Here is a 56,112-nt window from a genome sequence, read left to right as displayed (position 1 = left end):
GAAGGCCTGCCAATGGGTGGCGCCGTCGACCTTGGCGCATTCCTCGATCTCCACCGGGATGGTCTCGAAGTAGCCCTTGATGGTCCAGATATGCGTGGCCACGCCGCCCAGATAGGCCATCACCAGGCCCGCATGCGTCTCCAGGCCGAAGGCCGGCACATAGGAGCCGATGGTCTCGAAGATCGCGTAGATGGCCACCAGGGCCAGCACCGGCGGGAACATCTGCAAGAGCAGCATGCTGTTGAGGATCGGCGTCTGGAAGCGGAACTTCAGGCGCGCGAAGGCATAGGCCGCGGTGGTCGAGATCGCCACGATCAGGGTGGCCGAGAGCGTGGCCACCTTGATCGAGTTCCACAACCAGGTCAGCACCGGGAAGGGCGGCTGCACCAGGCTGCCGTCGCTGGCCTGGTAGGGCAGGCCCAGGGCCAGCTTCCAATGCTCCAGGCTGATCTCGGTGGGGATGATGTGGCCGGTGGCGAAGTTGCCCGGCCGCAGCGAGATGCTGACGATGGCCAGTAGCGGGAACAGCGTCAGCGCCAGGAAGATCCACAACACGGCATGTGCCGCAAAGACGCGCCAGCGCGCCTGCTTGCCTCGAACAATGGCCATGGCGCGCTCCTTATTGCTGGGTCTTGCGCATCAGGCGCAGGTTGATGAGGGACATCGCGGCGACGAGGAAGAAGATCAGCGTCGAGATCGCGGCGGCGAGGCCGAAGTCCGAGCCCGAATCCTTGAAGGCGATGCGGTAGGTGTAGCTCACCAGGATGTCGGTCTGGCCGGCCGGGATCTTGGTGCTGAGGAAGTCGGGGCGGCCGTCGGTGAGCAGCGCGATCAGCACGAAGTTGTTGAAGTTGAAGGCGAAGGCGCTCACCAAGAGCGGCGCCAGCGGTTTGATGACCAGGGGCGCGGTGATCTTGAAGAAGTTGGTGAGCGGGCCGGCACCGACGATCGCCGAGGCCTCGTACAGGTCCGAGGGGATGGCCTTCAGCAGGCCGGTGCACAGAATCATGATGTAGGGGTAGCCCAGCCAGACGTTCACGATCAGCAGCATGATCTTGGCCAGCAGCGGGTCGGCAAACCAGGCCGGCTTGACGCCGATGAGCGCGTCCAGGATGGCGTTGATCTCGCCGAAGTTCTGGTTGAACAGGCCCTTGAACACCAGGATGGAGATGAAGCCGGGCACCGCATAGGGCAGGAACAGCAGGGTGCGGTAGGTGGTGCGGTACCTGAGGTCTTCCCAGTTCAGCATCACCGCCAGGAACATGCCGATGGCGGTGGCGCAGGCCACCGTGGCCAGCGAGAACATCACGGTCCAGCCGAAGATCTTCAGGAAGGGGCCGCGGAACTCGGCGTCCAGCACCATGCGGGTGTAGTTCTGCCAGCCCACCAGCACCTTGAAGCCGGGTTGCATGGCCTCGCCCTTGCTGTTCTCGTAGTAGCCGGTGCCCAGGTTCGGCTTGTAGACCTGGCCATCGCTGCTGCGCGTCAGGCTGCCATCGGCATTCGCCTGCCAATGGCGCTTGATGGGGCCGAACTCGCGCAGGCCCAGGTAGTGCAGTTCGCTCAAACCGGCCGCGGCGGGCAGCACCAGCTGCAGCTGCTTGAGGGCGTCGCGGTGCCTGATCAGCTCGCGCAGCGGCAGCGCTTCCTGCAGCGGTGCGCGCAGCGGCAGATGCTCATCGGCGGCGGGCAGCATCTCCACCTTCAGCGGCGCCTTGGCCGCGCGCAGCGCCAGCGGCGGCGAGACCCATTTGGCCGCGGTGCCTTCGTCGCCGCCGCGCAGCACCAGACGGAACTCCGGCCCGTCGGCATGCAGGGTGAAGGCCTGCACCTGCGACTCGATCGCCTCGTGCTGGTCCAGCAGGTACTCGCGCACGCGCTCCTGGCTCAGCAGATGGGCCGAGGAATAGTTGGTGAAGCCGATCTGCGCCGTGTACAGCAGCGGGAAGGCGATGAACACCAGCATGCCCGCCAGGCCCGGGAACAGGTAGCGGTAGGCGAAGCCGGCGTTCGAGACATAGACGTAGAAGCCCGCCGAGAACAGCATCAAGGCGCCCACCGCCCAGAGCGTCTGCCCGGCGCTGTGGATCATGAAGACGAGGTAGAGCGCGGCCAGCATGGCGGCGCCGGTGATGGGCCAGCGCAGCAGGCGGGCGGCCTTTTCAAGCGCCGAGGGTGGCACGCGGCCGTAGCCGGAGGAGGGCAGGGTGGCGGTCGCGCTCATTTGTTCAGCAGCATGCGGCCGGCCGCGCCGTCGAGCGCGTCCTTGGGCGATTGCAGTCCGTTGGTGATGGCCTCCAGGGCCGCGTCCATGGCGGTCCAGAAGCGGCCGACTTCGGGCACATTGGGGATGGGCTCGCCCAGGCGGGCGTTCTCCATGCTGGCGCGAATCAGCGGGTTCACCGCCAGCTCGGCATAGAAGGCCTTGTTGGCGGGCACGCCGATCGGTACATCGGCATCCAGGATCTTCAGCGCCTCGGGGCGCATCAGGTGGTTCTCGATGAACTCGCGCGCGATGTCCTTGAGCCTGGAGGGCGCGGCAATCATGCAGCCCAGCACGCCCACGAAGGGCTTGGAGGGCTTGCCGGCCACCACGCCCGGGATGGGCGCGACGCCGAAATCGATCTTGGCCTTCTTGGCGTTGTCCCAAGCCCAGGGGCCGGAAATCATCATCGCCACCTCGCCGCGCGCGAAGCCGGTCTCCATCTCCGAGTAGCGCGCGCCCTTGGGCATATGGCCCTCGCGGATGAGGCGGTTGATCATGCTGGCGCCGGCCAGTGCGCCGGCGTTGTTGACGCCCACCTTGGCGGTGTCGTACTCGCCCTGGGCGTCGCGCGGAAAGATCTCGCCACCGGCGCCGGCCAGCAGCGGCCAGCTGAAGAAGCTCTTGTTGTAGTCCCAGAGGATGGCGTGCTTGCCCTGGCCTTGCAGCTGCTTGTCCAGCGCGATCAGCTCGTCGAAGCTGGCGGGTGGTTTGGGCACCAGGGCCTTGTTGTAGATCAGGCCGGTGGTCTCGATCGCGATCGGGTAGCCCCAGAGCTTGCCCTGGTAGCCCAGCGCCTTCCAGGCCCAGTCCTCCGATTCGGCGTAGAGCTTCTTGCCGGGGCGGATGGCGGTGAGCAGGCCGGACTTGGCCCACTCGCCCACACGGTCATGCGGCCAGCAGAACACGTCCGGGCCCTTGCCGGCACCCACGGCCTGCTGGAACTTGTCGGTGGCATCCACCGGATGCTCCACCACCACCTTCACGCCCGAGGCCTGTTCAAAGGCGTTGCCCACTTTCTGCAGGCCGTTGTAGGCCTTGTCGCCATTGATCCAGACCAGCAGCTTGGGCGGTGTTTGTGCCAGCGCCGCACCCGACAACAGCGCCAAAAGAGCGATGCATGCCCTCATGCCCCCAGCTCCGGCGCGGCCAGGCGGTGGAAGGCGCGGCCCTCGGCGTCGAACAGGTAGATCGCCTCGGGCGGCAGGCGCAGTTGCAGCGCGTCACCGGCGCGCAGCCGGTCGCAGCCGTTGCGGCCCTCGAACTGGCAGGTGAGGGGCTCCTCGATGCCGGGGTAGGGGCAGTAGGCGAAGGTCGTGCCGCCCAGCGACTCGACAAAGGCCACGGTGCTGTCGAGCCGGTTGCCCTCGCCGCCGATGCGCATGTGCTCGGGGCGGATGCCCAGCGTCAGCATGGCGCCGGGCGTGGCGCGCCTGGCATCGACGCGGGCGCGCATGGTCTCGCCGCCGGCCAGCTTCAGCTCGGCCTCGGTGTCCGTGGCGCTGAGCAGCTCGGCATTGAGAAAGTTCATCTTCGGGCTGCCGATGAAGCCGGCCACGAACAGATTGTCCGGGTGCTCGTAGAGCTCCAGCGGCGTGCCCACCTGCTCGATCTTGCCGGCCGACAGCACGACGATGCGGTCGGCCAGCGTCATCGCCTCGACCTGGTCGTGGGTCACATAGACCATGGTGGTCTTGAGCTCGTCGTGCAGCTTGGCGAACTCGTAGCGCATGCGCACACGCAGCGCGGCATCGAGGTTGGAGAGCGGCTCGTCGAACAGGAACACCTCGGGCTTGCGCACGATGGCACGGCCGATCGCGACGCGCTGCCGCTGGCCGCCGCTCAAGTCCTTGGGCTTGCGGTCCAGCAGATGCTCGATGTGCAGGATCTTGGCGGCGTTGCGCACCAGGGTCTCGGTCTCCGCCTTGGGCACCTTGGCCAGCTTGAGGCCGAAGGCCATGTTGTCGAACAGATTCATATGCGGGTAGAGCGCATAGGACTGGAACACCATGGCAATGCCGCGCTCCGCGGGCGGCACGTCGTTGACCAAGCGGCCGCCGATGCGCAGCTCGCCGCCGGTGATCTCCTCCAGGCCGGCGATGGAGCGCAGCAGGGTGGACTTGCCACAGCCCGAGGGGCCGACAAAGACCATGAATTCGCCATCGCGAATCTCCAGGTCGATGCCATGCAGGATCTTGGTCTCGCCGTAGGCCTTGGCCACGGCTTGCAGTTTCACGTCCGCCACATTCGGTCCTCCGCGCCAACGTCCCAGGGGCTGCAGGCGCTTGTCTCACGCGGTACCACCCGGCTGGGGTGGCGCTGTATTTGTAGAGAATATACAGGTCAAAATGTAGTCATACAACAGCGCTACACCCTAGATCCATCGATCAATTCATTGGAAATCAATGGGTTAGAATGTTGTTCGGGATTTCCCGATGTAGTGAAACTACACAAAATCCGGGTCGTGGGCGATACTTTGCCCATCGCTGCCGCTGATGCGGCTCTTGTGCTCCGGCCAGCCATCGCGCTCCCTGCCCCTTCGTCGGGCCATCTTCGTGGAGACGCTGTCGTGGCCCCATTGCTGAACACCCTATGACCGCCTCCGCCCTCCACGCCATCAAGGCACGATTCAAGAGCGTCACCACCATGAACGACAAGCCTCAATCCGAGATGCAAGCCCAGCTGCAGGCCCAATTCAAGGCCGCGCTGCAGCGCGAGCTGAGCCAGTCGACCCAGGCGCCCAGCCGCGAGACCCTGATGCGCGCCGCCGCCAGCGCCTGCCGCGAGCTGCTGAGCCAGCGCTGGGCCGCGACCCAGGCCGCCGACGCCCAGCGCGGCGAGCAGGCGCCGGTGCGCCGCGTGCACTATCTCTCGATGGAATTCCTGATGGGGCGGGCGCTGGGCAATGCCATCGCCGCCCTGGGTCTGGACGAGACCCTGCGCGAGGCCTTTGCGGCACAGGGTCAGGCCTTGCCCGATGTGCTGGAGCGCGAGCACGACGCCGCGCTGGGCAATGGCGGCCTGGGCCGCCTGGCCGCCTGTTTCCTTGATTCCTTCGCCGAGCTGGGTCTGCCGTCCTTCGGCTATGGCCTGCGCTACGAGTACGGCATGTTCGCCCAGGCGATCCAGGACGGCCGCCAGGTCGAGGCGCCCGATGATTGGCTGGCCCTGGGCAACGCGTGGGAAGTGCCGCGCCCCGAGCTGCGCTATCCGGTGGGCTTTGGCGGCCGCGTGGTGGCCGAGGCCGATGGCAGCCGCCATTGGCAGCCGGCCGAGCAGCTGCTGGCGCAGGCGGTGGACTTCATCGTGCCGGCGCACCACAGCGAGCGCGTCTCGACGCTGCGCCAATGGCAGGCCAGCGCCGCCAAGCCGATCGATTTCAATGCCTTCTGCCGCGGCGACTACGCCGCCGCCGCCCAGCACCGCGTGGCCGCCCAGGCCATCAACTGGGTGCTCTATCCCGACGACTCCACCGACGCCGGCCGCGAGTTGCGCCTCAAGCAGGAGGCGCTGCTGGTGAGCGCCTCGCTGCAGGACCTGATCGCGCGCCATCTGCGCGAGTTCGGCTCGCTGCACAACCTTGGCAAGCGCAACGCCATCCACCTCAACGACACCCATCCGGCCCTGGCCCCCGCCGAGCTGATGCGCCTGCTGCTGGACCAGCATGGCCTGCAGTGGGACGAGGCCTGGGCCATCACGCGCGACGCGGTGTCCTACACCAACCACACGCTGATGCCCGAGGCGCTGGAGAAGTGGCCGCTGCAGATGATCGAGGCGCTGCTGCCGCGCCATCTGGAAATCATCTTCGAGATCAACCAGCGCTTCATGGACGAGCTGCGCCAGCGCTTCCCGGGCGACGAGGCGCTGATGAGCCGCGTGTCGCTGATCGAGGAAGACGGCGGCTACGGCAGCGGCGGCGAGCGCCGCGTGCGCATGGCCCATCTGGCCATCGTGGCCTCGCACCGCGTCAACGGCGTGGCGGCGCTGCACTCGGAGCTGATGGTGCAGACCATCTTTGCCGACTACGCCCGCATCTGGCCCGAGCGTTTTCATAACGTCACCAATGGCGTGACGCCGCGCCGTTGGCTGCAGCAATGCAACCCCGGCCTCGCGGCGGTGCTGGACCAGCGCATCGGCCAGGGCTGGCGCCAGGATCTCTCCGAACTCGCCAAGCTCAAGGGCCTGGCCAAGGATGCTGCGGTGGTGCAGCAGTTCCTCGGCGTCAAGCGCGCCAACAAGGAGCGCCTGGCGGCGCTGATCCGCCGCGAGTTGGGCGTGGCGGTGAACCCCGCCAGCCTCTTCGATGTGCAGATCAAGCGCATCCACGAGTACAAGCGCCAGCTGTTCAACATCCTGCATGTGATCGCGCGCTACCAGGCCATCGTCGCCAACCCGCAAGCCAACTGGACCCCGCGCACCGTGGTGATTGCCGGCAAGGCGGCCTCGGCCTACTTCATGGCCAAGCTCATCATCCAGCTGGCGCACGATGTGGGCCGCGTGGTCAACAGCGACCCGCGTGTGGGCGACAAGCTTAAGCTGGTGTTCCTGCCCAATTACGGCGTCTCGCTGGCCGAGACCATCATCCCGGCCGCCGATCTCTCCGAGCAGATCTCCACCGCCGGCACCGAGGCCTCGGGCACCGGCAATATGAAGTTCTCGATGAACGGCGCGCTCACCATCGGTACCTGGGACGGTGCCAATATCGAGATGGCCGAGGCCATGGGCGTGGAAAACATGTTCGTCTTCGGCCTGCGCACCGACGCGGTGGCGCGCATCAAGGCGCTGGGCTACGACCCGCGCCTGCATGTGGAAGAGAACAAGCAGCTGCAGGCCGTCATCGACGCGATCGCCACCGGCCAGTTCTCGGCCGGCGACACGGCACGCTACCGCCCGCTGGTGGACAAGCTGCTGGGCAGCGACCCGTATATGCTGATGGCCGATTTCGCCGACTATGTGGCCACCCAGGCAAGCGTCGATGCGCTCTACCAGGACCAGGCGGCTTGGGGCGAGCGTGCCGTGCTGAACGTGGCCGGCATGGGCTGGTTCTCGGCCGACCGCACCATCGCTGAATATGTGGAGCGCGTCTGGTCCGTCAAGAGTCTGGGCTGAGCGGAGCTTGAACCGATGCTGGATGCGAGCCAAGTCAGCGCGCTGCTGGAAGCGCGCCACAGCGATCCCTTTGCGGCCCTGGGCCTGCACGAGGACGCGACCGGCCGCCTCTGGTTGAGGGCGCTGCTGCCCGGTGCCGGCGCGGTGAGCGTGCTGGAAGCCGGCAGCGGCAGGCAGTTGGCGGTGCTGACTGAGCGTGCGCCGGGCTTTTTCGAGGCCGCGATCCCGCGCCGCAGGAAGCGCTTCGACTACCGCCTGGCGGTGCAATGGGCCGACGGCGGCTCCGCCGAACTGGCCGACGCCTATGCCTACGGCCCCCAGCTCGGCGAGCAAGACCTGACCCTGCTGCGCGAGGGCACGCATCCGCGCCCCTACCTGGCCCTGGGCGCCCAGCCGCTGCAGCATGGCGAGGTGGCTGGCGTGCGCTTTGCCGTGTGGGCGCCGAATGCGCGCCGCGTCAGCGTGGTGGGCAGCTTCAACCACTGGGATGGCCGCCGCCATGCGATGCGCTTGCGCCACGACGCCGGCGTATGGGAGATCTTCGTGCCGCATGCGGCGCCGGGGGACCTCTACAAATACGAGCTGGTCGGCGCCGACGGCACGCTGCTGCCGCTCAAGGCCGACCCCTATGCGCGCGCCGCCCAGCTGCGCCCGGATACCGCCAGCGTGGTGGCGGCCCTGCCGGCCGCGCGGCCCCTGCCGGCCGAGCGCGCCGGCGCGAATCGGCGTGACGCCGCCATCGCCATCTACGAGGTGCACCTGGCCTCGTGGCGGCGCCGCGATGGCGGCGATGGGGGCGATCGCGAATTTCCGAGCTGGGACGAGCTGGCCGCCGAGCTGCCCGCCTATGTCGCCGACCTGGGCTTCACGCACCTGGAGCTGATGCCCATCAGCGAGCATCCCTTCGACGGCTCCTGGGGCTACCAGACCCTGGGCCTGTACGCCCCCTCGGCCCGCTTCGGCCCGCCGGAGGGCTTTGCGCGCTTCGTGGCCGCCTGCCATGAACGCGGCCTGGGCCTGCTGCTGGACTGGGTGCCGGCGCATTTCCCGGCCGATGCCCATGGCCTGGCGCAGTTCGACGGCAGCCATCTGTTCGAGTATGCGGATCCGCGCGAGGGCTTCCATCGCGACTGGAACACCCTGATCTACAACTTCGGCCGCCGCGAGGTGCGGCAGTTCCTGGTCGGCAATGCGCTCTACTGGGCCGAGCGCTGGGGCGTCGACGGCCTGCGCGTGGACGCGGTGGCCTCGATGCTTTACCGTGACTACTCGCGCCCCTCGGGCGAGTGGCTGCCCAATGTGCACGGCGGGCGCGAGAACCTCGAGGCGATCGCGCTGCTGCGCGGCATGAACGAGCTGCTGGGCCGCGAGGCGCCCGGCGCCATCAGCGTGGCCGAGGAGAGCACCAGCTTCCCGGGCGTGTCGGCGCCCACCTACAGCGGCGGCCTGGGCTTCCACTACAAGTGGAATATGGGCTGGATGAACGACACCCTGCGCTATATGCACGAGGAGCCGGTGCACCGCCGCTGGCACCACGACAAGCTGAGCTTCGGCCTGGTCTACGCCTTCAGCGAGAACTTCGTGCTGCCGATCTCGCACGATGAGGTGGTGCATGGCAAGGGCTCGATGTTCAACAAGATGCCCGGTGACGACTGGCAGAAGTTCGCCAATCTGCGTGCCTACTACGGCTTCATGTGGGGCCACCCCGGCAAGAAGCTGCTCTTCATGGGCCAGGAGTTCGCGCAAGCCAGCGAGTGGAACCACGATGCCGCGCTGCCCTGGCAGCTGCTGGGCGAGGCGCGCCATGCCGGCGTGCAAGCCCTGGTACGCGACCTGAATCGCCTCTACCGTGCGCAGCCGGCCCTGCACCGGCTGGACTGCGAGGCCGCGGGTTTCGAGTGGCTGCAGCAGGAAGACCGCGAGCAGTCGGTGTTCGCCTGGGCGCGCCACGACGGCGCGGGTGGCAGCGTGATCGTGGTGAGCAACTTCACCCCGGTGCCGCGCCATGGCTATCGGCTGCCGGTGCCGGTGGGCAGCACGGCCTGGCGCGAGCTGCTGAATACCGACTCTGCTCACTACGGTGGCAGCAATGCGGGCAACCTCGAGGCCACGCTGGCAGTGGAGCAGGGCGCCATCAGCCTGAGCCTGCCGCCGCTGGCCACCCTGTTCCTGGTGCCGGCATGACGCTCACCCATCTGCCCACACGGATCGAGGAGGGCCGCCACGAGCCGCTGGGCGCGCTGGCGCGCGACGGCGGCGTCAACTTCGCGGTGTTCGCCGAAAACGCGCAGGCGCTGGAGCTGTGCATCTTCGACGGCAGCGGCCAGCGCGAGCTGCGCCGTTATGCGCTCAGCGGCCCGCACGATGGCATCTTCCACGGCTTTCTGCCCACCGTGGGGCCAGGTCTTGTCTATGGGCTGCGCGCCCATGGCCCCTACCAGCCCGAGGCCGGCCAGCGCTACAACCCGCACAAGCTGCTGCTGGACCCTTATGCGCGTGAAATCGTCGGCCACTTCGGCTGGCATGCCGAGCACCATGGCTATGAGCTGGGCCATCCGGAGGGGCCGCGCTCCTTCGACGCGCGCGATAACGCCGCCCAGGCCTTGAAGGCGCGTGTGCCGGCGGCGCTGGAGGGCGTGAGCCCGCGCGCCAGCGCGCCGCGCCATGCCAGCGCCGACCTGGTGCTGTACGAGGTGCATGTGAAGGGCTTCTCGCAGCTGCACCCCGGCATTCCGGCGGCCTTGCGCGGCAGCTATGCGGCGCTGGCGCATCCGGCCGCGATCGCGCACTTCAAGGCGCTGGGCGTGAGCACCCTGTCGCTGCTGCCGGTGCAGTACTGCGTGGACGAGCCGCATCTGGCCGACAAGGGTCTGCACAACTACTGGGGCTACAACACCCTGGGCTTCTTCGCGCCGGATCCGCGCCTGGCCCAGGCCGCGCACCGGCAGGACCCGAGCGCCGTGGTGGCGGAGTTCCGCGCCATGGTCCAGACCCTGCATGAGCACGGCCTGGAGGTGGTGCTGGACGTGGTCTACAACCACACGCCCGAGGGCAATGAGTTCGGGCCCACGCTGTCCTTCAGGGGCCTGGACAACCGCAGCTACTACCGCCTGGTGCCGGACGATGCCAGCCGCTGCGAGAACCTCACCGGCTGCGGCAACACCCTCAACACCGCCCATCCGCGCGTGGCCCAGTTCGTGCTGGACTCGCTGCGCTACTGGGTGCAGGAGCTGGGCGTGGACGGCTTCCGCTTCGACCTCGCGCCGGTGCTGGGCCGCACCCGCCATGGCTTCGACGGCAATGCCGCCTTCTTCACCGCGCTGCGCCAGGACCCGGTGCTGGCGGGCGTGCACCTGATCGCCGAGCCCTGGGATGCCGGCTACGACGGCTACCAGCTGGGGCGCTTTCCGGGCCGCTTCCTGGAGTGGAACGACAAGTTCCGCGACGCGGTGCGCGGCTACTGGCTGCAATCCGGCTTGCAGAGCGGCAAGGTCGGCCGCGGCGAGTTCGCGCGCCGCTTCACCGCCTCCAGCGATCTGTTCCACCATGCCCAGCGCAGCCCCAGCGCCTCGGTGAACTTCGTCGCCGTGCACGATGGCTATACGCTCAACGACGTGGTGAGCTACAGCCACAAGCACAACCACGCGAATGGCGAGGACAACCGCGACGGCCGCGATGGCGAGCTGAGCAGCGGCTTCGGTGCCGAGGGCCCCAGCGCGGACGTGGCCATCCGCGCCAGCCGCGAACGCGTGCGCCGCGCCATGCTGGCCACCCTGCTGCTGGCCCAGGGCACGCCGATGCTGAACGCCGGCGACGAGATCGCCAACAGCCAGGGCGGCAACAACAACGCCTACTGCCAGGACAACGCGATCGGCTGGCTCAACTGGGACCAGGCCGACCACGGGCTCGCCGCCTATGTGGGCGAGCTGCTGCGTCTGCGGCGCGAACACCGCCTGCTGCGCCACGCGCGCTGGTATGCGGGCCCGGGCTGCGGCGGGGCCGGCGACGCCTGCATCGCCTGGTACAGCCCGGCCGGGCACGAGATGCAGGTGCACGACTGGCACCATGGCGGCGAGCATGGCTTCGCCTGCCTGCTGAGTAATGCGGGCGATGCCGAGGCCAGCCTGGCCATCCTCTTCAACCCCGAGGCCGCGCCGCAGGGTTTCACGCTCACGCCCCAGCCCTGGCGCCTGCTGCTGGACAGCAGCGGCGAGCTGAGTCCGCAAGACCTGACCCCCGGCCAGGGCCTGCAAGTTCCCGCACGCAGCATGTTGCTGCTGCGCTCCTAGAAAGTCGCTATGGATCTGACCCAACGCACCGCCGGTGTGCTGCTGCACATCACCTCGCTGCCCGGCCCGCATGGCATGGGCGATTTCGGCCCCGATGCCTATCGCTATGTGGACTGGCTGGCCAGCGCCGGCCAGGGCCTGTGGCAGCTGCTGCCCACCACGCCGATCGGCCCGGGCGATTCGCCCTATCAGGGTGTCTCGGCCTTTGCCGGCAGCCAGTGGATGGTGGCCTTCGAGCCCCTGGTGGCCAAGGGCTGGCTGGCGCCGCCGCGCCTGCCCGAGGGCGGCTTCGACGCCCACCATGTCGACTACGGCCGCGTGCTGCCCTGGCGCGAACAGCAGCTGCGCCTGGCCGCTGCCGGCTTCTTCGCGCAGGCTGGTGCGGCCGACCGCAGCGCCTTTGCCGACTGGTGCCAGGCCAACGCAAGCTGGCTGGACGATTACGCGCTCTTCATGGCGATCCGCTCGCCGCTGAACGGCCAAGCCTGGTGGACCTGGACGCCGGCGCTGGCGCGCCGCGAGCCGGCCGCGCTGGCCGCCGCTCGCCTCAGCCATGCGGAGGAGCTGCGCTTCTGGCAGTTCGTGCAATGGCAGTTCGACGTGCAGATCGGCGCGCTCAAGAGCTATGCCAACGGCCGTGGCGTGCGCATCATGGGCGACCTGCCCATCTTCGTGGCGCATGACAGCGCCGACTGCTGGTCGCGCCCCGATCTGTACCACCTGGACGAGCAGTTCCAGACCACGGTGGTGGCCGGCGTGCCGCCGGACGCCATGTCCACCGAGGGCCAGCGCTGGGGCAATCCGCTCTATCGCTGGGATCGCATGGCGGCCGAGAATTACCGGTGGTGGACGGCGCGCGTCAAGCGGGCCCTCAGCCAGGCCGATGTGTTCCGCATCGACCATTTCCGCGGCTTCGCCGGCTATTACGAGATCCCCGGCAGCAGCCCGGATGCCAAGCAGGGGTGCTGGGTCGCCGGCCCGGGCAAGGCGCTGTTCGACGCCATCGAGGCGACGCTGGGCAAGCTGCCCATCGTGGCCGAGGACCTGGGCTTCATCACCGACGATGTGCATGCGCTGCGCGACGGCTGCGGTTTCCCCGGCATGAAGATCCTGCAGTTCGGTTTCGGCGGCGACGCCACGCACGAGTTCCTGCCGCATATGTGGCCGCGCGCCAGCGTGGCCTATACCGGCACGCACGACAACGACACGGTGCGCGGCTGGTGGGACGCCGCCTCGGCGCGCGAGCGCGCCTATGCCGGCAGCTACCTGGCCTGTGGCGAGCACGATGTGCACTGGGCCATGATCCGCGCCTGCTGCAACTCGGTGGCCAATATCGCGGTGTTCCCGATGCAGGACGTGCTGGGCCTGCCCAGCGCCCACCGCATGAACATCCCGGGCATCCTGGGCGGCAACTGGGGCTGGCGCTTCAGCTGGGACATGGTGGGCGCCGAGCCGGGGCGCGTGCTGGGCGTGATCAGCGCCGCCAGCGGCCGCGGCCCGCTGGCCCTGTTGCAACTGCCCTGAGGCTCAACCGAATCCCAGCATGAACACCACCGAAATCTTCCTGATCGCGATGGCGATCATCTTCACCGTGCCCTACCTGGTCTGGCGTCTCGGCGGCACCGACTATTTCGCGCCCCTGGTGGTGGTGCAGATCATTGCCGGCATCCTCCTGGGCCCGGGCGTGCTGGGCCGCGCCTACCCCGATTACTACCAGTTCGTCTTCAACGCCCAGGTGGTGCAGTCGCTCAACGGCATCGCCTGGTGGGCGGTGATGCTGTTCGTCTGGATCGCCGGCATCGAGCTCGATCTCAAGAAGGCCTGGCAGCACCGCGTCGAGAGCGGCATCACCGCCGGCCTGGCGCTGGGCGCGCCGCTGGCGCTGGGCTGCGTGGTGGCGCTGGGCATGCTGGCCAGCGCGGGCTGGATGGGCCCCAAGGCGCTCAGCTGGCAGTTCGTGCTGGGCGTGGGCATGTCCTGCGCGGTCACGGCCCTGCCCATCCTGATCCTGCTGATGGAGAAGCTGGAGATCCTGCGGCAGCCGATCGGCCAGCGCATCCTGCGCTATGCCAGCGTGGACGACATCGCGATCTGGGGCGTGCTGGCGCTGATCCTGATGGACTGGGGCCGGGTCGGCAAGCAGGGCCTGTTCCTGCTGGCCTTTGCCGGTCTGACCTGGGCCTTCCGCCACTTGATGCGGGCGATTCCCGAGCGCGACCGCTGGTTCGTGGGTCTGATCTGGCTGGCCCTGTGCGCCTTCGGCGCCGACTGGTCGGGCCTGCACTTCATGGTGGGCGCCTTCCTGGCCGGCGCGGTGATGGACGCCGACTGGTTCGACCAGGCCCAGATGGACCTGCTGCGCCAGCATGTGCTGCTGGTGATGATGCCGGTGTTCTTCCTCAGCACCGGCCTGCGCACCAACTGGGCCATGGGGGGCGCGGCGGTGTTCGTGGCCGCCGGAGCGCTGCTGCTGGCCTCGGTGGCGGGCAAGCTGCTGGGCGTGCATCTGGCCGGCCGCATCCTGAAGTGGCAGCCGGGCGAGGCCTCCATCATTGGCTGGCTGCTGCAGACCAAGGCCCTGATCATGATCATCTTCGCCAACATCCTGCTGGACAAGCAGATCATCACCAGCGAGACCTTCACGGCCCTGCTGCTGATGGCGGTGGCCAGCACCATGCTGACCGTGCCGGTGGTGGCGCCCAAGCTGCAGCGGCTGAAGGCGCTGATCTTCCGCGCCGCCTGAGGAGCGCGGGCGCGGCGGCTAGCGGGCGCGCTTGGCGCGGTACATGTCGGCGTCGCTGCGTTCCATCAGCGCCTCCAGGCTCTCGCCGGGGCGCCGCTCCGCCAGGCCCAGGCTGATGCCGACCTGCAGGCCCGGCGCCAGCCGGCCCCAGTCGTAGGCGCGCACGCTGGCCTGCAGCCGCTCGCACACCTGCTGGGCGCGGCCCAGGCCGGCGTCCACCAGCAGCAGCACGAACTCGTCACCCGCCAGGCGCGCGGGCAGGTCCTGCTCGCGCACATGCTCGCGCAGCAGCTGGGCCAGCGCCTTCAGCACCGCGTCGCCCACGCCGTGCGAGTAGTTGTCGTTCACCTGCTTGAAGTGGTCCACATCGATCAGCGCCAGGCAGGGCGGCATGCGCTGCTCGCCCTGCAGCAGCAGGCGCAGATGCTGCTCGAAGTGGCGGCGGTTCGGCAGGGCGGTGAGCATGTCGCGCATCGCCAGCTGCTCCATCTGCTGCGAGCGCTGAGCCAGCTGCTGGACATCGCGCCGGTGCTGGCGCAGCTGCAGCTGCCAGTCGATCACATGGGCGCGGTTCTGCAGGCTTTGCTTGCGCGTCTCCTGCTCGTGGCGCGAGAGCTCGCGCAGCGCTTCCAGCGCCTCGCGGTAGCGGCCCTGCTGCTCGCACAGATAGCTCACCAGGTTCTGCCCCAGCTGTATGAAGCCCTCGTGGCGCGCCTGCTGGCCGCAGGCGCTCATGCGGCGCGCGGCGGCCTCGGCCTCGGCCAGCTCGCCGCGCGCCAGCGCCAGCTCGGCCACGCACCAATGCACCGAGGCGCTGACCCAGGCCTGGGCGAAGCTGGTCTCGTAGTCGCGCAGGCGGTTCAGCTCGGCCTGGCCCTGCGTGATGTCGAGCTGCCAGCAGTGGTGCAGGGCGCGCGCCAGCGTGGCCTTGACCTGCAGCGCATGCAGGCTGCCCGGCGCCATCGCATTGAGCTCATGCGCCTGGTGCGGGCTGAGGGCGGCATCGTCCAGATGGCGGGCCAGGCGCGGTAGCGCCGTCGGCGTCTGGCCGAGGCGGCGCTCGTTGGCATGGTCGGCAATCGCCACCAGGGCCATATTGATGTGCAGCTCGTAGGTGTTGAGCGGCGGCTCGCAGCGGCGCGAGATCGCCACCGCGCTCTCGAAGGCGCGCTCGGCCTCGGCATAGTTGCGGCCGCTGTGCGCGGCCACGCCTAGCGCATGGTGGGCCATCACCTGCTCGCGGCCCGGCGGCAGCGCCTCGCCCAGGCGCACCGCCAGCAGCGCGCTTTCCACCGCCTCCTCGTAATGCCCCAGGCGGGTGGAGGCGATGGCATGGGTGCACAGCGCCAGCGCCTCGCCGGCGGCGAGGTCGCAGCGCTCGAACAGCAGCGCGGCGCGCTGCGCCAGCTCATGCGCCTGGCGGTAGCCGCCCAACAGGCGCAGCTGGCAGCTCGACAGGCACAGCATCGCCTGCGCCTGGATCTCGAGGTCGCCGCTCTGCTGCCCCAGCGACAGCGCCTGCTCGGCCAGCTCCACCGCCTGCGCGGCCTGGCCGATATTGGCCAGGGTCTCGGCCCTGGCCAGCAGCTCGGCGGACTTGGCCCTGGACTTCATTCCGTCTGGTGCAGGCGCTTGGCCACCGGGTTGGGGCGCAGGCGGTAGGCGTCGGGCATGCCCGAGCCCAGCAGCGGGCGCAGATAGAGGCGGAAGGCGTCGGTGATGTCGGTGCCGCAGGGGCTGATGAACTCGTCCTCCATCACGCGCGTCTTGCCGGCCACCGCCTCCAGCGGCAGCAGCTCGTAATCGGCCGAGTAATAGCCGTTGCGTTTGATCGCCACCGAGCCGTCGCGGTCGCCCCAGATCGCGTATTGCACCGCCTTCTCGCCGACCTCGCGCGCCTCGCGCTGGTCCACGTCGGAGACGCAGCCGACGAAGCTGCGCTGCAGATAGCCGAAGGTGTCGCCGCGCACGCGCTTGATCTTGAGCTTGCTCTTGATCTCCTCGCACAGCAGGTCGGCCAGGGCGCCGGTGCCGGAGAGCTGCACATTGCCATGCGCATCGCGCTCCAGGTCCTTGGCCAGCTGGGCGGCGATCGCCTCGCCCGAGGCGTCGTGGATGCCCTCGGAAACGGCGATCACGCAGCGACCATGGCGCTCGTACATGGTCTTCACGTCGACCAGGAACTGTTCCAGCTCGAACACCCGCTCGGGCAGGTAGATCAGGTGCGGGCCGTCGTCGGGGAACTTCTTGCCCAGAGCGGCGGCGGCGGTCAGGAAGCCGGCATGCCGGCCCATCACCACGCCCACATAGACGCCGGGCAGGGCGGCGTTGTCGAGATTGGCGCCGGCAAAGGCCTGGGCCACGAAGCGCGCCGCCGACGGGAAGCCGGGCGTGTGGTCGTTGCCGACCAGGTCGTTGTCGATGGTCTTGGGGATGTGGATACAGCGCAGCGGGTAGCCGACCTTGGCGGCCTCCTGGCTGACGATGCGCACGGTGTCGGAGGAGTCGTTGCCGCCGATGTAGAAGAAATGCTCGATCTCATGCGCCTGCAGCACCTTGAAGATCTGCTGGCAGTAGGCGAGGTCGGGCTTGTCGCGGGTGGAGCCCAGCGCCGAGGCCGGCGTGCCGGCCACCAGCTCCAGGTTGTGGCTGGTCTCCTGCGTCAGATCGACGAAGTCCTCGTTGATGATGCCGCGCACGCCATGGCGTGCGCCATAGACCAGGCTCACGCTCTTGTGGCGGCGCGCCTCCAGCACCACGCCCACCAGCGACTGGTTGATCACCGCGGTGGGGCCACCCCCCTGCGCAACAAGGATTTTTCCACTGGCCATGCTGGGCTCCTGTCGATACCGGAGCCCTCATTGCAACACATCATTGCAGTTCCAGAACCAGGCTCGAGCGTGGCGGCAGGTTCAGCGAGGAGCCCAGCTCGTGGCGCTGGCCGCTGATGACGTCGACCGCATGCGCTCGGCCCGCCAGCGACTCGGCAAAGCGCGCCAGCGCCAGCGGGGTCTCGGTCTTGTTCTTGTTCAGCACCACCATCACGCGCTGCCCGGCATCGGCACGGAAGTAGACGTAGACCCCGTCCAGCGGGTTGTAGTGCACCAGGCTGCCGCCGTGCACCGCGCTGGCCGTCTTGCGCCAGTTCAGCAGCCGGCGCAGCCAGGCCTGGAACTCGCGCTGGGCGGGGGACAGGCCCACGCCACTGAAGCCGTTGCTGGCGTCGCCGGCCCAGCCGCCGGCGAAATCGCTGCGCACCACGCCGTCGTCGCGCTCCAGCGGGCTCTTCATCAGCAGCTCGGTGCCGTAGAAGAACTGCGGCGTGCGCCGGGTGGTGGCGATCACGGTGGCGGCCATGCGCATCAGGGCCTCGTCCTCGCCCAGCGCCGAGAAGATGCGGTTGGTGTCGTGGTTGCCCTCGAACAGCACCATGCGGGCGGGCTCGGGGTAGAGGGCGTCGTTCATCATGGCCTCGTAGAGCTTGCCCAGCCCCACGCCATAGCCGCGCCCCTCGGGCTCGGTGAGCGCATCGCGCAGGCGGCCATGCAGCGGGAAGTCCATCATGCTGGGCATGGCCGAGACATAGCCGTCGGCATTGCGCCGGCCCTTGAGCCAATGCGCCACCATCAGCGGGTTGTCGCTCATCTCCTCGCCCACCATGGTGAGCCCGGGATACTCGGCCATGATGGCGGCCGACCAGCGCGCCAGGAAGGCCTTGTCCGAATAGGGATAGGTGTCGACGCGCAGGCCGCTGAGCCCCGCGTACTCGATCCACCAGACGGCGTTCTGTACCAGATAGGTGGCCAGCAGGGGCTGGCGCTGGTTCAGGTCGGGCATGCTGGGCACGAACCAGCCGTCCTGGAAGCGCTGGCGGTCGCTGGCGGCCGCGTAGGGGTCCTGCACCGTGCTGTGGCGGTGGTTGGTCTCCAGATAGGGCTGGCCGGGGTTGACCCAGTCGCGGCTGGGCGGGTCCTGCATCCACCAATGGCCCGAGCCAATGTGGTTGGGCACGATGTCCTGGATGAAGCCCAGGCCCAGCGCCTTGGCGCGCGCCACCAGTTGGCGGTAGTCCTCGTTGCTGCCGAAGCGGGGGTCGATCTTGTAGAGGTCGGTGGGCGAGTAGCCGTGGTAGGACAACTCGGGCTGCTTGTTCTCCAGCAGCGGCGTGGGCCAGACCTGGGTGAAGCCCATCGCGGCGATGTAGTCGAGGTGCTGGGCCAGGCCGGCCAGATCGCCGCCATGGCGGGCGCTGGGGTTGCCGCGGTCGAGGCGGTCGCCCAGCGCGTCGAGCTGGTCGTTGCGCGGCTCGCCATTGGCGAAGCGGTCGGGCACCACCAGGTAGATCGCGTCGCGCGGGCCGAAGCCCTGGCGGCGGGCCGAGCCGGGCGCGCGCGCCCACAGCGGGTAGGCCGGGCTCAGCACCGTCTTGCCGGCGCGCTGCAGTTCCAGTTGCAGGCTGCCGGGGCGGGCGCCGGGCTGGATCTCCAGGTCCAGGAACAGGTAGTTGGGGCTGTCGCTGCGCTGGCTGCCCAGCATGCGCACGCCGGCATAGGGCCGTAGCCGCGCCTTCAACTCGGCTATGCCCTGGCCGTGCAACATCAGCTGCAGGCGCTGGTTCTTCATGCCCACCCACCAGTTGGCGGGCTCGATGCGCTCGAGTTGCTGGGCCGGCTGGGCTGACTGGGCTGACTGGGCTGACTGGGCTGACGCATGGCCCATGGCCAGGCCCAGCAGGGCGGCGGCGAGCAGGGTGGTTTTCTTGATCGTCATGGGGCGGCGTTGCTAGAGAAGACCTGGACGGATTGCGGCGGCAGCTCGAAGCGTCGGCCGCGCTGGGCGCGCGTCGCCGCGGCGGGGTACTGGCGCTTCAGGCCGCCGGGCTGCGGCCCCAGCTCGATCCGCCGTACCTGCTCGCCATAGTTGATCAGCACCAGGCTCAGCCGGCCGCCGAGGCGGCGCTGGAAGCCCAGCACCTGGCCATCGGCAAAGGCCAGCCGGTAGCTGCCGCGCGCCAGCTCGGGCCGGCTATTGCGCAAGCTGAGCATGGCCTTGTAGAAGTTCAGGATGGAGCCCGGATCGGCTTGCTGCCGCTGGGCATTGTGGCTGGCGGCGTTGGGCGAGGCGGGACGGAAGGGGGCGGTGCTGCTGAAGCCGCTGGCATCCGCGCCCCAGCTCATCGGGCTGCGCAGCGGTGCGTCGCCCGCCAGCCCCGGCACGCCCGCCATGCCCACTTCCTCGCCGTAGTAGATGAAGGGCGTGCCCGGCAGCAGCAGGTAGGTGGCGGCCGCCAGCTTGTACTGCGCCTCGTTGCCGGCGAACTGGTCCCAGGCGCGCGCGCCGGCGAAGATGTCGTGGTTGGAGAGCATGGTCGCCATGTCCAGCGGCGCGCTCTCGAAGTACTGCCCGACCGCCTTGATCGCCTCGGCATCGCCCTTGGCGGCCTTGACGATCTTGCCCTCCAGGCCGAAGGCGAAGGCGCTGCCGCAGATCGCCGGGGCGGCGTAGACCTTGGGCTCGGCGGTGGCTTCGCACACCACGTGGCGGCGCGGATAGCTGCGTATCAGCTGGCTGAACTCGCCGGTGAGGCGGCGGCTTTCGGGCTGGTCGTTCCAGTCCTTGGCGCTGTTCTCGATCAGATGCGGCACGGCGTCGAGGCGGTAACCGTCGAGCCCGCGGTTGAGCCAGTAGCGCAGGCTGTCGCGGTGGTAGGCCACCACCGCCGGGTTACGCAGATTGAAGTCCGGCATGTGCGGGCCGAAGGTGCCGAAGTAGCGGCTCTCGTCGGCGCTCGCGTCGCTGCCCGCGTACCAGGGGTTCTTGCCCCAGATGTCCCAGTCCTTCAGCTCATCGGACGGCTCGCGCCAGACAAACCAGTCGCGGTAGGGGCTCGCCTTGCTGGCGCGCGCCTCGGCGAACAAGGGGTGGGCCTGGGCGCTGTGGTTGAGGATGTAGTCGATGATCACGCCGATGCCGCGCGCATGCGCCTGCTTGATCAGCTCGTCGAAGTCCGCCAGGCTGCCGTAGGCGGGCTCGATGCTGCGGAAGTCGGTGGTGGCATAGCCGTGGTCGTGATCGGCGCTGGTGAAGATGGGCATCAGCCAGATGCCCTTGATGCCCAGATCCTTCAGATAGTCCAGCCGCTGCGTCAGGCCACGCAGATCGCCGATGCCGTCGCCATCGCTGTCCTGGTAGCCGCGCACAAAGATTTCCATGAAGGCGCCATGGGCCCAGCCGGGCCGCAGCGGGCTGGCGCTGGGGCGCTGCGGCACCGGGCTCAGGTCCACCGGCGCGGCATGGCCTGTTGCGGCTGCCAGCGCCAGGCTCAGGGACAGGGCCAGAAGGCTTGGGTGCGCGCATTGCTTCTTCATCTTGATGACCTGGTGTTTGTAGCAAAAGTACTCATCGTTTGACACGCCGTTCAGACTCAAGCATGCCATTCGATCGCTGAATTCATGTTGGTGAATTCAGTGCTTATGGAATGTATGTAGTTTTGCTACTATGTTTCGGCGCCTCCCTGTCTGGGTGGCAAGAACAGCGCGGGGCGAGGAGATGCGACGAAGCATGAAGCAGTGGGCGGCCGTCCACATCGGGTTGTGCCTGGGCATGGCGATCATGGCGGGAGGCGTGCGGGCCGAGGCCGGCGTGGCCGCCTGCGACTCAGCGGCCGACCAGGTCTTGCAGGCCGCGCCCGCCATCGAGGCAAGGGCGCATTGGCTGGACGCAAAGCAGATCGCCTGGCCCGGCATGGCGCCGGCGGGCAGCTACAAGCTCTACCACTCGGCGGCCGGGCGCCTGACGCTGGTGCAGGGGCAGGGCCCTGCGCAGGTGAGCGGGGCAGACGGTGTGCTGAGCCTGCAGGCGCAAGACCTGACCCCGGGCGAGCTGGCCGGCACGCCCCGCCAGCATCTGGGCGCCGGCGTGCGCCTGAGTCTGCCCGCTGCCTTGCCGCGCGAGACCCTGCAGGATCTGCTGCGGCAGCAGTTGCTGCTGGTCCATGAAGGAGGTGACGGCGCCACGCAGGCCACGGGCCTGCAGCTGGCCGGCGCGCTGGACGATCTGTACGCGGCGGCGGCACAGCTGCCGGACCTGGGCGTGAGCCTGCCGGCGCGCGCCGGCACGCGCTTCCGGCTCTGGGCGCCGACCGCGCAGGCGGTGTCGGTCTGCATCTACCCGCGGGCACAGGGCCGGGCCAGCCGGCTGCAGCCGCTGAGCCTGGATGCCGCCACGGGCGCCTGGGGCGGCGGCCCGGCGCAGCGTCTGGACGGGCAGTACTACCGTTATCTGCTGCAGCTGTTTGTGCCCGGCGTCGGCCTGGTGCGCCAGCTCGTCACCGATCCCTATGCGGTCAGCCTCAGCGCCGACTCGCAGCGCAGCTATATCGCCGAGCTGGCTGCGGCACGCCTGCAGCCGCCGGGCTGGGCCGCCAGCCGCATTCCGGCCGGTGTCGAGGCGCCCACCGACATGGCGATCTACGAGCTGCATGTGCGCGACTTCTCCATCGGCGACGACAGCGTGCCCGTGGCGCATCGCGGCAAATACCTGGCCTTCACCGACCGCGGCTCGCGCGGCATGCGCCATCTACGCGCGCTGCGCCGGGCCGGCATCACGGACGTGCACCTGCTGCCGGTGTTCGACATCGCCAGCATCCCCGAGCGCGGCTGCCTGCAGGCCAAGGTGCCCGCGGCCGCGGCCGACAGCGAGCGCCAGCAGGCCGCCGTGATGGCGGTGGCGGGGCGCGATTGCTACAACTGGGGCTACGACCCCTGGCACTACAGCGCGCCCGAGGGCAGCTATGCCAGCGATGCGGAGGATGGCGCGCGCCGCGTGCTGGAGTTCCGCCGCATGGTGATGGGGCTGCACGAGGCCGGGCTGCGGGTGGGCATGGACGTGGTCTACAACCACACCGCCGCATCCGGCCAGGCGGCGCACTCGGTGCTGGATCGCATCGTGCCCGGCTACTACCAGCGCCTGGATGCGGCCGGCCGGGTCGAGCGCTCGACCTGCTGCGCCAACACCGCCACCGAGCACCTGATGATGGGCAAGCTGCTGCTGGATTCGGTGCTGCTGTGGGCGCGCGAGTACAAGATCGCCTCCTTCCGCTTCGATCTGATGGGGCACCAGCCGCGCGCCCTGATGGAGCAGCTGCAGGCACGCCTGAAACGAGAGCTGGGCCGCGAGGTGCAGCTGATCGGCGAGGGCTGGAACTTCGGTGAAATCGCCAACGGCGCGCGCTTTGTGCAGGCCTCGCAGCTGGCCCTCAACGGCAGCGGCATCGGCACCTTCAGCGACCGCGCGCGTGACGCCATCCGCGGCGGCAGCGCGGCCGACAGTGGCGCGGCCTTGCTGGCCCGCCAGGGCTATGTCAACGGGCTCGTCTACGACCCGAACGGCCATGGCCAGCACAGCCGCGAGGAGCTGCTGCGGGCTGCCGATCTGGTGCGCGTGGGCCTGGCCGGCTCGCTGCGCGACGTCGAGCTCGAGACCTGGAGTGGCGAGCGCAAGCGGCTTGACCAGATCGACTATGCCGGCCAGCCCGCCGGCTATGCCTCGCAGCCCGCCGAGGTGGTCAACTACGTGGACAACCACGACAACCAGACCCTGTTCGACATCAATGTCTGGCGCCTGCCGCGAGGCACCAGTGCGGCCGATCGCGCGCGCGTCCAGGTGCTGGCCGTGGCGCTCAACAGCTTCAGCCAGGGCGTGGCCTATTTCCATGCGGGGCTGGAATTGCTGCGTTCCAAGTCGCTGGACCGCAACAGCTATGAATCGGGCGACTGGTTCAACCGGCTCGACTGGAGCCTCAAGGACAACTTCTTCGGCAGCGGATTGCCACCCCAGGGCGACAACGGTGCCGACCACGCGCTGATGCGGCCCTTGCTGGCCGATCCGGCCATCAAGCCGGGGCCGGCCGAAATCGCCTGGACGAATGCCGCGGTGGCCGACCTGCTGCGCATCCGTGCCAGCAGCACGCTGTTCCGCCTGCGCAGCGCGGCCGAGGTGCGGCAGCGTCTGCAGTTCCTCAACACCGGCCCCCGCCAGAACCCCGTCGTGATCGCGGCCAAGCTGGATGGGCGCGGCCATGCCGGCGCCGGCTGGCGGGCGCTGCTGTACTTCGTCAACGTCGACAAGCAGGCGCATGAGCTGCTGCTGCCGAGCGAGGCCGGCCTGGCCTATCGCCTGCATCCGGTGCAGCGCGCCGCTGCTGCTGCGGACCGGCGCGTGGCGGCCGAGGCGGCCTATGCGCCGGCGCAGGGGCGCTTCAGCCTGCCGGCGCGCAGCGCCGTCGTCTTTGTGCTGGACTGACCTCCGTCCAGCAAGGGCGTCGTTCATCGCCCTGGCGGGGGCGCTCGTCGCCTCGCCGCACCGAGGGGCCCGAATCGCACTAGCATTGGGCCGATTGCTCGCCGGAGGTCCACCATGAAAGCGCTGATCGCTGTCCTGCTCGCCTGCACGCTGGCCGCCTGCGCCACGGCGCCGCAACCGGTGGTCGCGACCGCGACCCTGTTGCGCGATGCGGCCTTTGCGCCCAGCACCGAAGCCATCGATGCCGGCCAGGTGATGGCGCTGAGCGACGAGATGCGCAGCTATCTGCGGCGCGAGCTCGGCGCCCAGCTGCGCAGCAACGGTACCCGGCAGGGCCTGCTGGATGCGCTCTATACCAAGAGCCAGCTCAAGCTCGAGTACGACACCGCGATGACGCGCACGGCGGCGCAGGCCTTCGAGGCGCGCGCCGGCAACTGCCTGTCGCTGACGCTGATGACGGCCGCTTTTGCCAAGGAGCTGGGCCTGCCGGTGCATTACCAGAACGTGCTGGTGGACGAGCTCTGGAGCCGGGTCGGCAATCTGCAGTTCGTGGCCGGCCACGTGAATCTGCGCCTGGGCCGACGCCATACGGAGTTCAAGGTCTATGGCGACGAGGCCGAGAACCTGGTCGTCGACTTCATGCCCGGTGCGCAGATCCGCAGCCAGCGCAGCCTCGACATCGATGAGTCGGTGATCGTCGCCATGTACATGAACAACCGCGCCGCCGAGTCGCTCAGCGAAGGCAAGGTGGATCAGGCCTACTGGTGGGCGCGCGCCGCGGTCCTGCACGAACCGCGCTATCTGGGCGGCATCAACACCCTGGGCGTGATCTACCGCCGCCATGGCGAGCTGGATGCCGCGGCGCGGGCCTTCCGCGAGGTGCTGCAGCGCGAGCCCGCCAACACGCCGGCGCTGGCCAATTTGGTGGTGGTGCTGCGCGAAACCGGCCAGACCGAAGAGGCCGATCGCCTGAACCTGCGCCTGGCCGAAATCCAGCCCTATCCGCCCTTCGTGTTCTACGACCAGGGCCGCGATGCCATGCGTGCCGGCGACTTCAAGCGTGCCCGCGATCTCTTCAACCGCGAGATCTCGCGCAACGCCTATTTCCATGAACTGCACTTCTGGCTCGCGCTGGCCAACTATGCGCTGGGTGACATGGTGGAGGTGCGCCGCGAGCTGACCCTGGCCAAGGACAACAGCACCACCTTGCGCGATCGCGAGCTTTACAGCGCCAAGCTGGACAGCCTGCGCGTCAAGCGCAGCTATTGATCAGAGCGGCGGCAGGCCGTGGCGCGCGCGGGCGCGCGTGCAGGCCTCGTCGCCCAGCCCCAGCGGCGCGCGCAGCCCGAACTCACGGCAGGGCGCGGGCCTCCACTCGTAGATGCCGCAGCTGGCTTGCACGCCCACCTTGCCCACCAGGGCGGCGCAGCGCGGTTGCGCATGATCGGTGCCGCGCATGCGGCAGCTGCTGTCGGTGAGCTCGACGGTCAGGCCATCGGGCACCGGGCCACCCTCGCTGAGCAGTTCGGCACGCGCGAAGTCCACGCGGAAACTCGCGCAGCAGGCGCCGCAGCGGGTGCAGGGATTGTCGGTCGCGCTCATCGCACAGCCCCGGCGGTGAGCGGGCGGCGCAGCAGCACACCCAGCAGCGGCACGCTGAGCGCGAAGGCCGCCACGCCGGTGGCCCAGAAGGCCTGCATCGCCGCTGAGGGCGCCGCCTGCAGCAGCCAGGCACAGGCCAGCGCGCTGACGATCAGGCGCAGCATCTCGCCGGCGCGCCTGGCCTGCGGGTCCTCCAGCAGCTGGGTCAGCAGCACCAGGCCGGCGGCCAGCCCGAGCGCCAGGGGCAGGGCGGTGGAGAGCGCCAGGCCCGGCGCCAGCGCCAGGAACAGCACGCCCAGGCCCAGTTGGATGAACAGGTGCACCAGGCCGTAGACGGGCAGGCCGGCGGGCAGCGGCGGCGCGTAGCGGTGGAACTGCCGCAGGTCCGGTACCGGCTTGGGCGCCAGCCGCTCGAGATCCGCCGGGCGCCAACCCGGATGCCGGAACCAGAGCGCGAGCTTGTCGCGCCAGCGCGCCGTCATGCGCATATCGCGCCAGCGCTCGGCGTAGACATGCAGATTGGCCGAGAGCGGGTTCCAGCGCCGCAGCTGGCCCAGCACGCCGTAGACGATGGGCTCGTCCGCGCGCTCCTCGACGAAGCTGCCGAACAGGCGATCCCAGAGGATCAGGATGCCGCCGTAGTTGCGATCCAGGCAATAGGCGTTCTGACCATGGTGGACGCGGTGGTTGGAGGGCGAGACGAAGACGCGGTCGAACCAGCCCAGCCGACCCACCAGCCGCGTATGCACCCAGAACTGGTAGAGCAGATCGATCAGCGCCACCGCGCCGAACACCAGCGGCGGCACGCCCAGCACGGCCAGCGGCAGGTAGAAGATCCAGCTGAAGAGAAAGCCGGTGCCGGTCTGGCGCAGCGCGGTGCTGAGGTTGTATTCCTCCGAGCTGTGATGCACCGCATGCGCGGCCCACAGCAGCGCCACCTCATGGCCGAGGCGGTGATACCAGTAGTAGCAGAGGTCGTACAGCAGCAGCGCCAGCAGCCAGACCCAGAGCGCGTCCGTGCGCAGCGGCAGCAGCGCCAACTGCTGCCAGGCGAGCGTGTAGATGCCCACCGTGAAGGTCTTGCTGAACACCTCGATGAGCTGGCTGGTGATGCCGGCCGCCAGGCTGGACACGGTGTCGGCCGCGCGGTAGATCGTCTGGCCGCGCCAGCGCCCCCAGGCGAATTCCAGCCCGATCATCAGGATGAACACGGGAGCGGCATAGACGATGGGGTTGAGCATGGGCAAGCGCCGTCGTGAGGAGTTGCGAGCGCTATTGTCCTGGCCCGTGACGCCCGCCGCACGCAGGAATGCGACACTTGCCAAACCCCCGGATCCTGCGCAAAGGAGGTCCCGATGTCGCGCCACATATTCTCGCCGGCCGCTGTCCTTGCCGCGGCATTGCTGGGCGCATCGATGCGCCTTTGTGCCGCCGACCTGAGCTTGCAGGTGCTGGACCGCAGCGGCAAGCCGTTGCCCGATGCGGTGGTGCTGCTGGACAGCAGCCTGCCGGGCGCGCGCCCGCTGCCCAAGGCCGAATACCTGATCGCGCAGGAAAAGATGAAGTTCGTGCCGGCCCTCTCGGTGGTGCCGGTGGGCGCCAAGGTGGTGTTCAGCAACCTGGATCGCTGGGACCACCATGTGCGCGGCGGCCAGATGGGGCCGGGGGGCGTCTATCTGGATCCCAGCCAGGGCTTTGCGCTGCGCCTGGCCGGCCGGGTGGAAGGCAGGGTCCCCAGCAGTGCCAGCCAGACCTTTGTCCAGCCCGGGCCGCAGCTGCTGGGCTGCCATCTGCATGGCTCGATGCGCGGCCATGTCTACGTCAGCGATTCGCCGTGGGCGGCGGTGAGCGATGCCGAGGGCCGGCTGAGCTTCAACGGCCTGCCCGAGGGGGCCGCCCGGTTGCGCGTCTGGCACCCGGATCAGCTGCTGGATGGTCAGGTGCAGAACATCCAGCTCGGTGCCGCCGCCAACAGCCTGAGCCTGCCGACCCAGATCGTGCCGCGCCGCGCTGCGGCCGCGCCCAGTGCCCAGCCTTATTGAGCGCCCCCAAGACCTGCCGCTTCGCGTCAGGCCCCCCCGAGGGGGGCAAACAAACTTGGGAGCGGCCCTTCGTTTGCTTGTGAGGCGGCGCCGGCTCAGCCCAGTTCGGCCAGCAGCTTGGCGACCTCGGCCTTCTCCGGATAGTTCTTCTTGCCCTGCTTGTCGAGGTTCTTCAGCTCGGCGATCGCCGAGGTCTTGTCGCCCGACAAGGCGTGCAGCTTGGCCAGGTTGATGCGATAGGCGACCGAGGTCGGCACCATTTCCACCACCTGCTTCTGGATCTCCAGGGCCTTGGCGACCTGCTTGTTCACACCCAGCACGGTGGCCAGCGTGTCCATCAGGGCGGGCTGACCGGGTGCCGCTTTGAGCGCCTTTTCAGCCGCATCCAATGCCGGCGCGAACTTGCCTTGCTTGTAGTAGGTCCAAGCCAGGTTGTTGAGGGCGATCGGGTAATCCGGCTTCAAGGCCAGCAGTTGCTGCAGGCGTTTTTCCGCGCCCGCATAGTCCTGCCGCGTCAGGGCCTGATCGCTCAGATAGAGCAGGAACAGGGCATCCTTGGGATGGTCCTTGGTCCAGCTTTCCACGAACTTGGCAGCCTCGGCATCTTTCTTCGCCGCGATCAGGGAGAAGTGATACTGCGCGGGGGCCTGCGCCGGATTGGTCTTGCCGAGCGCGGTGCGGAAGGCCGCGGCCGCCTGGTCCAAATGGCCCTGGCTCTGCTCGATTTCGCCTTCCAGCATGAAGCCGAGCGCTTGGGCGGGGTACTTCTGCTGCACGCGGCGAGCGGTTTTCAGTGCGTCATCGAAGCGCTGCTGCCGCAGCGCCAGCATGATGGCCGCACGCTGGGTCTGCAGCGAATCGGGGGCCAGTTCCACCGCGCGCTTCACCGACTTGGCTGCACCGTCCAGGTCCTTGCTGGCGAGCTGGGTGTCGGCCAGGCCCAGCAGGGCGCTCACCGAACGCGGTTGCACCGAGATCAGCTTGTTGAAGGTGGCGAGCGCCTGATTGGCATCGCCGGCGTTCAGCTGCGCGCGCCCGAGGCGCTCCTGCAACTCCGGGTTGTCGGGCAGCGCGGCGACGGCGGCCTGCGCGGCCAGCAGCGCCTCCTGGGTCTCCTCGTGCGCCAGGTGGTGCTCGATCAGGGCACGGCGCACCGCCGGGTCGGAGGGATTCGCCTTCACCGCATTGCGCAGCAGTTCGGCCACCTCCTTGGGGGAGCCGCCGGTGCGCGCCCGCAATTCCGCCAGCGCAACCATGGCACGGCTGTTTTTGGGGTCGGCCTTGATCACCGCCGCGAAGCGCGCCTTGGCAGCGTCCGGTTTGCCTTCCAGGAAGTCGAGTGCGGCCAGGCTGGCAATGGCGGGGAAGAAGTCCGCACGCGCGGCCAGCGCGGCTTCGAAGGCCTTGCGTGCGCCGGCATTGTCCTTGCGCAGCAGCAGCACCTGGCCGCGCAGATTGGCCGAGATGGACTTGTCGGCCTGCTTGCGCTCCATCGCATCGATGGCGGTCAGCGCCTTGTCGAGGTCGCGGCGGCGCACATGCGCGCTGATCAGTGCCATGTCCGCCGAGATGCCGGTATCGCTGGCGGCGATGCTGCGCAGATCGCTGAAGCCGGCGTCGGTCTTGCCCTGCGCGATCTGCGACATCGCCAGTGCCGTGCGCGCCTTGGCGCTGTCGGGCTGGCTTTGCACCGCCTTGGCGAAATAGGTCTCGGCATTCTTCAGGTCGCCGATGGCCAGGTAGGCCTGGCCCGCCAGGGTCAGCGACTCGGCGTCCGCATGGCCGCTTTCGAGCACCGGGCGCAGCGCGTTGATGGCCTTGTCGGGCTGGTTGGACATCATGTTGGCGCGCGCCAGCAGGCGGCGTGCGCCCAGGTCATTGGGCATGGCCTGGACGGCGCGCATCAGCAGAGTTTCGGCGGGCGCGCTGGCGCCCAGTTGCAGCTCCACCGCGCCGGCCAGCAGCAGCATGCGCGGATGGTCGGGCATGCCGCGCAAGCCCTTCTGTAGCAGCGCCTGGGCTTCCTTGAATTGCCCCTTGGCCAAGTGCAACTGCGCTTCAAACACCAGGGTGTCGGGATGGCGCGGCAGGGCCTTGCGCATGGCCTCCAACTGCTTGCCCGCAGCATCAAGATCCCTGGCCGCCAGATGCATGGCCATCAAGGCGCTATGGGCGCGTGCGAGGTCAGCGCGCAGTTTCAGCGCCGCTTCAAAGGCAGCACGCGCGCTGGTCTTGTCGTCCTTGGCCAGCAACAGGTCCCCGCGCAACATGAAGGCCTGGGCGTTGCCGGGCTCGCGGGCGATCAGGTTGTCCATCAGCTTGAGCGCTTCATCGAATTCGCCATTGCCTGCCTTCAGGCGGGCCAGCAAGATCACGGCTGGCCCGTAGCTTGGCGAGAGCTTGAGCGCCTCGTCGACCGCCGCCTGCGCACGTTCGCGTGCACCCAAGCCGGCGTGGGCGGAGGCGAGGCTGGTCTTGAAGTCCGCCATGGCCTTGGGTTCGCTGAAGGCGACCGGGCCGAATTCGTCGATCAGTTTGCGGTTTTCGCCCAAGGCCAGCAGGGCGCGCGCCAGTTCGGGCATGACCAGCTCATCGGCCATCTTCAGGCGGCGTGCCTGGCGCAGCTCGATCTCGGCTCCGGCCGCATCACCCTGGCCCAGCAAGGCCTTGCCCAGCAGCAGCCGCGCCTCCGCCGAGTCGGCATTCTTTTGCAGGACGTTCTTCAGCTGGATGGTGGCGGCGCTGTAGTTCTGCAGGCTCAGATACTCCTTGGCCGCAGTGATCAACTCCGCCTCGCTTTTGCCACCGCAGGCAGACAGCATGATCAGGGCGGCGAGTGACAGGCTCGCCAGGCCCAGCTTGGGCTTGTGGCTGGATTTTTTCAAAACTTCCCCTTTTGAGTAGGGCCACACCGTCGGCGGCCTTGCTGCGCGCGAGTATGGCCGAGGCCATGCGGCCCAACAAGCGAGCAGAAACCAGCAGCGTGAAGAATTGGGGAGCAGGAGGGGGCTCAGGCGCTGGCCATCTCGCGCACCACGGTGACGGTGCAGTCCGATTCCGCCACCACCTGGGCCGAGACGCTGCCGAGATAGCGCCGCAGCGCCGAGTTGCCGCGTGCGCCCATCACCACATGATCGACGCGGTTCTTGGCGGCGAATTCGATGATGGCATTGGCCGCGTCCGGCGCTTCCAGCACATGGAAGGTGAGCCGGCCGTCCTCCAGCTTGAGCGCGCGGGTGACAGGTCTTGCCCAGTGCTTGAGGGCAATCAACTGCTTGACGTGCAGGCTCTTGCCATCCTTGTCGGTGAGCTCGTCCATGCCGATGCGGGCGGTTTTCATCACGCTGACGCAGGCCAGGCGGGCGCCGGGTTCGGTCTGCACGATGCGGCGCACCGTCTCGCGCAACTGCTCCAGCAGGCCGGGGGTGGCATGGTCGATGTCCACCGCGGCCATGATGATGGGGCTGCGTGCCACCTGCTCGGTGACCGTGGCCTGGGCCACCGGCTCGGAGCCGAGCGCGAAGAACCAGCGCTTGAGGGTCTTGATGGTGCCGCTGGTGTGCAGGCGTTCGGCGCGCTTGCTGAGGGTGATGCCCTCGGGGCGCTGCAGGTCCAGCGCCAGCTGGGCGGCGCTCTGGTAGCGCCGTTCCGGCTTGACCTCCAGGCAGCGCAGCACCACCTCCTGGAACCAGGGCGGGATATTGGGGTCGATGGCGCGCGGCGGCACCGGGTCCACGTAGAGGCGGCGGCGCAGGCCGCGCACCGAGGCGGGTTGGCCGAAGGGGCGCTCGCCGGTGGCGAAGTGGTACAGCATCACGCCCAGGGCGAACAGGTCGCTGCGCGGATCATTGCGCACGAACTGCACCTGCTCGGGCGACATATAGGGGCCGGTGCCCATCGGCAGCGAGAACTCCTCTTCGAGCAGATCGGGCAGCTGGTCGTGGCGCGACAGCCCGAAGTCCACCAGCACCGCCTCGCCGCTCGGGCGCAGCATGATGTTGCTGGGCTTGATGTCCAGGTGCACCACATGCTGGCGATGCAGATCGTGCAGGGCGGTGGCCACGCGCGAGCCGATCTCGATCACCTCGTCCAGCGGCAGCGGCGCCTCGTCCAGGCGCGGGCGCAGCGATTGGCCGGCGATCTGTTCCATCACGATATAGGCCTGGCGGGTCCAGTCGCCGCGCGCCACGAAACGCGGCACATGCGGGCCCTTGAGGGCCGGCATCAGCATCTGCTCGACCTCGAAGCCGACGATGGTGGCGGGGTCCTCGCCGCCCTTGATGCGCGGCACTTTCATGATGAGCGGGAAGTCCTCGCCGGGCACCGGCTCCAGCCGCGTGACGCGCCAGAGATTGGCCATGCCGCCCTGGTGCAGGCGCTCTTCCAGCCGGAAGCCATCCAGCACCAGGCCGGGTTCCAGGCTGGCGATGGGCAGGGGGGCGGGGATGCTGGCGGGACCGCTGGACTGGTCTGGCATGGATTCCTCGATAGGCACTATTCGCCGGTCAGCAGGCGCTGCGCCAGGCGCTCCGGCAGGCCGGCGGCGCGGATGCGCGCGGCGGCACCATCATGGTCGTAGGGCACGCGCTGGAAGCAGAGCTCGTGACTCACGGTGTCAAACAGGGCGTAGCAGGCGGCTGGGTTGCCGTCGCGCGGCTGGCCGCAGGAGCCGGGGATGGCCAGCCACTGGCGGTTGGGCAGCAGCGGGATCGACATGCCCGGCACCGGTTTGAAGTCGCCCGCCTTGCCGGTCCCCGAAAGGTGGTAGAGCATGGGCTCGTGCATATGGCCGCAAAAGGTGTAGCGGCACTCGGTGGCATGCAGGCTGCGCATCGCCTCCAGGCGCCCCTGGATGTACTCCCAGGCCCGCGGGTCGTAGGCATTGGCGTGCACATAGAGCCGGTCTTCCTGGGTCTGGCTCATCGGCAGGGCGGCCAGAAAGGCGAGCTGCTCGGCATTCAGCTGGGCACGCGTCCAGAGCACGGCGGCGCGGGCGTCGTCGCGCATGCTGGGCAGCGGGCCTTCCAGCACGGCGCTGTCGTGGTTGCCCATCACCGCGATGGCGCCGTCGGCGACCATTTGGCGCACCCGATCCACCACCCAGGCCGGGTCACCGCCATAGCCTACGAAGTCGCCCAACAGGGCATATTGGTCGGCATGCTGGGACTCGGCATGGTCGAGCACCGCGCTGAAGGCTTCGCGATTGGCGTGCAGGTCGGTGATCAGGGCAATTTTCATGACCCGCATAGCTTGCCATGTTTGACTGACGGCTGGCTGATCCTTGCCGCCCGCGGCTTCGGTTATCCTGCAACGAACAGGACGGCAGTACAGGCATGTGGCGCGTATTTGGACTGACAGCTCTTTTCACGCTCGCGCAAGGTGCCTGCGAGCTCAGCCTGGCGGCGTGCAGCCGCGTGATCGAGGCGCCGCTGGCCGCCGTGGGGCTGAGCGTCACTGTGGATGGGCGGCTGCCCGGCGGGGTCTATCCCGAGCTGTTGCGCGGCATTGCCAAGGAGGGCTGCGACTTCGCGTTCAGCGTGGTGCCGCGGGCGCGCCAGGAGGCCATGTTCGAGGCCGGCAAGGCGGATCTGCTGATACCGGCGAGCCGTTCCTCCCGGCGCGACCAGTTCGGGCTGTTCGTGCCGCTGATCTTCGCGCGCGCCACGCTGATCTCCCTGCGCAGCGAGCGTCCCGCCATCACCAGCCTGGATGAGCTGCTGGAGCGCAAGGAGCTGCGCGTCGCGCTGGTGCGGGGCTTCGACTATGGCGACGCCTACCGTTCCCTGCTGTCAGAGCTGCGCGAGCAGCGACGGCTCTCGCTGGAGGTGGATGCGCTGGCGGTGGCACGCTCGCTCAGCAGCGGCATGTCGGATCTGACCATCATGGCGCCCTCCATCCTGGTGGGCGCGATCTCGGCCGAGCCGCGCTACCAGGCCCTGCTGGAGCGGCTGCGCTATGAGCCGGTGGAGGAGCTGCCCTGGGCCGACAGCGGCGCCTATCTGTCGCGGGCCAGCCTCAGCGACGGCGATCGGGAGGCGCTGCGCGAACTGCTGGAGCGCAGCGCCAGGACGGGGGCAGTCTGGAAGGCGTTCCAGCGCAACTATCCCGCCGGCAGCCTGAACGGCAGCATCCGCCCTCGTTGAGGCCTTTGCTCAGCCGATGCGGCCGAGCAGCAGGTACTCCATGAGCGCCTTTTGCACGTGCATGCGGTTTTCCGCCTCGTCCCAGACCACCGACTGCGGCCCGTCGATCACGTCCGCCGCCACTTCCTCGCCGCGATGGGCCGGCAGGCAATGCATGAAGAGCGCGTCCGGCTTGGCCTGGGCCATCATGTCGGCGTCCACGCACCAGTCCGCGAAGGCGGCCCGGCGCGCCTCGTTCTCGGCCTCGTAACCCATGCTGGTCCAGACGTCGGTGGTCACCAGGTCGGCGCCACGGCAGGCTTCGTTGGGGTCCTTGAAGACCTTGTAGCAGGCGCGGTTCTGGATGCCGGCCACGGCCGGGTCCACTTCGTAGCCGCTGGGGGTGCTGACGTGCACGGTGAAGCCGAGGATCTCGGCCGCCTGCAGCCAGGTGTTGGCCATGTTGTTGCCATCGCCCACCCAGGCCACCACGCGACCCTTCAGACAGTCCATGTCGATGGCGCCGCGGCGGTCCATGCCGCGCGCCTCGATGAAGGTGAAGAGGTCGGCCAGGATCTGGCAGGGGTGGTACTCGTTGGTCAGGCCGTTGATCACCGGCACGCGCGAGTGCGCCGCAAAGCGCTCGATCTTGGTCTGCTCGAAGGTGCGGATCATGACGATGTCGACCATGCGGCTGATCACGCGCGCACTGTCTTCGATCGGCTCGGCCCGGCCCAGCTGGCTGTCGCCGGTGGTGAGGTGCACCACCGAACCGCCCATCTGGTACATGCCGGCCTCGAAGCTCACGCGGGTGCGTGTGCTGGCCTTCTCGAAGATCATCGCCAAGGTGCGGTCGGAGAGCGGCTGGTACTGCTCGTAGTTCTTGAAGCGCCGCTTGATGATGGCGGCACGCTCGAACAGATAGGCGTACTCCTCGGCGCGGAAGTCGCGGAATTGCAGGTAGTGGCGCATCAGGCTGTTCCCCGGCTTCATGCTGGCACCGCCAGAAAGTCCTTGATCACCGGCACCAGGATGGCAGCGATCTGGGCGGCCTCGTCGCTGCTCAGGATCAGTGCCGGCACCAGGCGCACCACGCGGTCGGCGGTGACGCTGATCATCAGCCCGGCCTCGGCCGCCTTGGCCAGCAGCGCGCCGGCCGGGCGGTCGAGCTCGATGCCCAGCATCAGGCCCTGGCCGCGGATCTCCACCACGCCGGCCACGCTAGCCAATCCCTGCGCCAGGCTGGCCTTGAGCTCGGCGCCGACCTTGGCGGCGTTGGCCAGCAGGCCTTCCTCTTCCATCAGGCGCAGCGTCTCGACGCCGGCGCGCATGGCCAGCGGATTGCCGCCAAAGGTGGTGCCATGGTTGCCCGGCTGCATCACCTTGGCGGCGCGCGGGCCGCACACCACCGCGCCGACGGGCACGCCGCTGCCCAGGCCCTTGGCCAGAGGCATCACATCCGGCTGGATGCCGGCCCATTGGTGGGCGAACCACTTGCCGGTGCGGCCGATGCCGCATTGCACCTCGTCCAGCATCAGCAGAATGTCGCGCGCGTCGCAGACGCGGCGCAGCGCCTGCAGGAACTCGATGCGCGCCGGGTTCACGCCGCCTTCGCCCTGGATGGTCTCCAGGAAGATGCCGGTGATGTTGGGATGGGCGTCGAGTGCGGCCTCGACGGCGGCGATGTCATTCAAGGGCACGCGCACAAAGCCGGGCACCAGCGGGCCGAAGCCGGCATGGATCTTGGGATTGGCGGTGGCCGAGAGCGTGGCGATGGAGCGGCCATGGAAGGCACCCTCGAACACCAGCAGCTCGGGATTGTGGTTGCCACGGTCGTGGCCGAACTTGCGCGCGATCTTCAGCGCGGCTTCGTTCGCTTCCAGGCCGGAATTGCAGAAGAACACATTCGTCAGGCCGGAGAGCTCGCAGAGCTTGGCGGCGAGTTGCTCCTGCAGCGGCACATGGTAGTAGTTGCTGGTGTGGATCAGCTTGGCAATCTGTTCCTGCAGCGCCGGCACCAGCTTGGGATGGGCATGCCCCAGGGTGTTGACCGCAATGCCGCCCAGCCCGTCCAGGTATCGTCGGCCGTCCACGTCCCAGACCCAGCAACCCTGACCATGCGACAGCGCGATTGGCAGTCGGCCATAGGTTTGCATCACATGCGGTTCGGACGGGGGCACGGACGATACGGCGGCGTTCATCAAGTCTCCATGAAAGGGGAGGGAACAAGAAGGGGACACCCGGCGCCAGCCGGGAGCGATCGATTCTAAGTGTGCATCGCAGCAAATCCGGGTTTGCGCGCACAAAGCCGCAGCGTCCCGCTGGAAAGTTCGCACTGCGCGATGGCTCGTGCTGCGGCGCAACACATCCAGGGCACAATAGCGGTTTCGCCGCGGCTGGTTGTTGCCGCGGCCGCCGCTTTCACGTCATGAGCCAGCCCCCCAAACCGCGCGAAGTCTTCATCCAGGGTGTGACCCTGGAGGGGCGCGCCTTCCGGCCGAGCGACTGGGCCGAGCGACTCGCCGGGGCGATGTCCTGCTTCCGCCCGGGCGGGGCCAAGGGTGGCATCGGGGCCCATATCGGCTACTCGCCCTACTGCGTGCCGCGCGTCATCAACGGCGTGAAATGCGTGATCGTCAACGAAGAGCTGAAGAGCATCGAGCCGATGGCCTGGGACTTCGTGATGAACTTCGCCCGCGACAACCACCTGCAGGTGGCCGAGGCCTGCCTGTTGCCCGAGCGCGGCAGCGGCGGTTGAGCTAGACGCGCCAGCGCGCCCGCAGCAGGGCGTACAACTCCAGCAGTCCGCAGAAGAGGGCGAGGGCAAGGGCCAGGTGTCTTGGTGCCTGGTTTGTGGTGGTGGGCGCGTCCATGCGGAACAGGCTAAGCGTTAACGGTGACAAAAGCATGAGTGCTGGGATGAGCCGATCGGCTCATGGTGCCGGCTGAGGCGCTTGACTATGCTTCAGCGCTTTGCATGGCCATGGGCGGTGACGGCAAGTCCGAGCCGGCGGCATCAGCGCTGGCGTGGGTTGAGGAAATGCGGCAATTGGCGGCGGGCTCACCGCACGTCGAGTTGCGTCATTTGGGCGACGTGGAGGCGGGTGCACAGCGCTGGCCCTTGTTGGCACTGATGCTGGGAAGTCGGGCTCCGCAAGCTCCCGCAATCGGCTACTTCGGGGGCGTGCACGGGCTGGAGCGCATCGGCACCGAGGTGGTGATGGCCTATCTGCGCAGCTTGGTGATGCGTTTGCGCTGGGACGCGCTGCTGCACCGGCAACTGGCAGGTATGCGCATGGTCTTCATGCCCTTGGTGAATCCGGGCGGCCTGGAGCGCGGCACCCGGGCCAATCCGCAAGGTGTGGATCTGATGCGCAATGCGCCGGTGGAGGCGCTCGGGCCGGTGCCCTGGCTGGTGGCCGGGCAGCGCCTCAGTGCCAGCCTGCCCTGGTATCGGGGCGCCGCCGGGGCAGCGATGGCACCGGAGAGCCTGGCACTGTGCGCGCTGGTGCGCGAGGAGTTGCTGAGTCACCAGATCGCCCTTGCGGTGGACTGCCATTCCGGCTTCGGCATGCGCGACCGCGTCTGGTTTCCTTACGCGCACACGGCCAAGCCGATCGAACATCTGCCGGAAATGCACGCCTTGTGCGAGATCATGGATCAGACCCATGCCGAGCATCGCTACTTGTTCGAGCCTCAGAGTCGTCAATATCTGACGCATGGCGACCTCTGGGACTATCTGTATCTGCAGTCCCGCGCCGAGCCGGGGCGCTTGCTGCTACCCTTGACCCTGGAAATGGGCTCATGGGTCTGGGTCAAGAAGAATCCTCGCCAGCTATTCTCGCGGCTGGGCATATTCAATCCGCAGATCCAGCATCGGCGGCAGCGCGTCTTGCGCCGCCATGTAGCCTGGCTGGATTTCATGTCCCGCGCTGCCAGCAGTGCCGGGCACTGGTTGCCCCGGGGCGATCAGCGGCGCGCGCACTATGACTTGGCGGTGCAGCGTTGGTATCGTCGCTGAGGCTGGCATGGACGTTGGGCAGAGGTGGGGATGAGCCGGGCAATTACCTGGATTCTGTTGCGAGGTTTGACCCGGGAAAGCGGGCATTGGGGGCGCTTCCCTGCGGTGCTCGCTGCCGAACTGCAGCGCCAGCAACCTGGGGCGCAGCTTGAGCTGCTTGACCTTCCGGGCAATGGCAGCCTGCATCGCCAGACCAGCCCGAGCAATGTGGCGGATATGGTCGAGGCCTGTCGCGACGAAATGCTCAGGCGCGGCCTGCCTCCGCCTTACCACCTTCTCGCGATGTCGCTGGGTGCCATGGTAGTGAGCGAGTGGATGCGTCGCTATCCGGAGGAGGTGTCGGGCTCGGTCCTGATCAATACCAGCTTGCGACCCTTCAGTCCCTTTTTCAGGCGCTTGCGTCCCAGCAACTATTGGCCACTGCTGTTGTTGAGTCTGTTCAGGCTTAGCTTGCGGCAGCGTGAGGCCAAGGTGCTGTCCCTGACGACACGCCTGCTTGAAAAGCCGGAAGCGGTGCTTGACAACTGGGTTGAGCTGCAGCGCAGCCACCCGGTGGGGCGGCGTAATGCGATACGCCAACTGCTGGCGGCCATGCGTTACCGGGCCAGCTATGCGCGTCCGCGCGCGCCGACCTTGCTGTTGTGCAGCAAGGGCGATGAACTGGTGGACTGGCATTGCTCGCAGGCGATCAGCCGCGCCTGGGGCGTACCTCTGCGCCTGCATGCCAATGCGGGCCACGATCTGCCGCTGGACGATGGAGACTGGGTGGCGCGGTCGGTGGCTGACTGGCTGCGTGCTCAGCAAGTGCTGGCGCCGGTCGATATGATGCCCAAGTAAAAAGGTCCGCCGAAGCGGACCTTTTGCTTTGCACCAGGCTGGCTATTAGGCGGCCAGGGCCTTGATCTTGGCCGACAGACGGCTCTTGTGACGAGCAGCCTTGTTCTTGTGGAAGATGCCCTTGTCAGCGACCGAGTCGATCACTTGCTGGGCGGTCTTGAACAATTCAGCAGCCTTGGTCTTGTCGCCAGCGACCACGGCCTTTTGCACGTTCTTCACGACCGTGCGGAATTTGGAACGCAGTGCCGTATTGGCAGCGTTGAGCTTGACGTCCTGGCGGGCGCGCTTGCGGCCCGATGCCAAACGGACGGTTTTCTTCTTGGCTTTGGAAGAGCTTGCCATGTTATAGGTCTACCAGTTGGTGCAAAGACCGCGAGTGTAGCACTTTTCTTGCGGCGATCAAAGACTTGAAGCGATTTGTCGACCAGCCCGGGCGCAAATAGATAATGCGCCGGCCGTCGAATGGCCGGCAAACCCCGTTCCCCATGAATCTGCTGCGCGCCGCTTCCCTTGTTTCCATCCTGACCCTTGCGTCGCGCGTCACCGGCCTGGTGCGTGAGCAGATGGTGGCGGCGCTGTTTGGCGCCAGTGCCATCACCGACGCCTTTCAGGTGGCCTTCCGCATTCCCAATATGCTGCGCCGCCTGTTCGCGGAGGGCGCGTTCTCCCAGGCCTTTGTGCCGGTGCTGGCGGCGACCCGGGCCAAGGAGGGTGATGCTGCCACCTGCCTGCTCATCAGCGCGGTGGCCACCGTGCTAGCGTGGACGCTGCTGCTGACCTGCCTGCTGGGCGTGCTGGGCGCGCCGCTGCTGGTGTGGCTGCTGGGCGCCGGGCTGGCGGACGACGCGCGCCGCGCCGCCATCGTCATGACGCGCTGGATGTTTCCCTACATCGGCTGCATGTCGCTGGTGGCGCTGGCGGCGGGCATTCTCAACACCTGGAAGCGCTTCATGGTGCCGGCAGTCACCCCGGTGCTGCTGAACCTGTCGGTGATCGCCGCGGGCTGGCTGCTCGCGCCGCGCTTGCAGGCCATGGGCTACCAGCCGATCTACGCCATGGCGATCGGGGTGATGCTCGGCGGCGTGTTGCAGCTGGCGGTGCAGATTCCGGCGCTGCGCCGGCTGGGTCTGTTGCCGCACCTGGGCCTGAGCTGGGGTGGCCTGCGGCGCGCCTGGCAGCACCCTGGCGTGGGCCAGATCCTGCGCCAGATGGGGCCGGCACTGCTGGGCGTGGGCGTGGCCCAGCTGTCCCTGGTCATCAATACGCAGATCGCGATCTGGGTGGCGCCCGGCGCCGCCTCCTGGCTGACCTATGCCGACCGCCTGATGGAGTTTCCGATCGCCTTGCTGGGCGTGGCTCTGGGCGTGGTGCTGACGCCGCAGCTCTCGGCCGCCCAGGCCAAGGGCGAGACGGCCCAGTACTCGGCCATGCTGGACTGGGGGCTGCGCATGGTGCTGCTGCTGGCCCTGCCTTGCGCGGTGGCGCTGCTGTTGTTTGCCGGCCCGATGGTGGCGGTGCTGTATCACCGCGGGGCCTTCAAGGCCGACGATGTGCTGCACACCACCAGCGCGGTGATGGGTTATGGCGTGGGGCTGATCGGCCTGGTCGCGATCAAGGTGCTGGCGCCGGGCTTTTATGCGCGGCAGGACACGCGCACCCCGGTGCGCATTGCCGTCGGCGTGCTGGTGCTGACGCAGCTGCTGAACGCCTGTTTCGTGCCCTGGCTGGGGGCGGCCGGCCTGGCGCTCTCGATTGGCCTGGCGGCCCTGGTGAATGCCGGCCTGCTGTTGCGCGGGCTGCGCGCGCGCGGCAGCTACACGCCCGCGCCGGGTTGGTTGCCCTTTGCCCTGCGCGTGCTGCTGGCCAGCCTGGCGATGGGGCTGCTGCAGCATCAGCTGGCCGTGCGGCTGGACTGGGTGGCGCTGGGGGCCACCGAGCTGTGGCGCGCCCTGTACATGGCGGGCAGCCTGGCGGCTTCTGCGCTGCTGTACTTCGCGGTGCTGATCTTGAGCGGATTGAAGCTGCGCCAATTCGTGCGGCGCGCATAAACTCGGCCCATGAGTGCCTCCCTGAGCCTGCGCGCGCCAACGCCGCTGGAATACTTTGCGGCCCTGGTGGCCGACGAGCAGAGCCTGAACCTGCTTGAGGCGGCCATCACCATCGCCCAGGACGAGTTCCCGCAGCTGGATGTGCAGCAGGTGCTGGCTGAGGTCGATACCCTGGCGCAGCGCCTGAAGCGGCGTTTGCCGGCCGATGCCGCCGCTGCCTACCGGCTGCGCGCGCTCAACCAGTACTTCCATCAGGAGCTGGGCTTCGCCGGCAACGTCAACAACTACTACGAGGCGGGCAACAGCTTTGTGCACCATGTGCTGGCCACCAGGCGCGGCATCCCCATCACCCTGGCGGTGATCTACATGGAGCTGGCGGCGCAGATCGGCCTGCGCGTGCAGGGCGTGGCCTTCCCCGGGCATTTCCTGCTCAAGCTGCGCCTGCCGCAGGGTGAGGTGGTGCTGGATCCCTTCAGCGGCCGCTCGCTGACGCGCAATGCGCTGGAGGAATTCCTGCTGCCCTACCGGCATGGCGCCGGCCTGCCGGACGACCAGGAGTTGCCCATGGAGCTGTTCCTGCAGGCCGCCAGCCCGCGCCAGGTGCTGGCCCGCATGCTGCGCAACCTGAAGGAAATCCACCGCTCGGGCCAGGATTGGCCGCGCCTGCTGCAGGTGCAGCAGCGCCTCGTCACCCTGCTGCCCGGCGAGGCTGCCGAGTGCCGCGACCGTGCCATGACCTGGTTCGCGCTGGGGGACTTGCAGGCGGCGGCGGTGGATCTGGCGCATTACCTTGCCGAGGTGCCGGATGCGCCGGACCGGCAGGCGCTGGAGGCCATGCTGCAGGAGTGGCGTGCCAAATGTGCCAGGGGCGGCCCCACCTTGCACTGAGCGTGAAGGGGCGCCGCGCACTTAGAATCCGCGCCGCAAGCCCCCACCATCTCCCGGCCATCCCCTATGACGCTCAGTACCCCGCAACGCCATGCCCTGGCCTGGGCCGCCCTGGCCCTGTTGGCATTGGCGCTGCTGCGGCTGCTGCAGCCGGTGCTGGCCCCCTTCATCGCCGCGGCGGTACTGGCCTATGCGCTGACGCCGGCGGTCGAGTTGCTGGTGCGCCGGCGTGTGCCGCGCCTGCTGGCCGTGCTGCTGGTGGAGGTGGTGGCGGTGTTGCTGGTGCTGGCCCTGCTGCTGCTGATCGTGCCCATCCTCAGCAAGGAACTGCCACTGCTGCGCGAGCAGATCCCGGTGCTGGCGAACGCCCTCAACGCCCATGTGCTGCCTTGGTTGCAGCAGCATGGCATCAACGCGGCGCTGGACACCGCCAGCATCAAGAGCTTTGTGCTCAAGTACCTGGACGCCAACCTAGAAGACTGGCTGGCCACGGCGCTGAGTTCGGCGCGCATCGGCGGCAGCTTCTTGCTGGCCATCGTCGGCAATGCGGTGCTGCTGCCGGTGGTGCTGTTCTACCTCTTGCACGACTGGCCCGAGCTGATGCGGCGCGCCTGGTCCATGGTGCCGCCGCGCATGCGCGAGCGCGTCGGCGGTTTTCTGGGCGAATGCGACCAGATGCTGGGGCAATACCTGCGTGGCCAATTGCTGGTGATGCTGATCCTGGCCGCCTACTACAGCGTCGCATTGGCGCTGGCCGGCTTCGAGCTCGCACTGCCGGTAGGCGTGTTCACCGGTCTGGCCGTCTTCATTCCCTATCTGGGCTTCGGCCTGGGGCTCTTGCTGGCCCTGCTGGCGGGCGTGCTGCAGTTCGCGAGCCTGTATGGCCTGCTGGCGGTGGCGCTGATCTTCGGCCTTGGCCAGCTCATCGAGGGCTTTGTGCTCACCCCGCGCCTGGTGGGCGAGCGCATCGGCCTCTCGCCCTTGATGGTGATATTCGCCTTGCTGGCCTTCGGCCATTTGTTCGGCTTCCTGGGTGTCTTGATCGCCCTGCCGGTCAGCGCCCTGGGCGTGGTGGCCGGGCGCCGCGTGCGCGAGCTCTATCTGCGCAGCCCTCTCTACAAGGCTTGAGCGGCAATGAACCTGCAGTGACCACGCTCTTGAAACAGATTCCCCTCTCCCTCGGCCCCGAGCCGGTCTACAGCTTCGACAACTTCATGCCGGGTGCCAATGCCGCGGCGCTGGCGCAGCTGCACGCCTTGCAGCCCGGCTCGCCGCCGGTGTTTCTGTGGGGGCCGCCGGGCTGTGGCAAGACCCATGCCCTGAAGGCGCTGGCGCAGCGCTGGCAGCAGGGCGGCGCCCAGGTGGGCTGGTACGACGCCGACACCCCCTTGCCCTGGGAGCTCCCCGCCAACCCCAGCCTGCTGCTGCTGGATGACTGCGACCGTTTCGACGCCGGCCAGCAGCATGCCGCCTTCACGCTCTTCGTCGAGGCTGCCACCCATGGCCTGGCCGTGGTGGCCACCGGCACCGCACCGCCGGTGGACCTGCCGCTGCGCGAGGACCTGCGCAGCCGCCTCGGCTGGGGGCCCACCTTCGGCCTGCAGGCCTTGTCCGAAGCCGAGATGCGCGCGGTGCTGCGGCGCGAGGCGGATCGCCGCGGCATCTTCCTCGCCGACGAGGTGATGGACTACCTGCTGACCCGTTTTGCCCGCGATCTCAAGCACCTGATGAGCTTGCTGGATCGGCTGGATGAATTTGCCATGGCCAGCAAGCGCGCCGTCACCGTGCCCCTGCTGCGCCAGATGCTGACCGATGGAATGAGCGACGAGCAAGCCCCATGAACCTGACCCTCTTCGACCTGGACGGGACCCTGATCCCGATGGACTCCGACCATGCCTTTGGTGGCTTCATGGTGGAGATCGGCTGGGCCGACGGCGCCACCTGGGCGGCCCGCAACGACGAGTTCTACGCCCAGTACCAGGCCGGCCGCCTGGACCTGGACGCCTACATCGACTTTGCCACCTCGGTATGGCGCTCGCGCCCCCTGGGCGAGGCGCTGGCGATGCGCCGGCGTTTCATGGACGAGGTTCTGGCGCCGATGTTGCGCGACAATGCGCGGGCCCTGGTGCGCAAGCATCAGGCGGCGGGTGACCTGGTGGCCATCGTCACGGCCACCAATGAATTCGTCACCGCCCCGATCGCCGAGGCCTTTGGCGTGCCGCACCTGATCGCCGTGCAATTGCAGCGCGACGAGACGGGGCACTACACCGGCGCGGTGCAGGGCGTGCCCTCCTACCAGGCCGGCAAGATCACGCGCGTGCGGGAATGGCTGGCGGCCGAGGGCAGGGCCTGGGATGAGTTTGAACAGGTGCACTTCTACAGTGACTCGATGAATGATTTGCCCTTGTTGGAGTTGGTCAGCCACCCGGTGGCCACCAACCCGACCCCGGCCTTGCAGGCGCTCGCCCTTGAGCGCGGCTGGCCCATACTGAAGCTCTTTGCATGATCAAGAAATTCATAGACAAGCTGCTGGGCAAACCCGGCGCCGCCAAGTCCGGCAAGACCGTGCTGGGCAAGCGCATCGAGGTGGGGCCGGCCGAACACGGCATCGACCCCGAGTTGCTCGACGAACGCGCGGTGCGCGTGGTCAAGACGCTGACCGAGGGCGGCTTCGAGGCCTATATCGTCGGTGGCGCGGTGCGCGACCTGCTGCTGGGCCGGCGTCCCAAGGATTTCGACGTGGCCACGAACGCCACGCCCGAGCAGGTCAAGGGCCTGTTCCGGCGTGCCTTCATCATCGGCCGGCGCTTTCGCATCGTGCACGTGGTCTACGGCCGCGGGCGCGAGCACGAGGTGATCGAGGTCTCGACCTTCCGCGCCCTGCTGGCCAACGAGTCGGCCGAGCAGGTGGCCGGCAACGAAAAGACCTCCAAGGATGAACTGGCCGGCAAGTCTCATGTGGTGGACGCCAGCGGCCGGGTGCTGCGCGACAACGTCTGGGGCCCGCAGATCGAGGATGCGGCGCGGCGCGACTTCACCGTCAACGCCATGTATTACGAGCCGGTCAAGCAGATGGTGGTGGACTACCACGGTGGCCTGGCCGACGCCAAGAAGCGCGTGCTGCGCATGATCGGCGACCCGGAAACGCGCTACCGCGAAGACCCGGTGCGTATCGTGCGCGCGGTGCGCTTCGCGGCCAAGCTGGGCTTCGAGCTGGAGCCCAAGACGCGCGCGCCGGTCAAGGCCTGCGCCCAGCTGCTGGCGAACGTGCCGATCTCGCGCCTGTTCGACGAGATGATCAAGCTGCTGCAGACCGGCCATTCGCTGGCCAGCCTGGAGGAGTTGCGCAAGCAAGGCCTGGCACGCGGCGTCTTCCCCATCCTGGATGCGGTGCTGGACGAGCAGGGCAATCTGCACGCGGGTGCGCGCGGCCAGTTCGTGCGCCGCGCCTTCGAGGACACCGACCGCCGCGTCGCCGAAGGGCGCAGCGTGGCGCCGAGCTTCATGCTCGCCTGCATGCTCTGGCACGAGGTGCAGTCGCGCTGGCAGCGCCTGCGCGAGGCCGGCGAGTCGCCCATCCCGGCGCTGCAGCAGGCCATTGACCTGGTGTTCGATGCCCGCATCGGCGACATCTCGGGCCGCGGCAAGCTGGCCGCCGACATGCGCGAGATCTGGATGATGCAGCCGCGCTTCGAGCGTCGCAGCGGCAACGGCCCCTACAGCCTGGTGGATCAGCCGCGCTACCGCGCCGGCTTCGATTTCCTGCTCCTGCGCGCCGAGGTCGGCGAGGTGGAGATGGGTCTGGTGGACTGGTGGGAAGACTTTGCGCTGGGCAGCGACGAGGAGCGCCGCGCCCTCATCGACGAGGCCCGCGAAGCCGACAAGGTGCGCCGCGGCAGCAAGGTGCATCAGCTGCCGCGCGGTGCCCTGAGTGGCCAGTCGCCGGCCGCTGAAGCCGAGGAGGGGGCCGAACCCCAGGCCGAAGGCGCCAGCGCGCCGGCGAAGAAACGCCGCCGTCGCCGCAAGCCGGCCAGCAAGGCGGCGCCGGCACAGGATTGAGCATGGAGCAGGCCTATGTCGGCCTGGGCGCCAACCTCGGCGCGCTGCGTGCCACCCTGGAGGCGGCCCTGCGCGATCTGGATGCTCTGCCGCAGACGCGCGTGCTGGCGGTTTCCAGCGCCTACCGCAGCGCCGCCCTGGACTCCGACGGGCCCGATTACCTGAACGCCGTGGCGCGCATCGAGACCGGGCTAGCGCCGATGGAGCTGCTGGACGCGATGCAGGCCATCGAGCTCAAGCATGGGCGCGAGCGACCCTACCGCTACGCGCCGCGTACCCTGGATCTGGATCTGCTGATCCATGGCGATGCCAGCATGCAGCGGCCGCGCCTGGTGTTGCCGCATCCGCGCCTGCACGAGCGTGCCTTCGTGCTGCTGCCCCTGCTGGAGCTCGCACCGACCTTGAGCCTGCCGGTGCTGGGCCCCTTGGCGCCGCGCCTGGCCGGGCTGGCCGACCAGCGCGTGGAACGCGAGCCCCTGCCGCTGAACTGGACCTGAAGGAACCTCATGTTCACCACCGCCGCCGGCTGGCAGACCCTCGGTCTGCTGATGCTGTCCAACCTCTTCATGACCTTCGCCTGGTACGGGCACCTGAAGGATCTGGCCGCCAAGCCCTGGTGGATCGCCGCCCTGGTGAGCTGGGGCATCGCCTTGTTCGAATACCTGCTGCAGGTACCGGCCAACCGCATCGGCTATGGCGCCGGCTTCAGCCTGGCCCAGCTCAAGATCACCCAGGAGGTGGTGACGCTGGCGGTGTTCGTGCCCTTCTCGATGCTCTATATGGGGCAGGGTTTCCGCAGCGACTTCCTCTGGGCCGGCCTGTGCCTGATGGGGGCGGTGTACTTTATTTTCCGGGGTGCCTGAACGCGGCGGGGTTCGCTTGTGCGCTGCTCGCAATTACACTCCAGCCCGTGCCGCGTGACGCGGCGATGACATTTCCAAGAAATCTGCGTTGTTGGTGCGAGCTGGACACCTTGGTCCGGCACCTCAGGAGAACCCATGCTGTTTGGCAAGCTGCTGCCCCGAGAGGGCAATTTTTTCGAGCTCTTCAATGAACACGGCGACAAGATCGCCCTGGGCGCGCGCGCCTTCATGTCCATGATCCAGAACTATGCGGATCCGCAGCTGCGCGAGAAATACGCGATCGAGGTGGACGACTACGAGCACCAGGCCGACCGCATCACCGCCGAGGTGAACCGCCTGCTGCACCGCACCTTCATCACCCCGATCGACCGCGAGCAGATCCACGGCCTGATCAATGCGATGGACGACATCCTGGACCTGCTGCAGGACTCCAGCGAAACCATGCAGCTCTACGATGTGCGCAGCATCCCGGAGGAAGTGCTGCGTCTGGGCGAGCTCTCGGCCAAGTGCTGCGAGCGCGTGCAACACGCGGTCTCCCTGCTGCCCAAGCTGAGCGAGCCCAAGACCGCCGAGGCGGCCATCAAGACCTGCGAAGAGATCGACAAGCTCGAGTCCGACGCCGACCGCGTGATGCGTGCCGCCATGTCCAAGCTGTTCCGCGAGCAGGAGGATGTGCGCGAGCTGATCAAGCTCAAGGCCATCTACGAGCAGCTCGAGTCGATCTCGGATCGCTGCGAGGATGTCGCCAACCTGATCGAGGGCATCGTCCTCGAGAACTCCTGATCGGATCCTCTTCATGGAATCGGTACAGGTAGCGTTCTGGGTCGTCGCAGTGCTGGTCGTGCTGGCCGTGCTGTTCGACTTCATGAACGGTTTTCACGACGCGGCCAACTCGATCGCCACCGTGGTGTCCACCGGCGTGCTGAAGCCGCAGCAGGCGGTCTTGTTCGCGGCCTTCTTCAACGTCATCGCGGTGGCCTTCTTCCAGCTCAAGGTGGCGGCCACCATCGGCAAGGGCATCGTCGACCCCGGCGTGGTCGATCACCATGTGATCTTCGGTGCGCTGATCGGCGCGATCTGCTGGAACGTCATCACCTGGTGGTACGGCATCCCCTCCAGCTCCTCGCATGCGCTGATCGGCGGCATCGTGGGCGCGGTGATCGCCAAGTCCGGCGCCGGCGCGCTGGTGGCCGGTGGCGTCGGCAAGACGGTGCTGTTCATCTTTCTCTCGCCGCTGCTGGGTTTCTTGCTGGGCTCCATCCTGATGGTGATCGTGGCCTGGGTGTTCAGGCGCAGTTCACCGCTGCGGGTGGACAACTGGTTCCGACGCCTGCAGCTGGTCTCGGCCGGCCTCTACAGCCTGGGCCATGGCGGCAATGACGCGCAGAAGACCATCGGTCTGATCTGGATGCTGCTGGTGGCTTCGGGCTATGCGGCCGCGGCCGACAAGGCGCCGCCGAGCTGGGTGATCTGGGTCTGCTACACCGCCATCGGCATGGGCACCATGTTCGGCGGCTGGCGCATCGTGCAGACCATGGGTCAGAAGATCACCAAGCTCAAGCCGGTGGGCGGCTTCTGTGCCGAAACCGGTGGCGCCATCACGCTGTTCCTGGCCACCGCGCTGGGCGTGCCCGTGTCCACCACCCACACCATCACCGGCGCCATCGTCGGCGTGGGCTCGGTGCAGCGCGCCTCGGCGGTGCGCTGGGGCGTGGCCGGCAACATCGTCTGGGCCTGGATCTTCACCATCCCGGCCTCGGCCTTCGTCGCCGGCGTCTGCTACTGGGTGAGCTTCTCGCTGTTCTGATCGGCGGCGCCTCCCTGCCGCAACAAGGCCCGCCGAGACTCGGTCTCGGGCGGGCCTTGGCTTTTATTGGCTGATCTCCTGCGCCGCGTCGACCTGGCTTTCGAAATAGCGCTGTGCGCTGAAGGCGATCGTGGTCATCAGGCAGGCTCCGCCCACCAGCAGGCAGCCCACCACGCCGATGATGGGCGCCCAGCCGGTGCGCCGTGGCGGCTGGCCCGGGTTGCGCTGGGCATCCCACTTCTCGTCGGGCGTGAGGCCGTAGACGATGCCGGTGAGCATGCTGATGCTCAGCATCAGCCCCAGGATGGGCATCAGCACCCAGGCCAGGCGGTCGTCCTGGCCCAGCAGGTCCATGCGCTGCACGCCGTACAGGCCCAGCAGGGTGGGCAGGGGATGCAGCCAGGCCAGCTTGTCGCCCAGGCCATGCAGGTAGAAGCGATGCAGGCCCAGGCTGCCGCCCGCGAAGGCCAGCCAGGTGGCGATGGTTTTGGATTTGTAGCCGCTGCTCATGCCTGGCCCTGTGCGGGGCTGCTCTGGTCGCCCTGGCCCAGTTGGCGCTGCATCAGCACCACGTCCAGCCAGCGGCCGAATTTCCAGCCCGCGGACTTGAGCAGGCCGGTGTGCTCGAAGCCCAGCGCGGCATGCAGGCCGACCGAGCCGCGGTTCTCGGCATCGCCGATCACCGCCAGCATCTGGCGCGCGCCCAGCGCCTCGCAGCGGGCAACCAGTTCGGCCAGCAAGAGGCGGCCGATACCCTGGCCCTGGGCGGCGGGGGACAGGTAGATCGAGTCCTCCAGGCAGAAGCGGTAGGCCAGGCGAGGGCGGAAATAGTTGGCATAGGCGTAGCCCAGCACCTGGCCATCGCGCTCGGCCACCAGATAGGGCAGACCGCGGCTCAATACCTCGGCGCGGCGGCGCGACATCTCTGCCACATCGGGCACCTCGGTCTCGAAGGTGCCGGTGCCTTCTAGCACGGCCACCTGGTAAATCTGCTGGATGGCGGCCAGATCGGCCTCGTTGCTAGGGCGTAAGAGCAGGCTGGAGCCTGGTTTTTCTGGCGTCGTCATGGGATTTTGTGCATTGATGCTGGGGAATATCGCTAGGCCGAGTTTATAATGCCGGGTTTTGGTGCTGGTCGGTGGGGACGCCGGCGTATCTACAGCGCCATGCCATGGTGGTCATTGTGACCACCGACCCGATCTGCTCGCCCTGAGTGTCTCCTGGTGCGGTGGAACGCTAAAGATCAAAGGAAACATCATGGTCGTGATTCGACTCGCACGCGGCGGCTCCAAGAAGCGCCCCTTCTACAACATCGTTGTGGCCAACAGCCAGCAGCGTCGTGACGGCCGCTTCATCGAGAAGGTCGGCTTCTACAACCCCGTGGCTTCCGGCGCTGCCGAGTCGCTGCGCGTGGCCACCGACCGCGTTGCCTACTGGACCGGCGTTGGCGCCCAGCTGTCGCCCACCGTGGCACGTCTGGTCGACCAGGCCAAGAAGGCTGTCGTCGCAGCCTGAGCTTGACGGTGACGCCCACTGACAACCGCCCCGCCGCGAACGCCTCTGACGAGACGGCGTGGCCGGCTGACGCGGTTGAAGTCGGGCGTGTGCTGGACGCCTGGGGTATCAAGGGCTGGATTCGCGTCCAGGCCTATTCCACCGATCCCCAGGCGCTGTTCGCGTCGCGCCGCTGGTTTCTGAAACCCGGCGACGCCGCACTGGGAGCGAAGGCGCAAGCCGTTCCCTCCCTGCTCAAGATTCTCGCGGTACGAGATCACGGCGATGGCATCGTGGCCCACGTCGAAGGCATCTCGGATCGCAATGCTGCCGAAGCCCTGCGCGGCGCCAGCATCCACATCTCACGCGCCAAATTCCCGTCCTCGGACCCGGATGAGTATTACTGGGTCGATCTGATCGGCCTCACGGTGCTGAACCGCCAGGGCGAAACCCTGGGCGAGGTGATCGGCTTGATGGAAACCGGCCCGCACAGCGTGCTGCGCATTGCGCCGCCCGGCCTCACGCCGCCGATCAAGCCCGACCAGGAGCGCCTGGTTCCCTTCGTGGCCGCTTTCGTCGACGCTGTCGACCTGGAGCAGCGCGTCATCACGGTGGACTGGGGCCTGGACTTCTGAGTCCCGGCGCCGCAGCGCAGGCTTCGCGTCGCAATGCGCTTTGATCTGATCACCCTCTTTCCCGAGTTGTTCGGCCCGCTGCTGACGGCGGGCGTGACGCGCCGCGCCTATGAGAGCGGCCAGGTTGATGTGCGGCTCTGGCAGCTGCGCGACTTCGCCGAAGACAACTACCGCCGCGTCGATGACCGCCCCTATGGCGGCGGCCCCGGCATGCTGATGCTGGCCGAACCGCTGGAACGCGCGCTCGCGGCGGTCAAGCTGACGCGCGCCGAAGCGGCCGCCGATGCCGGGCCGCCGGCCATCATCCACTTCAGCCCCACCGGCCGGCGCATCGACCAGTCACTGGTGCAAGCGCTGGCGCAAGGGCAGGGCGGCGTGCTGCTGTGTGGCCGCTACGAGGGCATCGATCAGCGCTTTCTCGACAAGCATGTGACGCTGGAGTTGAGCCTGGGCGATTTCGTGCTCTCGGGGGGCGAACTGCCCGCCATGGCCCTGCTCGATGCCATCGCGCGCCTGCAGGAGGGCGTGCTCAACGATGCCGCCTCGCACCAGCAGGACAGTTTTTCCGACGGCCTGCTGGACTGCCCCCACTACAGCCGCCCCGAGGTGCTGGACGGCGTTGCGGTGCCGCCGGTGCTGCTGTCCGGTCACCATGCCCAGATTGCGCGCTGGCGCCGCGAGCGCTCGCTGGAGCTGACCTGGCGTCGCCGGCCCGAGCTGATCGAGGCGGCGCGGGCCGCCGGCCGCCTGAGTAAACAGGACGAAGCCTTTTTGCGCGCCTTGAGCGTGTAGCATTTTCAGCTATAATGATCGGCTTTTCCGATCCTCTGCCGGGCAACACGGGGCGCCGCCTCGTCAACAGCAATTCATGCGCTGGCACGATCACTTGGAGTGAAAACATGGACTTGATCCAAACCCTTGAGCAAGAAGAAATTGCTCGTCTGAACAAGACCATCCCCGTGTTCGCCCCTGGCGATACGGTGATCGTCAGCGTGAACGTCGTTGAAGGCACCCGCAAGCGCGTGCAGGCTTACGAAGGCGTCGTGATTGCCAAGCGCAACCGCGGCCTGAACAGCAGCTTCATCGTGCGCAAGATCTCCAGCGGCGAAGGCGTGGAGCGTACGTTCCAGCTGTACAGCCCCCTGATCGCCTCGATCGAAGTCAAGCGTCGTGGCGATGTGCGCCGCGCCAAGCTGTACTACCTGCGCGAGCGTTCGGGCAAGTCGGCACGTATCAAGGAAAAGCTGGCTTAAGGTCAGCTGCAGTGCGAACCTTGCCGGTTCGCGCTCAAGCAGAAGCCGCCCGGGCCCGCGCCTCGGCGGCTTTTGTTTTGCCCGCCTGTTAACCCTGCGACAGCGCGACCGTTTGCTTCGGCTCTATGCTCGGCCCACCATGTCCCGCCCACCCATTCTGAACGCGCAGGGGGTGCCTGTTGTCGGCACCGATGCGCATCTCCCTGCCGTGCCCGAAGCCGCGCTGCGCGCCGAGGCCCTGCGCCAGCGCTTTGCGGCCGCCCCGGCCTGGCAGCCCGAATTTCCCGGCGACGGAGGGCTGTTCAGCCAGCGCGAGCCGAGTGCGGCCGCGGTGCTCTTGCCCCTGGTGCAGCGGCCCGAGGGCCTGCAGGTGCTGTTGACCCAGCGCACCGCCCATTTGCGTGACCATGCGGGCCAGATCAGCTTCCCGGGCGGGCGCAGCGAGCCCGAAGACGGCAGCGCGGTGGCGACGGCCTTGCGCGAGGCTGAAGAGGAAATCGGTCTTGGCGCCGAGCACATCGAGGTGATCGGCGAACTGCCGGTCTACACCACCGTCACGGCCTTCCATGTCACCCCGGTGGTGGCGCTGGTGCGGCCGGATTTCGAGCTCAAGCTCGACGCCTTCGAGGTGGCCGAGGCCTTCGAGGTGCCGCTGGCCTGGCTGATGACGCCGGCCCACCATCGCCGTCACCGTTTCAGCTGGGAGGGCGGCGAGCGCCACTTCCTCTCCATGCCCTGGACGGGGTCAGATCTTGCCGGGCAAGGCGGCGAGCCGCGCGAATACTTCATCTGGGGCGCCACGGCGGCCATGCTGCGCAACTTCTATCGCTTTCTCTCTGCCTGAGCCCGCTATCATCCCGGGCCATGAACTTCTTTGCGGTCTTGTTCGCGCTGCTCTGTGAACAGCTCAAGCCCTTGCCCCATGGCAACGCGGTACATCATGGCGTGATCGGCTGGGTGCGCTGGACCGGGCGCAACTTCGACGCCGGCCGCGAGCACCATGCTGCGGTGGTCTGGAGCATCACCGCGCTGGGTCCGGCCCTGCTGGCCGCGCTGCTCTACATCACGCTGCGCCACTTCAGCGTGCTGCTGGCCCTGGCCATGGATGTGGCGGTGCTGTACCTGACCCTGGGCTTCCGCCAGTTCAGCCATTACTTCACCGACATCCGCGATGCGCTGGAGCGCGGCGATGAGCTGGAGGCACGCCGCCTGCTGGCCGAATGGCGCCACCTGGATGCCAGCGAGCTGCCGCGCACCGAGCTGCTGCGCCATGTCATCGAGCATTCGCTGCTGGCCGCGCACCGCCATGTGTTCGGCGTGTTCTTCTGGTTCATCCTGCTCTCCACCCTGGGCCTGGGCCCGGCCGGCGCGGTGCTCTACCGCATGGCCGAATTCGCCAGCCGCTACTGGGCCTTCAAGAGCCGCACCATCGATGCGCCCACCAACGAGCGCCTGATGCAGCTCTCGCGCAAGCTGTTCGGCTGGATCGACTACGTGCCCTCGCGTCTCACCGCCACCGGCTTTGCCATCGTCGGCAATTTCGAGGAGGCGGTGAACGGCTGGCGGCGCGACGCCGCGCTCTGGATGCATGCCAACGAGGGCATCATCCTGGCCTCGGCGGCCGGTGCCCTGGGTGTGCAGCTGGGCGGCTCGGCCGCGCCGGGCATCACGCCGGACCGCAGCAAGACCTTCAACGCCGGCGGCGACATGGACGCCACCCTGGCCGATGGCTCCACGCCCGGCCAGTTGCCCTCGCTGGGCGCGCTGCAGAGCGTGGTCGGCCTGGTGTGGCGCTCGGTGGTGCTGTGGATGCTGCTGCTGGCCCTGCTGACGCTGGCCAACCTGGTCGGCTGAACTACCGCAGCACCGTCTGCTGCATGAACAGGATCGTCGCGTAGAACTGGAAGTCCTGGTTCTCCTTGCGGGCGAAGCCATGGCCCTCGTTCTCGGCGCGCAGATACCAGACCGGCGTGCCGTTCTCGCGCACCTTGGCGACGATCTGCTCGGCCTCGGTATAGGGCACGCGCGGGTCGTTCTTGCCCTGCACCACGAACAGGGGCTTCGTGATCTTGGCGGCATTGCTGAGCGGTGAGATCCTGTCCTGGAACGCGCGCATCGCCGGATCGCGCTCGTCGCCGTACTCCACGCGGCGCAGGTCGCGGCGGTAGCTCTCGGTGTTCTGCAGGAAGGTCACGAAGTGCGAGATGCCCACCACGTCGATGGCGCCGGCAATGCGCTCGGCGTAATGGGTGGCCACCGCCAGCGTCATGTAGCCGCCGTAGCTGCCGCCGGTCACCAGCACGCGCGAGGCGTCCAGGTTCGGCTGGGTGGCGATCCAGTCCAGCAGGGCGCCGATGTCCTTCACCGAGTCCTCGCGCTGGAAACCGTTGTCCAGCGCCAGAAAGCGCTTGCCGTAGCCGGCCGAGCCACGCACATTGGGCTGGATCACGGCCATGCCCAGCTCCTGCAGGTAGTAGTTGTTGCGGCCCAGAAAGCCCATCGTGGCCTGCGATTCGGGCCCGCCATGGATGCTGATCAGCACCGGGCGCTTGCCTTCGAACTGCGTCGGCGGCAGGCTCAGCAGGCCGGAGATGCTGAGGCCGTCAAAACTCTTCCAGCGCACCAGCTGCTGCTCGCCGAAGCGGCTGGTGTCGATGCCCGGCGGCACATAGGCCTGGGTCCAGGCCTGGGGCGCGCCCCAGCCGGTCTTGGTGCGCGCCATGCTGAACACCTGGCTGGGGCTTCGGGCATGGCTGACGCCCATCACCAGCTCGCCGCGCTGCTGATCGAAATGCAGCGCACCGATGCTGCCGGCGGGCAGCGGCGGCGTCGGCAGGGGCTTGAGGCTCAGCGCGTCGAAGAGGCGCAGCTCGCCGCGCCCGTCGGCGTTCACGCGCGCGGCCAGCAGGCGGCCATCCCGGCTCAGCGTGGCACCGCTGACGTCCCAGGGAATGTCGGCCGAGACGCGCACCAGCTTGCCGCTGCGCAGATCCAGGCGCGCCAGTTCGCGGAACTCGCTGTGTCGGTCGGTGAGCACCCAGAGCTGCCGGTTGTCGTGGCTGAATTCGCCGGCAAAGTAGACCGCGCGCGCGCTGTCGCCGGCGGCCGGCAGCAGCTTGCGCCGCGCGCCGCTGGCGAGGTCCAGCAGCCAGAGTTCGGACTCGTTGGCCGAGATATAGCGCGTCAGCGCGAGCTGCCTGTCGTCGCGCGAGACCGAGCGCACGCCCCAGCCGCCGCCTTCCAGCTGGGCGAGGCGGCGCTTGCCCTCGGGCTTCTCGGGGTCCATGACCCAGATGTCGGTCGTCACCTGGGCGCGTGTGCCGCCCTGGGCGGTGCGGTCCAGCGGCAGCGAGGTGAAGACCAGTTGCGCGCTGCGATGCAGCCAGGCGCTCATATTGTGGCGTTCGTCCGGGTTGGTCAGCAGCACCGGGGCGGCGCCCTTGCCATCCAGCCGGTACAGCTGCGCCACCTCGGAGCCGCCGCTGCTGCGCTCGAACACGATGTAGCGCCCCTGCCTGGGTTCGTAGCTGGCCTCACCCACCGGGTCGGCGCCGTCGGTGAGCTGCTCCAGCTCGCCCTGCGGGTTCGTCAGGCGGTAAAGCTGGGCCGTGTTGGCGCCGGCCTTGCGGTGGCTCACCAGCATCTCCCGCTGCCTGGGATGCCAGTCCACGAAGGCATGGCCGCGGAAGTCGTTGTAGGCCGTGACCTTGTCGGCCAGGCTTTGCGGGATCTCCGGGATGCCCTGGGCCAGCAGCTTGGGGTTGGGTGACAGGAACTGGGGCGCCTGCGCCTGGCTGGCCTGGGTCAGGCCGCCCAGCAGCAGGCTCAGCGCGATCAGCGCGGTGCCGCGGCAGCGCTTGGAAGAGGAGTGGGGCATGTTTGGGTACGCGGAAATGAAAGGGCCGCGCCACCCCTGCGGTGCGCGGCCCGTGATTGTGGCAACAGCGGCCGGGTCTGAACTAGGTCAGATCCCCGGGTTTTGCCTCACTGCGTCTGCTGAATGCCGGCAATCGCCCATTCGCGGCTGCCGTCCTGCGGGCGCACCAGATGCCAGATCTCGTCGAAGGACTGGGCGGCTGCTTCGCTCTGCTCGCGGATCAGGCCCCAGAAGCGCACGCTCACCACCTGCTGGTCCGGTTCCTGGGCACGGTCCAGCAGCTGCGCATTCAGCTGCAGCACGTCGGTGCGCTGCGCGCCCTTGCGATCCAGCAGATCATGCTGCACGGCGGCATACATCTCCGGCGTGGTGAACTTGCGCAAATCGTTCTGGTCGCCCGCATCGTTGGCGGCCTGCAGGCGGATGAAGACGCGCTTGGCGACTTGCACGAACTCCTCGTTTTCGGCACTGCTCACCGGCGCCGCAGCGAGCGGGGCTGTCGCAGCAGCGGCGGCGGCCGGGGCATAGCCAGCACCGGCGCCCGCACCCGCACCCGCACCCGCATACTGCAGGCCGGCGCCCTGGGCCGGCTTGGCCGCAAAGCGGCGCATCACGAAGCCCACCACCAGCATCAGGGCCACGCCGATCAGCAGCATGGTCATCACATTGGCCAGTGCGCCGCCAAAGCCGAAATGGCTGGCCAGTGCGGCCAGGCCCAGGCCGGCGGCCAGGCCGGCGATCGGACCCATCCAGCTGCGCTTGGGCGCGGCGGCTGGTGCGGCCGTGCCGGTCGGGGCGGGGCTGGGCGCGGCTTGCTGGGCCGGCACGCCGCTACCCTGCGGCGTCGTGCTCTGCTG

At 68.1% G+C, this 56,112-nt stretch carries 48 protein-coding genes (1 of these 48 only partly in view); 28 read left to right on the top strand and 20 right to left on the bottom strand.

Features of this window, described 5'->3' with window-relative positions:
• The 4 genes in view from malG to AC3WQY_RS18860 are tightly spaced (at most 10 nt apart) and all read right to left on the bottom strand, a layout consistent with a single transcriptional unit that may run on beyond the window.
• Positions 1-609 carry the 5' portion of a maltose ABC transporter permease MalG gene (malG, locus tag AC3WQY_RS18875; protein WP_492710057.1) on the bottom strand. 282 nt of this gene lie to the left of the window's left edge, so only the first 609 of its 891 coding nucleotides appear in the window; it begins with the start codon at positions 607-609; the stop codon falls past the left edge of the window.
• Between the two features lie 10 nt (positions 610-619).
• Positions 620-2,224 carry a maltose ABC transporter permease MalF gene (gene malF / locus AC3WQY_RS18870; RefSeq protein ID WP_492710056.1) on the bottom strand — a complete coding sequence of 535 codons (1,605 nt, stop codon included), beginning with the start codon at positions 2,222-2,224 and terminating at the stop codon, positions 620-622.
• Positions 2,221-3,393 (bottom strand): maltose/maltodextrin ABC transporter substrate-binding protein MalE, encoded by a 1,173-nt coding sequence (malE, locus tag AC3WQY_RS18865; protein WP_492710054.1) that lies wholly within the window; start codon positions 3,391-3,393, stop codon positions 2,221-2,223. The genes malF and malE overlap by 4 nt, the downstream gene beginning before the upstream one ends.
• Entirely contained in the window at positions 3,390-4,508 is a 1,119-nt protein-coding gene (locus tag AC3WQY_RS18860; protein WP_492710052.1) for an ABC transporter ATP-binding protein, read from the bottom strand. The genes malE and AC3WQY_RS18860 overlap by 4 nt, the downstream gene beginning before the upstream one ends.
• Positions 4,509-4,909: 401 nt before the next feature.
• Here AC3WQY_RS18860 and AC3WQY_RS18855 point away from each other — a divergent pair, with 401 nt between their 5' ends.
• The 5 genes from AC3WQY_RS18855 to AC3WQY_RS18835 are packed head-to-tail and all read left to right on the top strand — an operon-like array spanning position 4,910 to position 14,404.
• Positions 4,910-7,372 (top strand): glycogen/starch/alpha-glucan phosphorylase, encoded by a 2,463-nt coding sequence (locus AC3WQY_RS18855; RefSeq protein WP_492710070.1) that lies wholly within the window; start codon positions 4,910-4,912, stop codon positions 7,370-7,372.
• Positions 7,373-7,387: 15 nt separating this feature from the next.
• Entirely contained in the window at positions 7,388-9,556 is a 2,169-nt protein-coding gene (gene glgB, locus AC3WQY_RS18850) for a 1,4-alpha-glucan branching protein GlgB (protein WP_492710050.1), read from the top strand.
• On the top strand, positions 9,553-11,661 hold the full coding sequence (glgX, locus tag AC3WQY_RS18845; protein ID WP_492710048.1) for a glycogen debranching protein GlgX: 2,109 nt from the start codon (positions 9,553-9,555) through the stop codon (positions 11,659-11,661). The genes glgB and glgX overlap by 4 nt, the downstream gene beginning before the upstream one ends.
• Positions 11,662-11,670: 9 nt before the next feature.
• Positions 11,671-13,185 carry a 4-alpha-glucanotransferase gene (gene malQ, locus AC3WQY_RS18840; RefSeq protein ID WP_492710047.1) on the top strand — a complete coding sequence of 505 codons (1,515 nt, stop codon included), beginning with the start codon at positions 11,671-11,673 and terminating at the stop codon, positions 13,183-13,185.
• A gap of 19 nt (positions 13,186-13,204) precedes the next feature.
• A complete protein-coding gene (locus AC3WQY_RS18835; RefSeq protein ID WP_492710046.1) occupies positions 13,205-14,404 on the top strand; it encodes a cation:proton antiporter in 1,200 nt (399 codons plus the stop codon).
• Between the two features lie 18 nt (positions 14,405-14,422).
• On the opposite strand, the gene AC3WQY_RS18830 is transcribed toward AC3WQY_RS18835, so the two are convergent.
• From AC3WQY_RS18830 to AC3WQY_RS18815, 4 genes are read right to left on the bottom strand one after another with little or no spacing between them, the layout of a single operon-like run.
• Positions 14,423-16,018: a GGDEF domain-containing protein gene (locus tag AC3WQY_RS18830; RefSeq protein ID WP_492710044.1), complete on the bottom strand. Its 1,596-nt coding sequence runs from the start codon at positions 16,016-16,018 to the stop codon at positions 14,423-14,425.
• Entirely contained in the window at positions 16,015-17,235 is a 1,221-nt protein-coding gene (locus tag AC3WQY_RS18825) for a 6-phosphofructokinase (protein ID WP_285231609.1), read from the bottom strand. Before AC3WQY_RS18825 ends, AC3WQY_RS18830 begins: the two co-directional genes overlap by 4 nt.
• 40 nt (positions 17,236-17,275) lie before the next feature.
• Positions 17,276-19,174, bottom strand: coding sequence for a glycoside hydrolase family 13 protein (locus AC3WQY_RS18820; RefSeq protein ID WP_492710042.1), 1,899 nt, complete (start codon positions 19,172-19,174; stop codon positions 17,276-17,278).
• Positions 19,171-20,772, bottom strand: coding sequence for an alpha-amylase family glycosyl hydrolase (locus AC3WQY_RS18815; RefSeq protein ID WP_492710040.1), 1,602 nt, complete (start codon positions 20,770-20,772; stop codon positions 19,171-19,173). Before AC3WQY_RS18815 ends, AC3WQY_RS18820 begins: the two co-directional genes overlap by 4 nt.
• A 193-nt stretch (positions 20,773-20,965) precedes the next feature.
• Here AC3WQY_RS18815 and AC3WQY_RS18810 point away from each other — a divergent pair, with 193 nt between their 5' ends.
• Positions 20,966-23,707, top strand: a complete 2,742-nt coding sequence (locus tag AC3WQY_RS18810; protein WP_492710038.1) for an alpha-1,6-glucosidase domain-containing protein — start codon at positions 20,966-20,968, stop codon at positions 23,705-23,707.
• Positions 23,708-23,821: 114 nt separating this feature from the next.
• Positions 23,822-24,976, top strand: coding sequence for a tetratricopeptide repeat protein (locus tag AC3WQY_RS18805; RefSeq protein WP_492710037.1), 1,155 nt, complete (start codon positions 23,822-23,824; stop codon positions 24,974-24,976).
• Here the strand turns inward: AC3WQY_RS18805 and AC3WQY_RS18800 are convergent, their stop codons facing one another.
• Positions 24,977-25,309: a YkgJ family cysteine cluster protein gene (locus AC3WQY_RS18800; RefSeq protein ID WP_492710035.1), complete on the bottom strand. Its 333-nt coding sequence runs from the start codon at positions 25,307-25,309 to the stop codon at positions 24,977-24,979.
• The gene (locus AC3WQY_RS18795; protein ID WP_492710034.1) at positions 25,306-26,550 is read right to left on the bottom strand and encodes a sterol desaturase family protein; all 1,245 of its coding nucleotides are present in this window, start codon (positions 26,548-26,550) and stop codon (positions 25,306-25,308) included. The genes AC3WQY_RS18800 and AC3WQY_RS18795 overlap by 4 nt, the downstream gene beginning before the upstream one ends.
• Positions 26,551-26,664: 114 nt before the next feature.
• Between AC3WQY_RS18795 and AC3WQY_RS18790 the strand changes: the two genes are divergently transcribed.
• A complete protein-coding gene (locus AC3WQY_RS18790; protein ID WP_492710032.1) occupies positions 26,665-27,351 on the top strand; it encodes a cupredoxin domain-containing protein in 687 nt (228 codons plus the stop codon).
• A gap of 95 nt (positions 27,352-27,446) precedes the next feature.
• Here the strand turns inward: AC3WQY_RS18790 and prsT are convergent, their stop codons facing one another.
• The 3 genes from prsT to AC3WQY_RS18775 all read right to left on the bottom strand — a co-directional run bounded on the left by prsT (position 27,447) and on the right by AC3WQY_RS18775 (position 32,589).
• Positions 27,447-30,236, bottom strand: a complete 2,790-nt coding sequence (prsT, locus tag AC3WQY_RS18785) for an XrtA/PEP-CTERM system TPR-repeat protein PrsT (RefSeq protein WP_492710030.1) — start codon at positions 30,234-30,236, stop codon at positions 27,447-27,449.
• A gap of 125 nt (positions 30,237-30,361) precedes the next feature.
• The gene (locus AC3WQY_RS18780; protein WP_492710029.1) at positions 30,362-31,828 is read right to left on the bottom strand and encodes a protein kinase domain-containing protein; all 1,467 of its coding nucleotides are present in this window, start codon (positions 31,826-31,828) and stop codon (positions 30,362-30,364) included.
• Between the two features lie 17 nt (positions 31,829-31,845).
• Positions 31,846-32,589 (bottom strand): metallophosphoesterase family protein, encoded by a 744-nt coding sequence (locus tag AC3WQY_RS18775; RefSeq protein ID WP_492710027.1) that lies wholly within the window; start codon positions 32,587-32,589, stop codon positions 31,846-31,848.
• Positions 32,590-32,684: 95 nt separating this feature from the next.
• Between AC3WQY_RS18775 and AC3WQY_RS18770 the strand changes: the two genes are divergently transcribed.
• On the top strand, positions 32,685-33,494 hold the full coding sequence (locus AC3WQY_RS18770; protein ID WP_285231619.1) for a substrate-binding periplasmic protein: 810 nt from the start codon (positions 32,685-32,687) through the stop codon (positions 33,492-33,494).
• Positions 33,495-33,503: 9 nt separating this feature from the next.
• Here AC3WQY_RS18770 and argF read toward each other — a convergent pair whose 3' ends face one another.
• Both argF and AC3WQY_RS18760 read right to left on the bottom strand, forming a co-directional pair.
• Positions 33,504-34,466 carry an ornithine carbamoyltransferase gene (argF, locus tag AC3WQY_RS18765; RefSeq protein ID WP_285231620.1) on the bottom strand — a complete coding sequence of 321 codons (963 nt, stop codon included), beginning with the start codon at positions 34,464-34,466 and terminating at the stop codon, positions 33,504-33,506.
• Entirely contained in the window at positions 34,463-35,674 is a 1,212-nt protein-coding gene (locus AC3WQY_RS18760; RefSeq protein WP_285231621.1) for an aspartate aminotransferase family protein, read from the bottom strand. The genes argF and AC3WQY_RS18760 overlap by 4 nt, the downstream gene beginning before the upstream one ends.
• Positions 35,675-35,901: 227 nt before the next feature.
• Between AC3WQY_RS18760 and AC3WQY_RS18755 the strand changes: the two genes are divergently transcribed.
• The 3 genes from AC3WQY_RS18755 to AC3WQY_RS18745 all read left to right on the top strand — a co-directional run bounded on the left by AC3WQY_RS18755 (position 35,902) and on the right by AC3WQY_RS18745 (position 38,331).
• Positions 35,902-36,231 carry a DUF3579 domain-containing protein gene (locus AC3WQY_RS18755; RefSeq protein WP_492710025.1) on the top strand — a complete coding sequence of 110 codons (330 nt, stop codon included), beginning with the start codon at positions 35,902-35,904 and terminating at the stop codon, positions 36,229-36,231.
• Between the two features lie 282 nt (positions 36,232-36,513).
• The gene (locus AC3WQY_RS18750) at positions 36,514-37,494 is read left to right on the top strand and encodes a M14 family zinc carboxypeptidase (protein WP_492710068.1); all 981 of its coding nucleotides are present in this window, start codon (positions 36,514-36,516) and stop codon (positions 37,492-37,494) included.
• Positions 37,495-37,524: 30 nt separating this feature from the next.
• Positions 37,525-38,331 (top strand): alpha/beta fold hydrolase, encoded by an 807-nt coding sequence (locus AC3WQY_RS18745; RefSeq protein ID WP_492710023.1) that lies wholly within the window; start codon positions 37,525-37,527, stop codon positions 38,329-38,331.
• A 45-nt stretch (positions 38,332-38,376) separates the two neighbouring features.
• Here AC3WQY_RS18745 and rpsT read toward each other — a convergent pair whose 3' ends face one another.
• Positions 38,377-38,673, bottom strand: a complete 297-nt coding sequence (rpsT, locus tag AC3WQY_RS18740) for a 30S ribosomal protein S20 (protein WP_285231624.1) — start codon at positions 38,671-38,673, stop codon at positions 38,377-38,379.
• A 143-nt stretch (positions 38,674-38,816) separates the two neighbouring features.
• On the opposite strand from rpsT, the gene murJ reads away from it, so the two are divergent.
• The 10 genes from murJ (at position 38,817) to AC3WQY_RS18690 (ending at position 47,996) form a co-directional block, all read left to right on the top strand.
• Positions 38,817-40,379 carry a murein biosynthesis integral membrane protein MurJ gene (gene murJ / locus AC3WQY_RS18735; RefSeq protein ID WP_492710020.1) on the top strand — a complete coding sequence of 521 codons (1,563 nt, stop codon included), beginning with the start codon at positions 38,817-38,819 and terminating at the stop codon, positions 40,377-40,379.
• A gap of 9 nt (positions 40,380-40,388) precedes the next feature.
• Complete coding sequence (locus AC3WQY_RS18730) at positions 40,389-41,267, top strand: SirB1 family protein (RefSeq protein ID WP_285231626.1); 879 nt, start codon at positions 40,389-40,391, stop codon at positions 41,265-41,267.
• Between the two features lie 66 nt (positions 41,268-41,333).
• Complete coding sequence (locus tag AC3WQY_RS18725; RefSeq protein WP_492710018.1) at positions 41,334-42,395, top strand: AI-2E family transporter; 1,062 nt, start codon at positions 41,334-41,336, stop codon at positions 42,393-42,395.
• Between the two features lie 29 nt (positions 42,396-42,424).
• Positions 42,425-43,108 (top strand): DnaA regulatory inactivator Hda, encoded by a 684-nt coding sequence (hda, locus tag AC3WQY_RS18720; RefSeq protein ID WP_492710016.1) that lies wholly within the window; start codon positions 42,425-42,427, stop codon positions 43,106-43,108.
• Positions 43,105-43,773, top strand: a complete 669-nt coding sequence (locus AC3WQY_RS18715) for a histidinol-phosphatase (protein ID WP_492710015.1) — start codon at positions 43,105-43,107, stop codon at positions 43,771-43,773. The genes hda and AC3WQY_RS18715 overlap by 4 nt, the downstream gene beginning before the upstream one ends.
• Positions 43,770-45,326, top strand: a complete 1,557-nt coding sequence (gene pcnB / locus AC3WQY_RS18710; RefSeq protein WP_492710013.1) for a polynucleotide adenylyltransferase PcnB — start codon at positions 43,770-43,772, stop codon at positions 45,324-45,326. The genes AC3WQY_RS18715 and pcnB overlap by 4 nt, the downstream gene beginning before the upstream one ends.
• A gap of 2 nt (positions 45,327-45,328) precedes the next feature.
• Positions 45,329-45,823: a 2-amino-4-hydroxy-6-hydroxymethyldihydropteridine diphosphokinase gene (gene folK / locus AC3WQY_RS18705; protein WP_492710011.1), complete on the top strand. Its 495-nt coding sequence runs from the start codon at positions 45,329-45,331 to the stop codon at positions 45,821-45,823.
• Between the two features lie 9 nt (positions 45,824-45,832).
• Positions 45,833-46,189, top strand: a complete 357-nt coding sequence (locus AC3WQY_RS18700) for a DMT family protein (protein WP_285231632.1) — start codon at positions 45,833-45,835, stop codon at positions 46,187-46,189.
• A 135-nt stretch (positions 46,190-46,324) separates the two neighbouring features.
• Positions 46,325-46,972, top strand: coding sequence for a DUF47 domain-containing protein (locus tag AC3WQY_RS18695; protein ID WP_285231633.1), 648 nt, complete (start codon positions 46,325-46,327; stop codon positions 46,970-46,972).
• A gap of 13 nt (positions 46,973-46,985) precedes the next feature.
• Positions 46,986-47,996, top strand: coding sequence for an inorganic phosphate transporter (locus tag AC3WQY_RS18690; RefSeq protein WP_285231634.1), 1,011 nt, complete (start codon positions 46,986-46,988; stop codon positions 47,994-47,996).
• A 63-nt stretch (positions 47,997-48,059) separates the two neighbouring features.
• Here AC3WQY_RS18690 and AC3WQY_RS18685 read toward each other — a convergent pair whose 3' ends face one another.
• Together AC3WQY_RS18685 and AC3WQY_RS18680 are read right to left on the bottom strand one after the other, a co-directional pair.
• Complete coding sequence (locus AC3WQY_RS18685; protein WP_492710008.1) at positions 48,060-48,506, bottom strand: TM2 domain-containing protein; 447 nt, start codon at positions 48,504-48,506, stop codon at positions 48,060-48,062.
• Complete coding sequence (locus AC3WQY_RS18680) at positions 48,503-49,063, bottom strand: GNAT family N-acetyltransferase (protein ID WP_492710006.1); 561 nt, start codon at positions 49,061-49,063, stop codon at positions 48,503-48,505. The genes AC3WQY_RS18685 and AC3WQY_RS18680 overlap by 4 nt, the downstream gene beginning before the upstream one ends.
• 190 nt (positions 49,064-49,253) lie before the next feature.
• Here AC3WQY_RS18680 and rpsP point away from each other — a divergent pair, with 190 nt between their 5' ends.
• From rpsP to AC3WQY_RS18650, 6 genes are all read left to right on the top strand, one after another.
• Positions 49,254-49,511: a 30S ribosomal protein S16 gene (rpsP, locus tag AC3WQY_RS18675; protein WP_285231637.1), complete on the top strand. Its 258-nt coding sequence runs from the start codon at positions 49,254-49,256 to the stop codon at positions 49,509-49,511.
• Positions 49,512-49,519: 8 nt separating this feature from the next.
• Positions 49,520-50,125: a ribosome maturation factor RimM gene (gene rimM, locus AC3WQY_RS18670; protein ID WP_492710004.1), complete on the top strand. Its 606-nt coding sequence runs from the start codon at positions 49,520-49,522 to the stop codon at positions 50,123-50,125.
• Positions 50,126-50,158: 33 nt separating this feature from the next.
• Positions 50,159-50,917, top strand: coding sequence for a tRNA (guanosine(37)-N1)-methyltransferase TrmD (gene trmD, locus AC3WQY_RS18665; RefSeq protein WP_492710002.1), 759 nt, complete (start codon positions 50,159-50,161; stop codon positions 50,915-50,917).
• Between the two features lie 107 nt (positions 50,918-51,024).
• Positions 51,025-51,378, top strand: a complete 354-nt coding sequence (rplS, locus tag AC3WQY_RS18660) for a 50S ribosomal protein L19 (RefSeq protein ID WP_285231640.1) — start codon at positions 51,025-51,027, stop codon at positions 51,376-51,378.
• Between the two features lie 139 nt (positions 51,379-51,517).
• Complete coding sequence (locus AC3WQY_RS18655; RefSeq protein ID WP_492710001.1) at positions 51,518-52,222, top strand: CoA pyrophosphatase; 705 nt, start codon at positions 51,518-51,520, stop codon at positions 52,220-52,222.
• Between the two features lie 20 nt (positions 52,223-52,242).
• The gene (locus AC3WQY_RS18650) at positions 52,243-53,232 is read left to right on the top strand and encodes a CobD/CbiB family protein (protein ID WP_285231642.1); all 990 of its coding nucleotides are present in this window, start codon (positions 52,243-52,245) and stop codon (positions 53,230-53,232) included.
• Between the two features lies 1 nt (position 53,233).
• Here the strand turns inward: AC3WQY_RS18650 and AC3WQY_RS18645 are convergent, their stop codons facing one another.
• Positions 53,234-55,255 carry a S9 family peptidase gene (locus tag AC3WQY_RS18645; protein WP_492710000.1) on the bottom strand — a complete coding sequence of 674 codons (2,022 nt, stop codon included), beginning with the start codon at positions 55,253-55,255 and terminating at the stop codon, positions 53,234-53,236.
• A 107-nt stretch (positions 55,256-55,362) separates the two neighbouring features.
• Positions 55,363-56,112, bottom strand: a 750-nt coding sequence (locus AC3WQY_RS18640) for a Tim44 domain-containing protein (RefSeq protein WP_492709999.1), incomplete at its 5' end; no start/stop codon positions are given.

This window comes from Roseateles sp. FW301-B2 (assembly GCF_058788955.1).
This window is presented reverse-complemented; position numbering and strand designations above follow the sequence as displayed.

What these genes read in the sequence shown, in the direction of transcription:
- malF (WP_492710056.1), bottom strand. Translation starts at nt 2,224, where the DNA reads ATGAGCGCGACCGCCACCCTGCCCTCCTCCGGCTACGGCCGCGTGCCA.
- malE (WP_492710054.1), bottom strand. Translation starts at nt 3,393, where the DNA reads ATGAGGGCATGCATCGCTCTTTTGGCGCTGTTGTCGGGTGCGGCGCTG.
- AC3WQY_RS18855 (WP_492710070.1), top strand. Translation starts at nt 4,910, where the DNA reads ATGAACGACAAGCCTCAATCCGAGATGCAAGCCCAGCTGCAGGCCCAA.
- glgB (WP_492710050.1), top strand. Translation starts at nt 7,388, where the DNA reads ATGCTGGATGCGAGCCAAGTCAGCGCGCTGCTGGAAGCGCGCCACAGC.
- glgX (WP_492710048.1), top strand. Translation starts at nt 9,553, where the DNA reads ATGACGCTCACCCATCTGCCCACACGGATCGAGGAGGGCCGCCACGAG.
- malQ (WP_492710047.1), top strand. Translation starts at nt 11,671, where the DNA reads ATGGATCTGACCCAACGCACCGCCGGTGTGCTGCTGCACATCACCTCG.
- AC3WQY_RS18835 (WP_492710046.1), top strand. Translation starts at nt 13,205, where the DNA reads ATGAACACCACCGAAATCTTCCTGATCGCGATGGCGATCATCTTCACC.
- AC3WQY_RS18830 (WP_492710044.1), bottom strand. Translation starts at nt 16,018, where the DNA reads ATGAAGTCCAGGGCCAAGTCCGCCGAGCTGCTGGCCAGGGCCGAGACC.
- AC3WQY_RS18825 (WP_285231609.1), bottom strand. Translation starts at nt 17,235, where the DNA reads ATGGCCAGTGGAAAAATCCTTGTTGCGCAGGGGGGTGGCCCCACCGCG.
- AC3WQY_RS18820 (WP_492710042.1), bottom strand. Translation starts at nt 19,174, where the DNA reads ATGACGATCAAGAAAACCACCCTGCTCGCCGCCGCCCTGCTGGGCCTG.
- AC3WQY_RS18815 (WP_492710040.1), bottom strand. Translation starts at nt 20,772, where the DNA reads ATGAAGAAGCAATGCGCGCACCCAAGCCTTCTGGCCCTGTCCCTGAGC.
- AC3WQY_RS18810 (WP_492710038.1), top strand. Translation starts at nt 20,966, where the DNA reads ATGAAGCAGTGGGCGGCCGTCCACATCGGGTTGTGCCTGGGCATGGCG.
- AC3WQY_RS18805 (WP_492710037.1), top strand. Translation starts at nt 23,822, where the DNA reads ATGAAAGCGCTGATCGCTGTCCTGCTCGCCTGCACGCTGGCCGCCTGC.
- AC3WQY_RS18800 (WP_492710035.1), bottom strand. Translation starts at nt 25,309, where the DNA reads ATGAGCGCGACCGACAATCCCTGCACCCGCTGCGGCGCCTGCTGCGCG.
- AC3WQY_RS18795 (WP_492710034.1), bottom strand. Translation starts at nt 26,550, where the DNA reads ATGCTCAACCCCATCGTCTATGCCGCTCCCGTGTTCATCCTGATGATC.
- AC3WQY_RS18790 (WP_492710032.1), top strand. Translation starts at nt 26,665, where the DNA reads ATGTCGCGCCACATATTCTCGCCGGCCGCTGTCCTTGCCGCGGCATTG.
- AC3WQY_RS18780 (WP_492710029.1), bottom strand. Translation starts at nt 31,828, where the DNA reads ATGCCAGACCAGTCCAGCGGTCCCGCCAGCATCCCCGCCCCCCTGCCC.
- AC3WQY_RS18775 (WP_492710027.1), bottom strand. Translation starts at nt 32,589, where the DNA reads ATGAAAATTGCCCTGATCACCGACCTGCACGCCAATCGCGAAGCCTTC.
- AC3WQY_RS18770 (WP_285231619.1), top strand. Translation starts at nt 32,685, where the DNA reads ATGTGGCGCGTATTTGGACTGACAGCTCTTTTCACGCTCGCGCAAGGT.
- argF (WP_285231620.1), bottom strand. Translation starts at nt 34,466, where the DNA reads ATGAAGCCGGGGAACAGCCTGATGCGCCACTACCTGCAATTCCGCGAC.
- AC3WQY_RS18760 (WP_285231621.1), bottom strand. Translation starts at nt 35,674, where the DNA reads ATGAACGCCGCCGTATCGTCCGTGCCCCCGTCCGAACCGCATGTGATG.
- AC3WQY_RS18755 (WP_492710025.1), top strand. Translation starts at nt 35,902, where the DNA reads ATGAGCCAGCCCCCCAAACCGCGCGAAGTCTTCATCCAGGGTGTGACC.
- AC3WQY_RS18750 (WP_492710068.1), top strand. Translation starts at nt 36,514, where the DNA reads ATGCGGCAATTGGCGGCGGGCTCACCGCACGTCGAGTTGCGTCATTTG.
- AC3WQY_RS18745 (WP_492710023.1), top strand. Translation starts at nt 37,525, where the DNA reads ATGAGCCGGGCAATTACCTGGATTCTGTTGCGAGGTTTGACCCGGGAA.
- rpsT (WP_285231624.1), bottom strand. Translation starts at nt 38,673, where the DNA reads ATGGCAAGCTCTTCCAAAGCCAAGAAGAAAACCGTCCGTTTGGCATCG.
- murJ (WP_492710020.1), top strand. Translation starts at nt 38,817, where the DNA reads ATGAATCTGCTGCGCGCCGCTTCCCTTGTTTCCATCCTGACCCTTGCG.
- AC3WQY_RS18730 (WP_285231626.1), top strand. Translation starts at nt 40,389, where the DNA reads ATGAGTGCCTCCCTGAGCCTGCGCGCGCCAACGCCGCTGGAATACTTT.
- AC3WQY_RS18725 (WP_492710018.1), top strand. Translation starts at nt 41,334, where the DNA reads ATGACGCTCAGTACCCCGCAACGCCATGCCCTGGCCTGGGCCGCCCTG.
- AC3WQY_RS18715 (WP_492710015.1), top strand. Translation starts at nt 43,105, where the DNA reads ATGAACCTGACCCTCTTCGACCTGGACGGGACCCTGATCCCGATGGAC.
- pcnB (WP_492710013.1), top strand. Translation starts at nt 43,770, where the DNA reads ATGATCAAGAAATTCATAGACAAGCTGCTGGGCAAACCCGGCGCCGCC.
- folK (WP_492710011.1), top strand. Translation starts at nt 45,329, where the DNA reads ATGGAGCAGGCCTATGTCGGCCTGGGCGCCAACCTCGGCGCGCTGCGT.
- AC3WQY_RS18700 (WP_285231632.1), top strand. Translation starts at nt 45,833, where the DNA reads ATGTTCACCACCGCCGCCGGCTGGCAGACCCTCGGTCTGCTGATGCTG.
- AC3WQY_RS18695 (WP_285231633.1), top strand. Translation starts at nt 46,325, where the DNA reads ATGCTGTTTGGCAAGCTGCTGCCCCGAGAGGGCAATTTTTTCGAGCTC.
- AC3WQY_RS18690 (WP_285231634.1), top strand. Translation starts at nt 46,986, where the DNA reads ATGGAATCGGTACAGGTAGCGTTCTGGGTCGTCGCAGTGCTGGTCGTG.
- AC3WQY_RS18685 (WP_492710008.1), bottom strand. Translation starts at nt 48,506, where the DNA reads ATGAGCAGCGGCTACAAATCCAAAACCATCGCCACCTGGCTGGCCTTC.
- AC3WQY_RS18680 (WP_492710006.1), bottom strand. Translation starts at nt 49,063, where the DNA reads ATGACGACGCCAGAAAAACCAGGCTCCAGCCTGCTCTTACGCCCTAGC.
- rpsP (WP_285231637.1), top strand. Translation starts at nt 49,254, where the DNA reads ATGGTCGTGATTCGACTCGCACGCGGCGGCTCCAAGAAGCGCCCCTTC.
- trmD (WP_492710002.1), top strand. Translation starts at nt 50,159, where the DNA reads ATGCGCTTTGATCTGATCACCCTCTTTCCCGAGTTGTTCGGCCCGCTG.
- rplS (WP_285231640.1), top strand. Translation starts at nt 51,025, where the DNA reads ATGGACTTGATCCAAACCCTTGAGCAAGAAGAAATTGCTCGTCTGAAC.
- AC3WQY_RS18655 (WP_492710001.1), top strand. Translation starts at nt 51,518, where the DNA reads ATGTCCCGCCCACCCATTCTGAACGCGCAGGGGGTGCCTGTTGTCGGC.
- AC3WQY_RS18650 (WP_285231642.1), top strand. Translation starts at nt 52,243, where the DNA reads ATGAACTTCTTTGCGGTCTTGTTCGCGCTGCTCTGTGAACAGCTCAAG.
- AC3WQY_RS18645 (WP_492710000.1), bottom strand. Translation starts at nt 55,255, where the DNA reads ATGCCCCACTCCTCTTCCAAGCGCTGCCGCGGCACCGCGCTGATCGCG.